Origin of the sequence: Paenibacillus assamensis DSM 18201 (assembly GCF_000422445.1) — a bacterium.
Classification (GTDB): domain Bacteria; phylum Bacillota; class Bacilli; order Paenibacillales; family Paenibacillaceae; genus Paenibacillus_B; species Paenibacillus_B assamensis.
Map to the genome: position 1 here is coordinate 288,358 of NZ_AULU01000003.1, position 57,671 is coordinate 346,028.

Annotated in this window: 53 protein-coding genes, 6 tRNA genes and 1 riboswitch (2 of these 60 only partly in view); of the genes, 14 read left to right on the plus strand and 45 right to left on the minus strand. The window is 43.2% G+C overall.

From position 1 onward, the window contains the following. Positions 1–109 carry the 3' end of a Cof-type HAD-IIB family hydrolase gene (locus tag H580_RS0101060; RefSeq protein WP_028593151.1) on the plus strand. The gene continues 701 nt to the left of window position 1, outside the view, so the window shows 109 of its 810 coding nt (coding positions 702–810); the start codon falls outside the window, past its left edge; the stop codon is at positions 107–109. Positions 110–226: 117 nt separating this feature from the next. Here H580_RS0101060 and H580_RS0101065 read toward each other — a convergent pair whose 3' ends face one another. The 3 genes from H580_RS0101065 to H580_RS0101075 all read right to left on the minus strand — a co-directional run bounded on the left by H580_RS0101065 (position 227) and on the right by H580_RS0101075 (position 2,191). Then, positions 227–640 (minus strand): DUF3021 domain-containing protein, encoded by a 414-nt coding sequence (locus tag H580_RS0101065; protein ID WP_028593152.1) that lies wholly within the window; start codon positions 638–640, stop codon positions 227–229. Next, positions 641–1,099 (minus strand): LytTR family DNA-binding domain-containing protein, encoded by a 459-nt coding sequence (locus H580_RS0101070; protein WP_028593153.1) that lies wholly within the window; start codon positions 1,097–1,099, stop codon positions 641–643. 231 nt (positions 1,100–1,330) lie between these two features. Then, positions 1,331–2,191: an MBL fold metallo-hydrolase gene (locus tag H580_RS0101075; protein WP_245583451.1), complete on the minus strand. Its 861-nt coding sequence runs from the start codon at positions 2,189–2,191 to the stop codon at positions 1,331–1,333. A 189-nt stretch (positions 2,192–2,380) separates the two neighbouring features. Here H580_RS0101075 and H580_RS0101080 point away from each other — a divergent pair, with 189 nt between their 5' ends. Next, positions 2,381–3,097: a glycerophosphodiester phosphodiesterase gene (locus tag H580_RS0101080; RefSeq protein ID WP_028593155.1), complete on the plus strand. Its 717-nt coding sequence runs from the start codon at positions 2,381–2,383 to the stop codon at positions 3,095–3,097. A 288-nt stretch (positions 3,098–3,385) separates the two neighbouring features. On the opposite strand, the gene H580_RS0101085 is transcribed toward H580_RS0101080, so the two are convergent. The 8 genes from H580_RS0101085 to H580_RS0101120 form a co-directional block, all read right to left on the minus strand. Then, entirely contained in the window at positions 3,386–4,477 is a 1,092-nt protein-coding gene (locus H580_RS0101085; protein WP_028593156.1) for a sulfate ABC transporter substrate-binding protein, read from the minus strand. Positions 4,478–4,499: 22 nt separating this feature from the next. Then, positions 4,500–5,564 (minus strand): sulfate/molybdate ABC transporter ATP-binding protein, encoded by a 1,065-nt coding sequence (locus H580_RS0101090; protein WP_028593157.1) that lies wholly within the window; start codon positions 5,562–5,564, stop codon positions 4,500–4,502. Then, positions 5,554–6,408 (minus strand): sulfate ABC transporter permease subunit, encoded by an 855-nt coding sequence (locus H580_RS0101095; protein WP_051217131.1) that lies wholly within the window; start codon positions 6,406–6,408, stop codon positions 5,554–5,556. Before H580_RS0101095 ends, H580_RS0101090 begins: the two co-directional genes overlap by 11 nt. After that, positions 6,408–7,220 carry a sulfate ABC transporter permease subunit CysT gene (gene cysT, locus H580_RS0101100; protein ID WP_028593159.1) on the minus strand — a complete coding sequence of 271 codons (813 nt, stop codon included), beginning with the start codon at positions 7,218–7,220 and terminating at the stop codon, positions 6,408–6,410. Before cysT ends, H580_RS0101095 begins: the two co-directional genes overlap by 1 nt. Positions 7,221–7,499: 279 nt before the next feature. Next, positions 7,500–7,823 carry a LysM peptidoglycan-binding domain-containing protein gene (locus tag H580_RS22895; protein ID WP_051217132.1) on the minus strand — a complete coding sequence of 108 codons (324 nt, stop codon included), beginning with the start codon at positions 7,821–7,823 and terminating at the stop codon, positions 7,500–7,502. 323 nt (positions 7,824–8,146) lie between these two features. Further along, a complete protein-coding gene (locus H580_RS0101110; RefSeq protein WP_028593160.1) occupies positions 8,147–8,752 on the minus strand; it encodes a TetR/AcrR family transcriptional regulator in 606 nt (201 codons plus the stop codon). A gap of 12 nt (positions 8,753–8,764) precedes the next feature. After that, positions 8,765–9,397, minus strand: coding sequence for a YigZ family protein (locus tag H580_RS0101115; RefSeq protein WP_028593161.1), 633 nt, complete (start codon positions 9,395–9,397; stop codon positions 8,765–8,767). 124 nt (positions 9,398–9,521) lie between these two features. Beyond that, entirely contained in the window at positions 9,522–10,877 is a 1,356-nt protein-coding gene (locus H580_RS0101120) for a glucose-6-phosphate isomerase (RefSeq protein ID WP_028593162.1), read from the minus strand. 396 nt (positions 10,878–11,273) lie between these two features. Here H580_RS0101120 and H580_RS0101125 point away from each other — a divergent pair, with 396 nt between their 5' ends. Beyond that, on the plus strand, positions 11,274–12,182 hold the full coding sequence (locus H580_RS0101125) for an NAD(P)-dependent oxidoreductase (RefSeq protein ID WP_028593163.1): 909 nt from the start codon (positions 11,274–11,276) through the stop codon (positions 12,180–12,182). A 138-nt stretch (positions 12,183–12,320) separates the two neighbouring features. Here the strand turns inward: H580_RS0101125 and ppnP are convergent, their stop codons facing one another. The 3 genes from ppnP to H580_RS0101140 all read right to left on the minus strand — a co-directional run bounded on the left by ppnP (position 12,321) and on the right by H580_RS0101140 (position 16,098). Then, positions 12,321–12,659: a pyrimidine/purine nucleoside phosphorylase gene (gene ppnP, locus H580_RS0101130; protein WP_028593164.1), complete on the minus strand. Its 339-nt coding sequence runs from the start codon at positions 12,657–12,659 to the stop codon at positions 12,321–12,323. Between the two features lie 82 nt (positions 12,660–12,741). After that, positions 12,742–14,760 carry a transketolase gene (tkt, locus tag H580_RS0101135; protein WP_028593165.1) on the minus strand — a complete coding sequence of 673 codons (2,019 nt, stop codon included), beginning with the start codon at positions 14,758–14,760 and terminating at the stop codon, positions 12,742–12,744. A 321-nt stretch (positions 14,761–15,081) separates the two neighbouring features. Then, on the minus strand, positions 15,082–16,098 hold the full coding sequence (locus H580_RS0101140) for a tripartite tricarboxylate transporter substrate binding protein (protein WP_028593166.1): 1,017 nt from the start codon (positions 16,096–16,098) through the stop codon (positions 15,082–15,084). 235 nt (positions 16,099–16,333) lie between these two features. Between H580_RS0101140 and H580_RS22900 the strand changes: the two genes are divergently transcribed. After that, a complete protein-coding gene (locus H580_RS22900) occupies positions 16,334–17,521 on the plus strand; it encodes an MFS transporter (RefSeq protein ID WP_084508803.1) in 1,188 nt (395 codons plus the stop codon). 122 nt (positions 17,522–17,643) lie between these two features. Here H580_RS22900 and H580_RS22905 read toward each other — a convergent pair whose 3' ends face one another. From H580_RS22905 to H580_RS0101165, 3 genes are all read right to left on the minus strand, one after another. Next, positions 17,644–17,919, minus strand: coding sequence for a hypothetical protein (locus tag H580_RS22905; protein ID WP_036604269.1), 276 nt, complete (start codon positions 17,917–17,919; stop codon positions 17,644–17,646). A 96-nt stretch (positions 17,920–18,015) separates the two neighbouring features. Further along, positions 18,016–18,921 carry a formyltetrahydrofolate deformylase gene (gene purU / locus H580_RS0101160; protein ID WP_036604270.1) on the minus strand — a complete coding sequence of 302 codons (906 nt, stop codon included), beginning with the start codon at positions 18,919–18,921 and terminating at the stop codon, positions 18,016–18,018. A gap of 26 nt (positions 18,922–18,947) precedes the next feature. Next, a complete protein-coding gene (locus H580_RS0101165) occupies positions 18,948–20,072 on the minus strand; it encodes a deoxyribonuclease IV (protein ID WP_028593169.1) in 1,125 nt (374 codons plus the stop codon). 123 nt (positions 20,073–20,195) lie between these two features. Here H580_RS0101165 and H580_RS0101170 point away from each other — a divergent pair, with 123 nt between their 5' ends. Beyond that, entirely contained in the window at positions 20,196–20,666 is a 471-nt protein-coding gene (locus H580_RS0101170; RefSeq protein ID WP_028593170.1) for a DUF2621 family protein, read from the plus strand. A gap of 144 nt (positions 20,667–20,810) precedes the next feature. After that, positions 20,811–21,710: a TIGR01777 family oxidoreductase gene (locus tag H580_RS0101175; protein WP_342663175.1), complete on the plus strand. Its 900-nt coding sequence runs from the start codon at positions 20,811–20,813 to the stop codon at positions 21,708–21,710. Positions 21,711–21,918: 208 nt separating this feature from the next. On the opposite strand, the gene H580_RS0101180 is transcribed toward H580_RS0101175, so the two are convergent. The 10 genes from H580_RS0101180 to H580_RS0101225 all read right to left on the minus strand — a co-directional run bounded on the left by H580_RS0101180 (position 21,919) and on the right by H580_RS0101225 (position 32,866). After that, positions 21,919–23,739, minus strand: coding sequence for a DUF6382 and FHA domain-containing protein (locus H580_RS0101180; RefSeq protein ID WP_028593172.1), 1,821 nt, complete (start codon positions 23,737–23,739; stop codon positions 21,919–21,921). Positions 23,740–23,791: 52 nt separating this feature from the next. After that, positions 23,792–24,304 carry an A24 family peptidase gene (locus H580_RS0101185; protein ID WP_051217134.1) on the minus strand — a complete coding sequence of 171 codons (513 nt, stop codon included), beginning with the start codon at positions 24,302–24,304 and terminating at the stop codon, positions 23,792–23,794. Positions 24,305–24,321: 17 nt separating this feature from the next. Next, positions 24,322–25,362, minus strand: a complete 1,041-nt coding sequence (locus H580_RS0101190) for a pilus assembly protein (protein ID WP_157282623.1) — start codon at positions 25,360–25,362, stop codon at positions 24,322–24,324. Continuing rightward, on the minus strand, positions 25,319–27,604 hold the full coding sequence (locus H580_RS0101195) for a hypothetical protein (RefSeq protein ID WP_051217135.1): 2,286 nt from the start codon (positions 27,602–27,604) through the stop codon (positions 25,319–25,321). Before H580_RS0101195 ends, H580_RS0101190 begins: the two co-directional genes overlap by 44 nt. Positions 27,605–27,696: 92 nt before the next feature. Next, a complete protein-coding gene (locus tag H580_RS0101200) occupies positions 27,697–28,377 on the minus strand; it encodes a pilus assembly protein (RefSeq protein WP_028593176.1) in 681 nt (226 codons plus the stop codon). A 4-nt stretch (positions 28,378–28,381) separates the two neighbouring features. Further along, positions 28,382–28,573: a Flp1 family type IVb pilin gene (locus H580_RS0101205; RefSeq protein WP_028593177.1), complete on the minus strand. Its 192-nt coding sequence runs from the start codon at positions 28,571–28,573 to the stop codon at positions 28,382–28,384. Positions 28,574–28,618: 45 nt separating this feature from the next. Continuing rightward, entirely contained in the window at positions 28,619–29,497 is an 879-nt protein-coding gene (locus H580_RS0101210; protein ID WP_028593178.1) for a type II secretion system F family protein, read from the minus strand. 33 nt (positions 29,498–29,530) lie between these two features. Next, complete coding sequence (locus H580_RS0101215) at positions 29,531–30,328, minus strand: type II secretion system F family protein (RefSeq protein WP_245583452.1); 798 nt, start codon at positions 30,326–30,328, stop codon at positions 29,531–29,533. After that, positions 30,309–31,601, minus strand: coding sequence for a TadA family conjugal transfer-associated ATPase (locus H580_RS0101220; RefSeq protein WP_051217189.1), 1,293 nt, complete (start codon positions 31,599–31,601; stop codon positions 30,309–30,311). The genes H580_RS0101215 and H580_RS0101220 overlap by 20 nt, the downstream gene beginning before the upstream one ends. A gap of 56 nt (positions 31,602–31,657) precedes the next feature. Next, positions 31,658–32,866, minus strand: coding sequence for a P-loop NTPase family protein (locus tag H580_RS0101225; RefSeq protein WP_028593181.1), 1,209 nt, complete (start codon positions 32,864–32,866; stop codon positions 31,658–31,660). Between the two features lie 287 nt (positions 32,867–33,153). Between H580_RS0101225 and H580_RS25695 the strand changes: the two genes are divergently transcribed. After that, positions 33,154–34,002: a thermonuclease family protein gene (locus H580_RS25695; protein WP_036604272.1), complete on the plus strand. Its 849-nt coding sequence runs from the start codon at positions 33,154–33,156 to the stop codon at positions 34,000–34,002. 161 nt (positions 34,003–34,163) lie between these two features. Here the strand turns inward: H580_RS25695 and H580_RS0101235 are convergent, their stop codons facing one another. After that, positions 34,164–34,706 carry a helix-turn-helix domain-containing protein gene (locus H580_RS0101235; RefSeq protein ID WP_028593183.1) on the minus strand — a complete coding sequence of 181 codons (543 nt, stop codon included), beginning with the start codon at positions 34,704–34,706 and terminating at the stop codon, positions 34,164–34,166. A gap of 228 nt (positions 34,707–34,934) precedes the next feature. Here H580_RS0101235 and H580_RS0101240 point away from each other — a divergent pair, with 228 nt between their 5' ends. Continuing rightward, positions 34,935–35,351, plus strand: coding sequence for a DoxX family protein (locus H580_RS0101240; protein WP_028593184.1), 417 nt, complete (start codon positions 34,935–34,937; stop codon positions 35,349–35,351). A gap of 90 nt (positions 35,352–35,441) precedes the next feature. Here H580_RS0101240 and H580_RS0101245 read toward each other — a convergent pair whose 3' ends face one another. Together H580_RS0101245 and H580_RS0101250 are read right to left on the minus strand one after the other, a co-directional pair. Further along, the gene (locus H580_RS0101245) at positions 35,442–37,355 is read right to left on the minus strand and encodes an FtsX-like permease family protein (protein ID WP_028593185.1); all 1,914 of its coding nucleotides are present in this window, start codon (positions 37,353–37,355) and stop codon (positions 35,442–35,444) included. Further along, positions 37,330–38,106, minus strand: coding sequence for an ABC transporter ATP-binding protein (locus H580_RS0101250; protein ID WP_036604274.1), 777 nt, complete (start codon positions 38,104–38,106; stop codon positions 37,330–37,332). The genes H580_RS0101245 and H580_RS0101250 overlap by 26 nt, the downstream gene beginning before the upstream one ends. A gap of 268 nt (positions 38,107–38,374) precedes the next feature. Here H580_RS0101250 and H580_RS0101255 point away from each other — a divergent pair, with 268 nt between their 5' ends. Continuing rightward, the gene (locus tag H580_RS0101255; RefSeq protein ID WP_028593187.1) at positions 38,375–39,592 is read left to right on the plus strand and encodes a NupC/NupG family nucleoside CNT transporter; all 1,218 of its coding nucleotides are present in this window, start codon (positions 38,375–38,377) and stop codon (positions 39,590–39,592) included. Positions 39,593–39,669: 77 nt separating this feature from the next. Here the strand turns inward: H580_RS0101255 and H580_RS22910 are convergent, their stop codons facing one another. The 4 genes from H580_RS22910 to H580_RS0101275 all read right to left on the minus strand — a co-directional run bounded on the left by H580_RS22910 (position 39,670) and on the right by H580_RS0101275 (position 44,803). Beyond that, positions 39,670–41,817 carry a methyl-accepting chemotaxis protein gene (locus H580_RS22910; protein ID WP_051217136.1) on the minus strand — a complete coding sequence of 716 codons (2,148 nt, stop codon included), beginning with the start codon at positions 41,815–41,817 and terminating at the stop codon, positions 39,670–39,672. A gap of 197 nt (positions 41,818–42,014) precedes the next feature. Next, positions 42,015–42,308 (minus strand): hypothetical protein, encoded by a 294-nt coding sequence (locus H580_RS0101265; protein ID WP_036604276.1) that lies wholly within the window; start codon positions 42,306–42,308, stop codon positions 42,015–42,017. Between the two features lie 401 nt (positions 42,309–42,709). After that, positions 42,710–43,507, minus strand: a complete 798-nt coding sequence (locus H580_RS0101270; RefSeq protein WP_028593189.1) for an alpha/beta hydrolase family protein — start codon at positions 43,505–43,507, stop codon at positions 42,710–42,712. Between the two features lie 15 nt (positions 43,508–43,522). Continuing rightward, positions 43,523–44,803 carry an MFS transporter gene (locus H580_RS0101275; RefSeq protein WP_028593190.1) on the minus strand — a complete coding sequence of 427 codons (1,281 nt, stop codon included), beginning with the start codon at positions 44,801–44,803 and terminating at the stop codon, positions 43,523–43,525. Between the two features lie 274 nt (positions 44,804–45,077). Then, a riboswitch (purine riboswitch) is annotated at positions 45,078–45,178 on the plus strand. Positions 45,179–45,403: 225 nt separating this feature from the next. Between H580_RS0101275 and H580_RS0101280 the strand changes: the two genes are divergently transcribed. After that, positions 45,404–45,979, plus strand: coding sequence for a xanthine phosphoribosyltransferase (locus H580_RS0101280; RefSeq protein WP_028593191.1), 576 nt, complete (start codon positions 45,404–45,406; stop codon positions 45,977–45,979). 45 nt (positions 45,980–46,024) lie between these two features. After that, positions 46,025–47,368, plus strand: coding sequence for a nucleobase:cation symporter-2 family protein (locus tag H580_RS0101285; RefSeq protein WP_028593192.1), 1,344 nt, complete (start codon positions 46,025–46,027; stop codon positions 47,366–47,368). Between the two features lie 63 nt (positions 47,369–47,431). On the opposite strand, the gene H580_RS0101290 is transcribed toward H580_RS0101285, so the two are convergent. The 3 genes from H580_RS0101290 to H580_RS0101300 form a co-directional block, all read right to left on the minus strand. Then, on the minus strand, positions 47,432–47,800 hold the full coding sequence (locus H580_RS0101290) for a hypothetical protein (protein ID WP_028593193.1): 369 nt from the start codon (positions 47,798–47,800) through the stop codon (positions 47,432–47,434). 384 nt (positions 47,801–48,184) lie between these two features. Next, positions 48,185–49,918 (minus strand): fibronectin type III domain-containing protein, encoded by a 1,734-nt coding sequence (locus H580_RS22915; protein ID WP_051217137.1) that lies wholly within the window; start codon positions 49,916–49,918, stop codon positions 48,185–48,187. A gap of 236 nt (positions 49,919–50,154) precedes the next feature. Beyond that, positions 50,155–50,238, minus strand: a tRNA-Leu gene (locus H580_RS0101300). A 170-nt stretch (positions 50,239–50,408) separates the two neighbouring features. On the opposite strand from H580_RS0101300, the gene H580_RS22920 reads away from it, so the two are divergent. Further along, positions 50,409–50,780 (plus strand): transposase, encoded by a 372-nt coding sequence (locus H580_RS22920; protein ID WP_157282627.1) that lies wholly within the window; start codon positions 50,409–50,411, stop codon positions 50,778–50,780. Positions 50,781–51,060: 280 nt separating this feature from the next. Here the strand turns inward: H580_RS22920 and H580_RS0101310 are convergent, their stop codons facing one another. Continuing rightward, positions 51,061–51,615, minus strand: coding sequence for an NAD(P)H-dependent oxidoreductase (locus H580_RS0101310; RefSeq protein WP_028593195.1), 555 nt, complete (start codon positions 51,613–51,615; stop codon positions 51,061–51,063). A 279-nt stretch (positions 51,616–51,894) separates the two neighbouring features. Here H580_RS0101310 and H580_RS0101315 point away from each other — a divergent pair, with 279 nt between their 5' ends. Continuing rightward, the gene (locus H580_RS0101315; protein WP_028593196.1) at positions 51,895–52,245 is read left to right on the plus strand and encodes a winged helix-turn-helix transcriptional regulator; all 351 of its coding nucleotides are present in this window, start codon (positions 51,895–51,897) and stop codon (positions 52,243–52,245) included. A gap of 808 nt (positions 52,246–53,053) precedes the next feature. On the opposite strand, the gene H580_RS0101320 is transcribed toward H580_RS0101315, so the two are convergent. The 6 genes from H580_RS0101320 to H580_RS0101345 all read right to left on the minus strand — a co-directional run bounded on the left by H580_RS0101320 (position 53,054) and on the right by H580_RS0101345 (position 55,529). Then, positions 53,054–53,139 (minus strand) — tRNA-Leu (locus H580_RS0101320). A 45-nt stretch (positions 53,140–53,184) separates the two neighbouring features. After that, positions 53,185–53,260: transfer RNA gene (locus H580_RS0101325), tRNA-Lys, on the minus strand. 12 nt (positions 53,261–53,272) lie between these two features. Further along, positions 53,273–53,347 (minus strand) — tRNA-Glu (locus H580_RS0101330). A gap of 382 nt (positions 53,348–53,729) precedes the next feature. After that, positions 53,730–53,818, minus strand: a tRNA-Ser gene (locus tag H580_RS0101335). A gap of 3 nt (positions 53,819–53,821) precedes the next feature. Then, positions 53,822–53,897: transfer RNA gene (locus H580_RS0101340), tRNA-Asn, on the minus strand. A 24-nt stretch (positions 53,898–53,921) separates the two neighbouring features. Then, complete coding sequence (locus H580_RS0101345; RefSeq protein ID WP_028593197.1) at positions 53,922–55,529, minus strand: bifunctional metallophosphatase/5'-nucleotidase; 1,608 nt, start codon at positions 55,527–55,529, stop codon at positions 53,922–53,924. A 295-nt stretch (positions 55,530–55,824) separates the two neighbouring features. Between H580_RS0101345 and H580_RS0101350 the strand changes: the two genes are divergently transcribed. Continuing rightward, on the plus strand, positions 55,825–56,781 hold the full coding sequence (locus tag H580_RS0101350) for a phosphate/phosphite/phosphonate ABC transporter substrate-binding protein (RefSeq protein ID WP_028593198.1): 957 nt from the start codon (positions 55,825–55,827) through the stop codon (positions 56,779–56,781). Between the two features lie 146 nt (positions 56,782–56,927). Here the strand turns inward: H580_RS0101350 and phnE are convergent, their stop codons facing one another. Further along, positions 56,928–57,671, minus strand: the 3' portion of a protein-coding gene (gene phnE, locus H580_RS0101355) for a phosphonate ABC transporter, permease protein PhnE (protein ID WP_028593199.1). The gene runs 54 nt beyond the window's last position; only the last 744 of its 798 coding nucleotides appear in the window; its start codon lies off the right edge, out of view — the gene reads right to left on this strand; the stop codon is at positions 56,928–56,930.

The following is a 57,671-nucleotide window of genomic DNA, read 5'->3' on the forward strand; positions in this document are numbered from 1 at the left end:
CGCTGTTTCTTCCTTGAAGGAAATTGCAGACTATATTACACTGTCCAACAATGAAGAAGGCGTACGTCATGCCATTGAGAAATTCGTATTGAATAGAAGCGAAGCGTAGACCCCTCAACGCATAACACGATATAAATAGAGCCTTCATGATTCACACCGGCGGCATCCGTTAATTCGTTGCAGCACTATTGTGATTATGAAGGCTTATTTTCCATGAAGATATGCCTTAACGCTGAAGAATGTTATTCATCTGTTTAATTTTCATTCTCCAATAGAAATTAATTCCTAGCCATATGACAAGATAACTTGCAATAAAAATAAACAGCATGCTTAGAAAAGCTTCTCCTGTGAGCTTCGACCATCCATTCATCACATTGACAGCTATGTAGCTGGGAAAAATAATTACGAAATGCGTGATCGTCTGTCTTAGCAACGACCATTTATCAATACGGAAGCAAAGCGAAGCCGGACCGAAAACCACACCTAATATAACATATCCGCGCATACATCTATTGAGCCAATCATAGCTAACTAGTTGCCCCTCCATCGTTTGGATACTTATGAATGTATGAATCATAGCAGCTGCTAATCCAAATACTGCACCAAACACTACACGTTGAAAGATAATTCTAGTCATCATTTACTGTCCTCCCTTTCGATAACCGACCAATCTTTGTTTAACCGTTTGCACGTAAGACCTGGATATGTATTCCTTTTTATCCCCACTGAAAAATACGACTAGGTTGCCGTTAAACATCATTTCAAACCGCTTCATATGCTCCAAGTTTGCAACAACTGATTTTGAAATTCTAATAAAAGAACGGGCCTGTAGCATCTCTTCCCACACATGAAGCCTATCTTTCACTTCATAAGCATCTTCAATCGTCTGTGCAAACACTTTCTGACCTTCTGCATAAAAATATAAAATATGTTTGATATGGATAATATGACTGCTTTGATTTCGCTTTGCCTCCACCCACTCGATACTGCTATGCTGCAAAAGCCGCACTACACGTTGAATTTCATCGGTCACTTCACTGCACCTTATCAGTACTGATGTTTCTTCACATCGTTCATCCAATTTCACTTCAATCTTCATGATAAAACTGCCCCCTTCTCACTATGGCATATTATAATCAGCAGCGAATGTAAAAGATAGAATTGTAACACAAGCGGAATATTTAGCGGTATAAGATGTCGTTTAGGCAAAATGAACGGAAAAAACGATCTCCTAGGCTGGCTGCATCCATATCAATTGCAGCACGATGCGTAGCATCAGAGATCGTACGGTCTAGGGTATATACAGTTTACAAAGTAAGCTTATTTCACTCTAAACTTGCAGCTCCAATCCAAATGAAGCAAGCTTCACATGAGCAGGCAGCTGATAATCTGCACGAACATCTACGCCATGCGACATATGCGTAAAAATCGTTCGTCGTGGACGAATACGTTCAACTAGCTCCAACGCCTCGACCATATCATAAACAGAGCGTGTGTGATACGCAAAAGGCTCCTTATAAAAGTTTGTGCCAATGATCAACATATCTAACTCCGCAAAATGCTTAAGTTCCTTTTCACCTAGATCGATCGCATCCGAAGCATACAGCCAACTGAACTTCTTCTCTTCCTCACCATTATTGACGTTGTTACGATCAAAACGATATGCATAGGAGTAACCATTTTTGCCATGATTCACTCGAATCGGTGTTACAACCCAATCTTCCCACAACCACACCTTTTCGATAGCGGTAAATGTAATATGAGCTGACAGCCACGGATACATCGTTTGTATCGTTTGCAATACTTCAAGCGGCGCGTATACTTGTCCACGTCGCTCCAGCCAACGGCAGCAATCCGCATATGCAGGTAAACCAGCAATATGATCTTGATGCGCGTGCGTTACCAAAATACGATCGATCCACCTTTGACCGATACGCTCCATTTGTTCAGCCCAATCGGGCCCACAATCTATAAGTACATGCACATGCTCAGCGTCCGTAGAAGCTGCTTGTTCCAATAAAACGGAAGAACGAAGCCTGCGATTCAAGTGACTGTCTCTTGCTTCCATGCAGACTTCACAGTCACAGTAAACTCTCGGTACACCAAGCGAATCACTTGTCCCAAGAAACTTTACTTTCCACAGAGTACTATCATCCACAGAATTGGCTGCTGTTGAAAATGAAGAATTCACCAATTTCACTCCTTGTCTTGCTATCTATAATTTACAGTCCGTTAACATAGCTGATCGTAACGAATCATTCACACATATTGCTTTGAACTACGCCGTAAATTGTATATCATAATTAGTATAAACGGTTATAAACAGAAACAGAAGCTCCAGCTCTTTAACGGAGACGAGGCAGCAGGAGGGAAAGTAAAGATGAAATTAGAAATTGTAGCTCACCGCGGATATGCTGGAGTATTTCCTGAAAATACGATGGAAGCGTTTCGTCGTTCCTTGGCGCTTCGTGCAGACAGCATTGAGTTAGATATTCACCATTCACGAGAGGGAATTCCTATCGTCATTCACGATGACACGCTGGATCGCACAACAACCTCAACAGGAGCGATTCGCTCACTTTCTGTGTCAGAGATTCAAGCAGCAGATGCGGGCAGCAAGTTTAAGGTTGAATTCTCAGGCTGCAACGTGCCGCTGTTAGAAGAAGCATTAAAGCTATGTCAAGATTGTCGGGCAGGCTTACAGCTTGAGATCAAAGAGCAGATTAATGAGGATGAAGCTCGTGCCCTTCTGCATCTGCTATCGGTTTATGACATGAGCAAACGTACGATGATTATTTCTTTTTACAAACAAAACTTAGACCTGCTGCGCCGACTGGATGCGGAAATAGAGCTGGGCTTTCTAACGACAGATCCGATTGCACTGGAGGCATTAGTTCCACTCGCTCCAGCCTGCCTTTGTGCCCACTACCCGTTGCTGCTGAAGCACCCTGAGCTTATACAACAAGCACGTAAGTTGAATGTTGATGTAGCCGTTTGGACAATTCGTGATATCGAGACAGCGAGGCAGCTTGTAGAGCTAGGCGTATATCGACTTACATCCGACATTCCATTACATCATCAAGATCTGCAACAATGAGCGAATGGTTGACAAGTATAGTGGCTTAAAAGAACTCAACGGTTAGGTTTGTTGTTCAAGAGAGCTTAACTCCGAAGAGGGATGGGTACCAAAAGAAAATCTAAAATGCTATGTTCTCCTCTATATGAACATGAGAAGAATGATTGTTCCTTTCTTTATTTATAAGCTATAATCCTTTAGAAAACAGACTTGTACAAACATAAACATAAAACAAAGCACCAAGTCTTCTCCTTGGAAAATTGGGAACTTCCCATAAGGAGTAACTTGGCGCTTTTTTACGTTCATCAATTAGGACCTATTAATACCAGCAAGTACCTCATACCAAATTCCTCGTCTGCTGTATAAGGTATTGCGTACTTCGTCCCAACCACCTAAATCATCAATCGTGAACAACCCTGCCGGTTCTACAAATGTACCCGCCAATTTCGCTTCAACTTGCTCATTAACTGGACGGAATCCCGCCTCCACCCACAGCTGCTGAGCCTTTTCACTGCGTAAAAATTCAACAAATGCTCCTGCTACTTCACGGGTACCATGCTTGTCGACATATCGATCCACAACAACAACCGGGTTCTCAATTTGAATCGTATGCTTGGGAACGATAATTTCATAGTCTACACCTTGCTTCACTCGTGCTTTAAGCTCATTCTCATACGTCACAATTGCATCACCAACACCATATTCGAAGGCTGCCATCGAAGCACGCCCACTTTTATCCATGGAGATAACTCGATCATGTACTTGATGAAGCAGTTGCTTGGCATAGTTTGGTCCATCGACTCCTTGTTCAGCAGCCATTTTCAATCCTGCACCGTATATAGCATTAATATCCCACTGTGCTCCACCAGACGTCTTCGGATTCGGGTACAACACATCGACATCAGAACGGGTAAGATCCATCCAATCTTTGATGTGAAGTGGATTACCTGCTCTCGTACCAATTACGACGATGGAACGCGTCACCATGCCCTGATAAGGGTCTCGCTGTTTCCAATTATGTGGGATCAGCTCTGCATCAACAAGTTTGTCGATATCCCCTTCCATAGCCAGCAGGGCAACATCTGCTTCCATCCCGCTTGCGATCGAACGCGCTTGAGTTCCAGAAGCTTCATAAGATTGCTGGAATTCTACCGTCTGCCCCGTCTTCTCCTTCCATTCCGCTTGGAACGCTGGAAGAATGGGTTGAAGTGCATCTCTTGCCACGGAATAAGCACCAATGACAAGCGTCACAGAGTTATTGCCACTGTTAACGGGCTGCACATCAACGGCTTCATAAGCCGAATCAGCCGCAGGGGAACTGCAAGCAGTGACGAATAGCAATAAGAAGAGCATGCATCGTTGCATGAACCGAGTACAAACACGTACTGCTTGAGGCTCCATCTGCTAATGCTCCTTTCCCTCTTTAAATCATGATAGGCATCGGATCTTCTTTCAGCGAGTTCTCTATTACTGAATGGCTATCGCCATCAAATACATACACACGATGTATAAGCACTTGCACCGTTTCACCAATTTGCAGCACAGGACTTTCCAAGCTGCGATATGTTTTCAACAGCAAGTCTCCTACAGCAACCTCGATCATCCATTCACTTCCGCGGAAGTGCATCGCTTTTACAATTCCATTTTCGCTCGCGGATGCAAGCTTCAGTTCACCGGGTTGACCTACTTCGATATATTCAGGTCTGATCAACACTTTCGTATTCGACTGTGCTGGCACTTGCCCGAATCCTTTCAACTGACCTATGCTTTCCAGCAGCGTAGATTCGCCGATAAATTCAGCCACAAACGGTGTTCGTGGAGATTTGTAAATATCCCACGGCGTTCCTTTTTGCTCCACAGAACCTTGTTGAATAATCATAATTTCATCAGCGACTTCAATCGCTTCATCTTGGTCATGCGTAACGAAGATAGACGTAATACCAACACGTTCAATAAGAGACTTTAGCCAACTGCGCAGCTCTTTGCGAATCTTAGCATCAATTGCCGCAAACGGTTCATCCAACAGCAACAGCTGCGGCTCTGGAGCAAGTGCGCGTGCAAATGCAACGCGTTGGCGCTGACCGCCTGACAATTGGTGCGGGTATCGCTTCTCTACACCGCTAAGCCCTGTAAGTTCAAGCAGTTCAGCTACTCTTGCACGAATACGTGCTTTGGGCCATTTTTGAATCGTCAATCCGAAAGCAATATTGTCATAAACCGTCATATGCTTGAATAAAGCATAATGTTGAAATACAAAACCAATGCCGCGTTCCTGAGGAGGAACATCGTTCATCACTTTTCCATGAAATAATATCTCACCGCTATCTGGATATTCTAATCCTGCCAACATACGCAGCACTGATGTCTTGCCGCCTCCGCTCGGACCAAGTAGACCGATCAACTGCCCTGGTTCAATCGAGAAGTTAACGTCACGTACAGCATGATATTGTCCGAACCATTTATTCAAGTCGCGTACTTCAATGTGCATGCGTATGCACTCCCTTCCGTCTCTTCGCCCATTCCATTACAAGTAACAGGGTTATCGAACATACAGCCAGCACTAATGCTACACTATTTGCCGCGGCAATATTGAAATTGTCTACATCTTGATACACGAGTGTTGTCATGGTCTGTGTCTTATTCATGATGTTGCCTGATACGACGAGTACAGCCCCGAATTCACCCAGCGAGCGTGCTACCGTTAAAACGACTCCGTAAGTAACCCCCCATCGAATAGACGGCCACGTTACTTTCCAGAATGTCGTCCAGCTGTATGCCCCCAGCATAGATGCCGCTTCTTCTTGCTGTGTACCTATTTCCTGCAATACCGGTGCAATTTCACGAATCATCAGTGGAAATGTTACGAATAGTGTAGCAAGTACCATGCCTGGAAAGGCATATACAATAGGCATACCTAAATCTGAAAAGAAAGCACCCATAACAGTCTGTGGTCCAAGCAGCAGCATAATCATAAACCCACCAATAACGGGTGATACGGCAAATGGCAAATCTATCATACTATTTAAAAACCGTCTAACTCGGGAACTGAGCCATTGTCCCCGAACGAGCATAATAGCTGTCAACACACCAAACAGTGTATTAAGAAGTGTAACGACCACTACAACAGATAGCGTTATCCACATGGCATGAAGAGCCTCAGGACGAAGCAAAGCCTGAAACAGTGATTGCACGCCATGATCAAAAGCGCCAATAACAATCTGTACGAGCGGGATAATTAATAACAAAATAAACACAGAATACGTAATCAAGATGAGAATCTTAGAAGAAGTAGATGATTTCTTAGAGGTTAAAGTAGTTGGTGCAGTTGACATCATCGTCCCTCCTTCGCTTGCAAGGTATTAATGAACCATAATACAAGGAACGACAACGTTAATAATATGACAGACACAGCCGCAGCACCTTGTGGATTGTCGCTCTCGATCTCTCCGAAAATATAAACCGATGCAATCAATGTCTTGCCGGGAATATTACCTGCAACGAGAACTACTGCGCCGAACTCAGCCATAGCTCTTGAAAAGGCAAGCATACCACCGCTAATAATACCAGGGCGCATTTGAGGCAGCAGCACTTGGTAGAATGTACGCCACTTAGAAGCACCTAATGTATGGGCAGCTTCTTCCTGCGTCTTATCTGCTTCTTCCAGCAATGGCTGCACCGCTCGAATGACGAATGGAAACGTTACAAATACCATGGCAACCACGATAGCCGGCTCCCCGAACACGATTCGAATGCCCACAGCATCTGCCCACTGACCAACAAAGCTGTTGGGCCCAAGTAGAAGCAAGATCATCAACCCACCAACCGCAGTCGGCAGTGCAAATGGTAAATCCACTAAACTGTTTAATAACGTACGACCTGGGAACTGATAGCGATGCAGCACCCAAGCAGCAATCGTACCAATCACCATATTAATAACCATAGCAATCAAAGACAATCGGAGCGTCAGCCACACAGCTTTCCAAGCCAATGGATCTGAAATACTCTCCACAAACATATCCCAACCAGCTGATAATGAATGAGCATATATTCCTGTAATCGGTAAAATAATGAGCAAGAACATATATAACAGCAGCGTTGTCCGAAATCCCCACAACGCTCCTTTATGGTTCAATACTGCATTCATGAAACATCCCCACCCCACATGGTTCTAGATTCATATATCTTTATACATAATAATTCCTACCAACTTACTTGGAAATTGTATTATTAAATATTACCAACTCGGACGGGATTCGTCAATACTTTTAAGCAAACCTAATAAAAGGTATTACACGGGCTTATATATGTACATAAAAATGTACATAATAAACACGCATATGCGCATAACAAAAACAGCCCCCAACATTTCTCTTGTAAGATAAGCAAGAGAACAGAGAGCTGCCTGATACCAAGCTGCATCGTATTAATAAGGTGTAGGCTGACCTTGAAGCTGGTTAACTTCACGTTGAAGCCTCCGAACCTGGGCTTCCAACAGCGAAACTCTCCGCTCCAGTTGGTAATAGTTCACTGGAGGAGCTGGTGGTACAGGTGGCGGCGGTGAAGGTGGATATCCAGGCTGAATCGGAACGGGAATGTCTGGTCCAACTGGTATTTTGATAACCTGCCCTGGATAAATAATTGCATTCGGACCAAGCCCATTCACAAGCGCGAGCCTTGCAACAGATAGCCCAAAGCGATTCGCTATTAGGGATAACGAATCACCAGGTCGTACTACATAATCAATCACTTACAATGACCTCCTGCCCATTTCATGTATTGCTTTGTAGCAGCATCGCAGCAATACACTAAAAAGAAAAGATGCGACGATGCTGCAAGATGCTCCACTCCTGTACAAGCAAGCAACATGATACACAGCAATTTTGATGAAATGTAGATTTAGCAGACGTTATGGTTGACGCAAATATACGTCTCTTATCGTCCCTATACGATATGTGGGCAGATGCCATTACGTGAATCCTATGCGATGCGGGCTGTATCGATGATGATGAGCACTATTAGTGGAAGTTTAGTCCACTCGTACGTTCAACTATTCCATGTTAGAACATGTTATTAAGCGGATTGTGCTGCTTCTTCAAGCGCTCTTCTGCACAAAAAACGTACATGAGCGGCCGCAGCTGGCTTAATCTCATCAAAGGTGACTTGATCTTGAATGTAGAAGGAAATGAAGCCATGTATGGATAAAAATAAACTTCGCGGGATATGGTGCCGTTCTTGCTCCGTTCTCAACTGACTATGAAGTGACTGCCTCACAATCGTAGAGAACATCTCGAGACATCGTCCTTGCTCTGCGCGAGCATAGCATAACAGTTCCTCGTCTCTTGTCATAAACATAATTTCATAATGATGTGGATTATTAAGACCAAATGAAACAAATTCAAGCATAACCTGTTCAAGCTTTGACATACCATCTGTAGGTGATTGGTTAATGACTTTTTCAAACAAACGGCCCAAACGCTTGAAGTCATCTTGAACAAGCGCGGAGAACAGCTCCGCCTTGTCCTTAAAATGATAATAAAGCGAACCATGACTGTAGCCTAGCTGCTGGCCAATACTGCGCATTGAGATTGCTCGATACCCTTTTGTAACGAATAGGTGCCTTGCCACTTCCAATATACGATCACGCGACAACTCCTGCTCTACTGCTTTTCTTGGCATAGCGGATTCTCCTTATTCTCCCTCAATGTAGTACACAGCTTCTCCCCTTTGAATCATAGCTTGACCTTGCGTTAAATCGGTCATCCAAGCAATGAAACGCTCTGCTTCGGATACGACTGGCAGGCAGGTCAAGATGACTTTATCAGTAAACTGTGTCTCGCCCATTCTCGTACCTCGATTGCGCAACTCATTTTCTAATTTGCCTAGCCATGTATAATCAACTTCGACTAATACTTGCTGGTGCAGCACCTTTGTGATAGGACCTGCTCCTTCAATAGCAGCTACTGCACCGTCTGTATAAGCACGGATAAGCCCCCCGGCACCAAGCATAATACCGCCAAAGTAACGCGTAACGACGATAACAACATCTTTTCGATTCTGATTCTTCATAACTTCCAGAATTGGCTTACCTGCTGTTCCGCTAGGTTCACCATCATCAGATGCCTTCTGAATCTCATCTCTTTCGCCTATCATATAGGCTGAACAGTTATGTGTGGCATTCCAATGCTTCTTCTTAATCTCTTCAATAAATGCAATTGCTTCTTCTTCTGTCTTAACCGGCTTGGCATAGCCGATAAAACGAGACTTTTTAATGACGATTTCTTTACTGCCGTATTCACGTACAGTTTTGTAGCTTTCTAGCATGACTTTCACCTTCCACAGATTGCCAAGAAAGCAGCTCTCCTTCTTACTGGAGAACTGCTTTCTGCGGCAGATTGTGTATCTAAGCTGTATTTCTAATGCCGCTGGCCTATCTTCTCCGTCTCAATTAGTTGGATAGACGTGCTTCAAGCTCGGCTTTTTCTTTCTCATAACCAGGTTTGCCAAGAAGCGCAAACATATTTTTCTTGTACGCTTCCACACCCGGTTGGTCAAATGGATTTACGCCAAGCAGATATCCGCTAATACCGCATGCTTTCTCAAAGAAGAGAACGAGTTGACCGAATGTGTACGGTGTCATATCAGGAATCGTTACGATCAAGTTAGGTACTTGTCCATCCGTATGAGCTAGCATCGTTCCTTGGAATGCTTTCTTGTTAACAAAGTCCATCGTCTTGCCCGTCAAGAAGTTCAAACCGTCCAAGTCCTCTGGATCTTCATTAATCGAAATATGATGCGGAACCTCTTCAACTTGGATAACCGTCTCGAACAGGTTGCGTGTACCTTCTTGAATAAATTGTCCCATTGAGTGCAAATCTGTAGAGAAATCTACGGATGCTGGATAAATCCCTTTATGGTCTTTTCCTTCACTCTCACCGTAAAGCTGCTTCCACCATTCCGATACATAGTGCAAGGACGGCTCGTAGTTAACGAGAATTTCTGTCGTCTTGCCTTTACGATACAACGCATTGCGCACTGCTGCATATTGATAGCTCAAGTTCTCTGCTACATTCGGATTGCTGTACTCTGTTGCTGCGTCTTGAGCACCTTTCATCATATCATCAATGTTAATGCCTGCTACTGCAATTGGCAGCAAGCCTACTGGTGTCAATACAGAGTAACGTCCGCCAACATCATCAGGAATTACGAATGTCTCGTAGCCTTCCTCATCAGCCAACTTCTTCAAAGCGCCCTTCTCGCGGTCGGTCGTAGCAAAGATACGGTTCTTCGCTTCTTCCTTGCCGTATTTCTTCTCCAATACTTCTTTGAAAATACGGAATGCGATTGCTGGCTCTGTTGTCGTACCAGACTTGGAAATAACGTTAATCGAGAAGTCTTTGCCTTCGATAAGCTCCAATAGATGCGTTACGTACGTAGAGCTGATGTTGTTTCCTGCAAAATAAATTTCCGGTGTCTTACGCTTGTCCTTCGGAAGCATGTTATAGAACGAATGTCCCAACATTTCAATCGCTGCGCGAGCACCTAGGTAAGAACCGCCGATACCGATGACGATAAGAACCTCAGATTGCTGTTGAATGCGAGCTGCCGCTTCCTTCACACGAGCAAATTCTTCTTTATCATAGTTAAATGGGAGGTCGATCCAACCTAAGAAGTCAGATCCAACTCCCGTCTTATTATGTAGTTGTTCATGCGCCAAGCGAATTGGCTCAGCGAAGTAATCAAGTTCATGCTGTCCTACGAATCCAAGTGCTTTGCTGTAATCAAAGTGTATGTTGTTCGGCATATCATACACCCTCCTTCAATTTGGTTGACTTTGCCACTTTAACCCATGAAAATGAATATACGTTAAGGATACTGGATTTCGAAATGAAACACAAGGGAACAAGCCACCTTGTAAGGGTTTACATGATAAAACATATTTATTATCTTTTTTTAGACTCGTACTTTTCGAACAGGCATGGATAGCAACTTGAATATTTCCGAGCATAAGCGCACACACGTAAAATGTTCCCACCCACCATATGTTGAGTATACGGGAACGAGCTATGTTACTATAGATGTAAGTTCATTTCAATTACCTATTTACTATGCGGTTTTTATTTATCTACATGCTGCACGTTAGCCACTCCCATTAGGGAGGCCAGCATACCAGCATACAAATACAACGAGGTGACCAATGATGAAAAAAGTAGCTGTACTTGGCATGGGCACAATGGGCGCCCCTATGGCACGCAACTTGCTGGAAAAAGGATATGAAGTAATTGTCTATAATCGAACGATAGAAAAAACTGCCCCACTTGCTGCGTTGGGAGCATCAGTAGCCCGAACCCCCAAACATGCTGCTGCAGAAGCAGATGTTGTCATAAGCATGGTCAGTGATGACACCTCTATTATCCATATTTACGATGGACCGGACGGTATCCTTGCAGGACTGCGCCCTGGAACTTATGTCATCGACAGCAGCACCATTTCACCAACACTCGTTATGCGATTAGCTGAAGATTGCAATGCAAAAGAAGCGATATTTTTAGACGCTCCTGTAACAGGAAGTAAACCTGCTGCAGAAGCTGGCACATTGCTGTTTATGGTTGGCGGTGAATCTGCTGCTTTAGAAGCAGTTCGTCCTGTATTCGAAGCGATGGGAAGTAGAATTGTCCATATGGGTGCGACAGGTAACGGTTCTATTACGAAGCTTGCCCATAATGCCATTGTAGGCATTAACAATGCTGCACTAGCAGAGGGATTCTCTATAGTGGCCAAAACGGGTGTTAACCCAAGTGCCTTTTTAGAGGTTGTACAAAATGGAAGTGCAGGCAGTAAGGCCGCAGATCTAAAAGGGAAAAAAATTGTAGACGGTAACTTCGACAATCAGTTTTCCTTGCAGTTAATTCTCAAAGATTTGAAGCTCGCTTCTGTACTTACAGATTCGATTCAAACTCCAACACCAATGCTAGAAGCTGCAAAAAATATGTTCCAAATCGGACATGCATCTGGTTATGGGGAAGAAGATCTCTCCGCTGTGGTCAAAGTGTATGAACAATGGCTTGGCCATACAGTAAACAAGGGGCATGAACCTACCTCCAAATAACATCATAGTTGCAAAAAAAGCCTGGTATGCACCAGGCTTCTTTCATTACTGCTTGTATTTTATCCTATCGTAAAGCAAACCGTTCATCCGATGTCTGTCGTAGGTGTTTAGTCGGTTCTTCTTTCTTGTACCATTCCACTATTCCGCAATGTAGGAACAGCAGTAATCCGTTACCTCATGTACCCGCAGCTTAAAACTTGCATGAGCAGGTACATAGAACTCGCCTTCACCATCGATGCTCAACCACTCTGTCTGATCTGGAAGCAATACATCCAGCTTACCTGCTTGAATCTCCATTAATTCTTTTACATCTGTACCGAACTCATATTCACCTGGCATCATAATGCCTAGCGTCTTCTTCGTTCCATCTGCAAAAAGAATCGTACGACTCGTAACTTTACCTTCAAAGTACACATTCGCTTTTTTCAAAACGGCTACTTCTTGATAACGATCTGCAGCAACAGTTGAATTTGACATCGGAATTGGCCCCTTTTTATATAGGAAATGGATTATCGTTCATGTTTCAATAGCGAACTATCGGAACTACGAGAACAATGAATTATAGCAAGCTTTTAACGCGGCTTACTACGTTTTCAACGGTAAAGCCGTATTCGCTCATTACGCGGTCGCCAGGTGCAGATGCGCCGAATGTAGAAATGCCAAGGATGCTTCCTTTGTCACCTACATAGCGATCCCAGCCAAATGGGTGACCCATTTCAACTGCAAGACGTGCTTTAACTTCTGGAAGCAATACGGAATCTTTGTATTCCTGAGATTGCTTGTCGAATAGATCCCAGCTCGGCATGCTGATAACGCGAACTTGGATACCCTCTTCTGCCAATGCAGCTTGTGCACGAACAGCAAGCTGTACTTCTGAACCCGTTGCAATAATTTGCGCTTGTGGTTTGCCGTCTTTTGCATCAGACACCACGTAAGCACCACGCTTGATACCTTCGCGCGCATTTTCAACGGAACCTTCCAAGATCGGCAAGTTTTGACGAGTAAGTACAAGCGCCACTGGGTTCGCTTTGTTCTCAACTGCATAAGCCCAAGCTGCAGACGTTTCGTTAGCATCAGCTGGACGAATCACTGTCAAGTTCGGAATTACGCGGATAGAAGCCAATTGCTCGATCGGCTCATGCGTAGGACCGTCTTCACCAACAGCGATACTGTCATGCGTCAATACATACGTTACAGGCAAGTTCATCAATGCAGATAGACGAACTGCTGGACGCAAGTAATCTGTAAATACGAAGAACGTACCACCGAATACTTTAACGCCGCCATGCAATTGCATACCGTTCATAGCTGCAGCCATTGCGAATTCACGAACACCGAAGTAGATGTTGCGGCCATCGTATTGGCTTGCATGGAATACTGGAAGGCCTTTCAAGTGCGTCATTGTAGAGCTTTCCAAGTCAGCAGAACCACCAGTTAGGAAAGGCACGTTCGGCGCAAGGCCATTCAACGCATTACCAGAAGCAACACGAGTAGAAACTGCGCTGTCGCCTACTTGGTATTTTGGAAGGTTTGTATCCCAATCCGCTGGAAGTTCTCCAGCAGCAGCAAGCTTGAATTGCTTAGCAAGCTCTGGATGAGCTTTCTCATAGCTGTCAACTAGTGCATCCCACTCGCCGTTCGCAGCGATACCAGGTTGCTTAATTGCAGCGTTGAAGTGAGCATAGATTTCTTCAGGAACGAAGAATGGCTCGTGCTCCCATTGATAGAACTCTTTCGTCAACTGTGCTTCGTCAGCACCAAGCGGAGAACCGTGCGTACCGCCGTGGCCGCCTTTACCTTGCTTGTTCGGGCTACCGAATCCGATTACAGTCTTCACTTCAATAAGTGTCGGCTTGCTTGTCTCAGCTTTAGCTGCTTGTACAGCTGCCTCGATAGCAGCAAAGTCGTTGCCGTCTTCAACAAGAAGCGTTTGCCAACCGTAAGCGTCAAAGCGTTGACGTACGTTCTCACTGAAAGACAAGTTCAACTCGCCATCAAGAGAGATATCGTTGGAATCATATAGAACAACCAATTTGCCAAGCTTCAAGTGACCTGCCATGGAAGCAGCTTCGTGAGAAATACCTTCCATCAAGTCGCCATCGCCGCAAATTGCGTAAGTATGATGATCAATCACATTGAAACCTTCACGGTTATAAGTAGCACCCATTTGTGCTTCTGCCATAGCCATACCAACTGCCATTGCAATACCTTGACCCAATGGACCTGTTGTAGCATCTACACCAGCAGTATGTCCGAATTCTGGGTGACCAGGAGTCTTGCTTCCCCATTGGCGGAAGTTCTTAATATCGTCGATAGATAGGTCATAGCCGCTCAAGTGGAGCAAGCTGTACAACAGCATCGAGCCATGTCCTGCAGACAAGACAAAACGATCACGGTTAATCCAAGTTGGGTTAGCCGGGTTGTGTGTCATTGCCCTTGCAAATAGATGGTACCCCATTGGTGCTGCCCCCATTGGCATACCTGGGTGTCCGGATTTAGCTTTCTCAATAGCGTCGATTGCCAGCGTACGAATCGCTGCAACAGAGCGTGCATCAAGGTTAGATTGCGCTGCTGTCATTATTGATTTCCTCCTTCTATGTCTACAAGAGATTCCAGCACGATAGGGGACTCGTATACACGATGACCCATAACATTTTGCATTATTGTAACATTAGTTGATTCGCTTTTCCACTTCAAAGTGTTAATGAATATGTCGTTTTGACAAATTCACTTTGATAAAATCAATTATACCTTATTACATTTCATTTGGCTACTCGTTTATCGTTTTCTGCGGTGACCTCTAATATACTAGCGTTTTCACAAAGGATACTAAACTAATAAAAGCTGATTTCTATGTGAAAGCAGCCATGATGCAGCGTTGCCAACTACTATACAAAACCTACTTTAACATATCCAATGATTTGAGAATTTCTTGAATCAGCTTCTCTTGCTCTCCTAGGAAAGCCGCAAAATCTGCGGAGTTCTTATAGCCGTCTTCCCATCCATTCGCCTCAAGCTCTTTTTTCCATTCCTCAGTAGCAGAAAGCTGCTTTATTTTTTCTTCCCAATATTTCACATGATTTGCATCCATATCTTTTGGACCAAACAATCCACGCCAAATGACGAACTCCGCATCAATTCCTTGCTCTTTATAAGTGGGAATGTCTTTGAACTCGCCAGGCAAACGCTCAGGAGCAGAGATGCCGAGCACTCTTACTTGACCAGCTTCCATATATTCACTTAATCCAGAAATATCAGAGGCAAGCACATTGGCAGTACCGCCTAACAGTGCAGTCAGCGCCTCTCCACCACCATCATAAGAAATAAACTTAATTGTCTTCGGATCAACACCCGCCTTATAGGCAGGGAGCATCGCGATTAAGTGATCTTGAGATCCTGGCGCCGAGCCTCCTGCCAAAATAACGGAATCAGGGTTAGTCTTCAAATCCGCAATGAGTGACGGCAAATCTTTATATTTTGAATCCACTGGAACCGCAATAGCCCCATAATCTTTGGTCAACTGGGCGAGAGGTGTAAGATCTTTGTGGGAATATGCGCTTGTGCCTTCTTTTTTGTAATGATTGATGAGGATTGGAGCTGAGGGTAGAAACAACTTGTAAGGGTCTTTTTTGTCTTTTGTGATGTAATCAGCGAGGCCGACTGCTTGTCCTCCTCCAGGTCGATTTTCTACGAGGATAGGTTGTTCTACTAATTTCGTGTTAGCCAAAGATTTAGACAATGAACGTGCAGTCAAATCCAATCCGCCTCCAGCACCCGAAGGGGCAACAATTGTAAATGGCTTCTCTGGATAGTTTGCAGCTGATGAGTTTGAACCACTTGACGAGCAGGCTGCAGTAGTTAACATCACAACTGTGATCATTAAGGAAACCCACCAAAAATGCTTATTACGATTCATATTCATTCATCCTCCCCAATTTAAGTAAATCTCAATGATAACGCTTTCAATGATTGGATCGATGATAACATACTTGCAAATCATTCCAAGTATTTTGTTCATTTTGGACATAAGTGTTTTAAAAATTATATATTTCTTTTTGCCCACACCCCATTTCAAGCCTTGAGCAATCTTGGAAGTGCTATAATCGTGCCATATACAAAAAATCACATTCCACAGACAAGGTGTGTTGCAGATGGCCCTTCTCATTCGTATTTATGCCGTAATATTTGGAATAGAAACAATGCTGTATATGACGCGTCCGACTATCTCCCTGCTCAGCACACAGCTTGGAGCCAGCACATTCGATATCGGAATGCTGACCGCTTCCTATGCTTTTTTACCCGTCATATTTGCTATTTACCTAGGCAAAATGACAGATCGTATCGGGGACAAAATCCCTAATATGGCAGGTGTAATAGGAATGATGATTGGACTATTTCTTCCCTATGTGTGGCCTTCATTAACTGCTCTATATATTTCACAAATGATTATTGGCATCTCACGAATTATGGTAACGATTGCTCTTCAAAATATGGTCGGGCGAATTGCTCCCCCCGCACAGCGTGATCAATATTACGGCTGGCTCAGCATGTCTGTAGCTTTAGGTGGTGTGTTCGGTCCCGTACTTGGTGGATATATTGCTCATCATACATCTTATGTACATACCTTCTTCATTTCCGTTCTAATCGGAATCATCCCATTTATACTATCATGGTTTATTTCTGGCCAACGGGAAGAGCGATCACTGCCGGCTATGAATCATGCCAAAGTAAGTCGTTCAAACACAGGTGGATCATTTGGCTTACTTCGAAGCTCTACACTGCGCAAGGCACTCTTGTCGAGCGCTTTAGTCTTATATTCTCGCGATATCTTTGTTGCCTACTTCCCCCTTCTAGGTGCGGAGTGGGGGATGTCCGATATTGGAATCGGATGGATAATCGCAATTCAAAGTATGGCTATGGTGGCTGTTCGCCTGTTCCTGTCTCCATTAACGAAAAGATACAGCAGAGAGCTTGTTCTAATTGGCTCCATCTTAATTGCCGGCTTCGCATTTATGCTCGTTCCGCTCACGACTCCTTTTATTTTAATGGCGATCATTAGTACTATAATGGGTCTAGGCCTTGGCTGCGGTCAGCCGTTATCGATGACTACTATATTTAATGCATCACCACCTGATCGCACAGGTGAAGTTCTTGGATTGCGCTTATCTACCAATCGCTTATCACAAGTGATTGCACCCTTATTTTTTGGCTTTATTGGTACGTCCGCTGGCATTGTTTCCGTATTTTATTTAAGCGGTGTCTTTCTCATTGGAGGAGCAATCCTTACTTACACACCTTCGTCTAAAGGTAAGGAGCAAAGTAATAAAAGAGCGCTATGACTATTAATTGGGCTTATGGAGTTTGGTGCTGGATTGGTAAAACGCAAATAAGTCCAGCACCTTTTAAACGGGGCTAGACTTATTACGTGTATATAATTGCTCCCCTCACCATAAGCACTCTTTTACAAAGGAAGCATGTTCTGACGTTCTGCTTTTGGCCTACAATCTTTGCATAAGCCAACGATAGTACCATTTTCTCTTGCATAGAAAATCAGCTTTTGGGATGGAGTTTTACAAAATGAACATTTTTGCCCCGTCTGTTGCAACGGTTTCGCCTTCGATCTTTTCGTAATTGGAATGACATTTACCTGAGAACGATCTCGTCGCTTTATGACCACTACACCATACAAGACAGCTGCGATGGCACATACAATAACAACAAGCCATACAATTGGCACGCAACCTCCCCCTTTCCTCATGCCAAATAAAGAGCCAGACGATCTTATAACACATTTCGTCCGGCCCATTATTTCAAACTAATTCTTTCCTAACTACTAATTAAAAACAACGGTCTTGTTCTGGTGAACAAGAACACGATCTTCAGCATGCCATTGAACAGCACGAGCTAACACGATACGCTCAATCGTACGTCCAATTCGTTTCAGCTCATTTACATCCGCACTGTGTGTAACACGGCTAACGTCCTGCTCGATGATCGGACCGCCGTCTAACTCTTCCGTAACAAAATGAGCTGTAGCTCCAATCAATTTTACACCACGTGTATACGCTTGATGATACGGCTTACCACCAACGAACGCAGGAAGGAAGGAGTGATGAATATTAATAATTTGGTTTTTATATACCTCAATGAAACGAGGAGAAATTATCTGCATGTAGCGCGCCAAAATAATAACATCTGCTTTATCTTCTACTAACTCGATCTGGCGACGCTCCGCCTCTGCCTTTGTATCAGGTGTAACTGGTATGTGATGATATGGAATACCAAATGACTCTACGAATTCTCGCATATCATTATGATTACTAATAACCATCACGATCTCAGCATCCAAGTCCCCTGCTTGCCACTGCCATAATAGCTCTACAAGGCAGTGGTCTTCTTTGGAAACAAAAATAGCAAGACGCTTCTTATCACAGACTCGCGTCATGCGCCACTGCATTTCGAACGACTCCGCAATCCCTGTAAAATCCTTCTTCAACTGTGCAAGACGCTCTCCCAGTTCAGCCATATCGAATTCGATACGCATAAAGAACATGCCGCCATCTGGGTCCATCGTATATTGATCAGATTGAACAATGTTTGCGTCATGCTCAAACAAAAACTTAGACACCGCTGCGACAATCCCCGCCCGGTCTGGGCAAGAGATCAGCATTCTACCCCGATTCAAACGCTCCTTATCTGCTTCCAGACGAGCTTGTGTCATTGTATGTTGATGTGTCATTTATTTCTCCCCCACTGGATAACTTCTTATTTAGAAATGACTTTACTGCCCGCAAACCAAACGCTCAAACGCTGATTCACTTCTTCTTCTGACAGTTCCGGGAACAATCCAGCTGCCATAATGGTGTCGTATAGACGCTCCATTGGCTCACGTGGGTCAGCTTTGCGTGCCTTCGCATCGGACTTAATAACATCCCAAGTATCCAGAACAAAGCCACGACGATCTAGGCCTTCCTTACTCATCAAGCTGTCAATGCGTTCTACATCCTCGATGATGGATGCACCAAAACGCTCCAATACATTGCCGCGCAGAAGCGCGATCTCAGCTTCATACATCGGGCGCTGTTTCTTTGGATCTTTACCAATCCATGGAGTCTCCAAAATAAATGGACGGCCTTGCAGCGCTTCATGGTGAACGATACGATGAATGCCTTCAAAACCAATCCATCCTGCTCCGATTGGTGCATGGCGGTCTTTGCGAGCCCCTGTTGGATTTTTGCTGTCATTTAAATGCACAACTGCAATACGATCCAAGCCAACAAGGCGATCAAACTCTGCTAATACACCATCTAGATCATTAACGATGTCGTACCCAGCATCATGTACGTGACAAGTATCTAAACAAACGGTCAATCGACTGTTCAATTGCACTTTATCGATAATTGTAGCAAGCTCCTCAAAGCTGCGACCCATTTCTGTACCTTTGCCCGCCATCGTCTCCAAAGCAATGTGTACATCCGTATCCTGAGTATTATTCAGCACTTCATTAAGCCCTTCAGCGATACGAGCCAATCCATATTCTGCATCTTTATCTGTATATGCACCAGGGTGAAGCACGATTTGCTTCACACCAATATGATGCGTGCGTCGAATTTCTTCTTGCAAAAAGTTCACAGCAAGCTCGAACGTGTCTGGCTTGTACGAACCAAGATTAATAATATACGGAGCATGAACGACAATTTCTTCGACGCCGTTCTTCTCCATAAGCTGCTTGCCTTCTTCAATATATAGGGACTCGATAGGTTTGCGTCTAGTGTTCTGAGGTGCACCCGTGTATATCATGAACGAGCTGGAGCCGTATGAAGCAGCTTCCTTTGCCGCTGTGAGCAATCCTTTATCCGAGAATGATACGTGAGAGCCAATTTTCAGCATAATACAACTCCTTTTATCAACTAATTGTACCTATTTTACAGGTTATATCGAAATAAATCTAGGAATGCGGTATAATTCGAAGTACCATATGTAAATTCAGGAAATTCACAAGAGGTGAGCCTAATGCACATCATGTTTTCTTTATTTCCTTTAGCGGCAACCCGACCTAGTGACGGGTTTCTCAACACAATCACCGCATGGACGTTTATTCTAGTTGGCCTAATGGCCATCGGCGGCTACTTTATGTTTCGAAAGTTTCTTAAAGTTCTTCCTATGCGCGATGGCAAGTCGAAGCTCGATTGGCAAAATTATTGGGTAGAACGCAGTCGTCCATTATGGACAGAAGAGTCCAAGGCACTGCTAAATCTATTTGTTGATCCTGTCCCCAATGCATTTCGAGACATAGCCAAGCATACAATTGCTGCTAAGATTGGCCAGCTTGCAGTGGAAAGCGGTGCTTCTCAAGTGACACATGATCATTGTATAGAAGGCTACATCAAGGCTACCCCTAAACGGGATTACAAATACCTAATAAAGAACTTGAAAAACCACAATATTGATTACAGTGCTTACGAGCACTTACTGCAATCATAATTTTATCAAGTAGATATGTGCGTATTGCCATGTCTACTTTTTTGTTGTGATAGACTGTAACAAACACTAAGATTTGGTGCAATACTTACTGAATTGGTTATGAATCTACTATCATAATCGTTAGGGAGTTGGTTTCAATTGAAAATGTTACTTAGCGGCGGTACAGGTCTAATTGGAACAAAGTTAGCTGAAAAATGGCTGCACGAAGGGCATGAAGTCATCATACTAACCCGCTCTGTACCAGCAGTTGACCACTCGTCTCGTACACGCCAATCGATGTATCTCACATGGTCTCAGCTAGCTCAAATGCCAGCCATTGTAGAAGATGTAGACGTTGTTGTGAATTTAGCAGGCGAGACCATTAATCAACGTTGGAATGATCAAGCAAAAGAAAGAATACGCAAGTCTCGTCTAGAGCCTACAAGAAAAATAGCGGAATGGGCTTCTAAACGTAATGGAGTGCTGCCCTTACTAATTTCTGCTTCTGGCTCTTCCGTATATGGTAGCTCTGATAGGGATACATTCGATGAGCAGTCACCTCCAGCAGGACAGGATTTCTTATCCGATGTTGTCCGACAATGGGAAGCAGCAGCCGATCAAGTACCCGCACAACGCACAGTAAAACTTCGCATCGCTCCTGTACTTTCCTCTGAAGGAGGAGCCTTTCAGAAAATATTGCTACCCTATCGACTAGGATTCGGTGGCCGGATAGGCAGCGGCCAACAGCCATTCTCTTGGATCCATATCGATGATATCGTTCGCTTGATCGACTTTATTGTCAATGACAAAACATTAAGTGGCGTAGTGAATGCCAGTGCTCCAGAATCCATAACCAATGATGAATTCGGACGTAAGATTAGCAGCATCTATGAAAAGCCTCATTGGCTTCCTGTGCCTGCTACCGCTTTGAAACTATTACTCGGTGAAATGTCCATTCTAGTCTTGGAAGGACAACATGTATTCCCAGCGAAGGCATTGCAGCACGGATACCAGTTCCGATACCCATCTGTAGAACAAGCGCTGCTTGCCTTGAAAGAAAGGTAGGATGGCCTCACCCACGTTAGACTTCATCCAATTTTGAAGACCATTTGACATAACAAAGAAGCCCTGCATGACCATTGCGCTAACATGCAGGGCTTCAAACAATTATTAAAGAAACATACTCTCGTTTGAGCTGAGATTCATCCATATCCCAAACACCTATTCTATGTACTGATAGGAATCGGCTGTGCTATTATCATAAAGCTTACCCTCAGCGTATGTGCGATGCTCTAGACGCACGCGATTTTTTCATACTCACCCGATATACATAATCAATGATTCGAATATGGTCTCCTTCGTGGAGCGGATACTTTTTATATGGAATCAGCATATCATTTTGCAGCTCAGTGCCATTTTTTGAACCTAAATCTTGAATAACATACTGACCGTCATGCCTATTCAACTCACAGTGCATCTTGGAAATACCCATCAAGGACAATGCATGATGTACCCCTTGAGCTCCCCTTCCAATTATGAATGGCCACTCCGTAATCGGAATCGCTTCTTCCACCGTTCTCTCGTCAGAAGCAAGACGTTCAAGTGAAAAAATAATCGGAGCATTTGCTTCCAAATCCCCCACAGAGGAATCAAGCAGGGTAGTTGCATCAAATTGACCTCCGCTCATCAAGGTCGTATGTTCTGACATATCATCATAATGAGATTCAAGCGATACCCGCTCTGGCGATCGAAACGGTGGCCTAACAAATGATGGTGTAGAGTTAATATTTGTTTTTTGAGGATTGGCTGTGGTCGTTGGGGGAGACAACAAAGTTGAAGGCAGCTCTACCGATGCGAAATCAGGCAGCATACCTGTTGCAGGAGCAACAGACCACTTTTTCTGAGTGCTCTTAGCTTTATCACGTTTGCTGCCATTTCGGAACCAGACCACCATCCCTAAGAACCAACCTTTCCACCATGCAAATCCCATAAAGAGAGCTACTGCTGTAGCTGTGGAACTCAAAAGCATGCCAATGGAATCACGACTCTCCATGTAACCGAATTTCCACCCCAGTACAGATATTATAACTGCAATAGCCACCCCGATAATTGGCGACTGTGATTGTAGTGGTTGAAGCTCACCGCTGTCTTCTTCGGCATCAGGCTCCGGCCATGCAAGTTGATTCCGATATTGTAATTCAGCAGAATCTAAATGGGCAGAAAAATTAGTATTAGTTTCATTCATTGCACGTGTAGTAGTCATTCGATTAGCATTCATTTGATCTGACATCGAGGGACGAGCCTCTGCTGTATGTTGCGAATAGGAGTGAGCTATTCCGCTCATTGAAGACTTAGATTTAACGGGTGGAATAGAGTTGTAACTTTCATTGCTGGTATTGCTGGTATGTGGATTCCTAGATAAATCCCCCATAGCATTTATTTCACTAAATGACGTACGACCAGTTGTAACCCCCGAAGAAACATCAGTACTGCTGTTCCATGTACTCACACCAGCCAATGGTTTAGCGATAGCCGTTTGGACGAATTGACGTACTTGAGTTATGGAGTAACTGCCGTCGTGCAGCATACGAACCATCTGTTGAAAAGTATCCCCTTTCCAACTTGATACACTGCCTGATAGTTGGATAGCAAGACGACACATACTCTCCATCATACTGTTCTCGTGCAATGCCGCTTGTATCGGTATATAAGGCACGTACAGAACTCCTTGCGCAATCCCCCCTTCAATGAATATAAATTGTTCATGAAGCAGCAATTGATTAGGGTGCAGCATATATGAGCGACAATCTTCTACCATTCGCATCAATTGTAGTAACCACTCATACAGCTGCATTTCTGTTAACTTTTCACTACGAAATAGCTGCTGAAGCATTTTTTTACCGCTAATATCGAAATAAAGTTCAACATTAAAATCGATTTCTCGCACATCAAGGGTAAGCATCTGTGGAATAGGATGCCGCTGCATCATCTTTATAGCATGCATGTCCAATTCGTCTGATCGTATCGCTGGGTCACGAACAACTTTCATCATTACTTTACCATCATGAACAAAATCCGCCTTATACCCGTACACAGTGGAACTCCTTTCTCGCTCTCAACTTGCTCCTTAATCCAAGCAGCTACTGTTACACAGCATACAAAGAAAATGAATAAACCGATACAGCTGCCGGAGCGACCGCGATCATAAATGGAAATGTAGCTGGCTGACGAATGACATCCTTAATCGGTTCTAATGACTGTAATCCGATGAACAGCAGCAAGGATCGCAGCAACCTTTTGCCTAATGTGCGATATTGATATAGGAGAATCGCTAGCGCAATTAACCCGCCGTATATGATTGAGAGCATAAAGGTATCCCAGATGAATCCCCCTCCCATCCATGCGCCCAGCGCAGCAAAAAACTTCACGTCGCCTGCCCCAACTGTCCGCATCACATATAATAGGAATAAAGGAATAAAGCCAATCATAATGCCTTTAAACACAAATAGTAATCCGTCAATTCCAGTCATTATGGAGTGGAATAGTAAGGCTCCAACAACAGCAGTTACTGTGAGATAATTCGGTATAATTCGCTTTCGCACATCTGTTACACAAGCAAAAACTACTAATAGAGCCCCTATCATATCAGCACCATTCAAATGCCCAGCACCTCACTTCATTTTTTCTCGACGTCGAACATCATCGTGCTCGAGCGACCATCAGCCGTCCGTACTTCCAGCTTCCAAGTACCTGGCTGTGTATTCCCTGATATATGCCAAGTCCAACTAATATTGCCGTTGGCATCAGCTTCAGCCCAGCCAACATGCTTCGCCTCGCTTTTCCCACTTTTCCAATAGACAACAAGCTCTACCCGTTCATTTGGCTCAACTTTAGCATCTAAACTTGCTTTGCCTCCTGGGCGAAGCGGCTGAGGAGATAACGTTCCTAATTGAGGCGGCGGCTTATCTTTGGATGATCCCGCTTGTCCGTTTTTCGAATTTGGAGGAGGACCATCCCCAATCCATACTCGCTCAGAAGCTCGTGCAGTTAACGTCACTTTTTCCATCGTGAAAGGTACCCTCATTGGCAGATCATATTCGATTTGCAGCGAAATAAAGGGAGACTGCTTTCCTTTGAGGTCAGGAAGCTTCAAATGCGTTACTCGTATTCGGTCAGCTACTAATACATGTTGAATACCGTATCTCGCCAAGAGCGGTTGAAACATAGCTTGACCAGCAGGCGCTTGTAATTGTTCGCCAAGGGAATGAACCTGATTACCTACCCAGTCCTTGCCAGAGCTCACCCAACTGGATACAGGCTCTGGCAGTGATACTCCAAATGTATTTACAAATTCAGTGATGAGAAGCTGAGCATTAGCAATTGGAGGTTTAGACATGACTCTCCCGATTGGCCCCGTCTCCCACACAGGAGGAAGCGCTTCCGCTGCTAATGCTACCGGATACATATGTGTCGCTACCTGCTTTACACTATTCGTTGCTGCGGATTGCAAAGCGGTAGATATAACAGCGGCCTGTATCATATAAATAAAGAACAGAAATAACAGCAATACCATAGGTAGCAGCAGTGCCGCTTCAACAATAATGCTACCATTCTCATCAGCGCGAGATAATAGACGTCGTTTTGGGTAAAGGGACCGTTCCTGTAGTCGATGTTTAATAAGAAAATACAGATGTTTTACTGCTCTCGTACTTTCCATTAACAACCTGTCCTCCTAACATCCCACTGTGCCCCAGAAGCTTCATCAGCCCTGGCAAAAACCATAATTTCATCTTCGTCCTTAATTGAGTCTCTGCATAAGTTCCGCTTGTTGTAGGATCTGTACCTGTGTTGTAGTGAATGAGCCCCAACATACGCAGCATCATATCCTCTCGATCTCCATGTGCCATCATAAAGATCCGTAAATGATCCGCATAAGTAAGCTTTATATTCGGTGTATACTTAGATAGTGGGATTTGGTTTACTGTCACTAGTAATTGCATGTCTAATATAGCTTGTGTAATCCCATACAGGATAGCTGCGGCAGTAATGAGCAGTGGATGAACAAGATGTCTATTCTCCACGAACCCCTCCATCGTTCGAATAGCTAATCGAGCAGCAAATATTTCACCATAGGCAGCTGCAATATTACTAAAATGATGATCTAATCCATATAGGATGTATTCCAACTCTTGATTGTGAACGCCTAGTGATTCGACAATGCTATTCGGTATGTTCACTACTGAAGTCATAATCGATTGCAGCTTGGTAGGATCATAAGAAGTAAAATACAAAAACGCATATTCATTGCGATACATTCGATCTCTACTACTTGCTAAAGTATCACCCATGCCGTTAAACAGCGTGGTCATAAAACTCATAGATTCTGAACTTGCCTTACTAGCATCCTTGCTAGGTTTAGAAATTCCAGCTTGCTTCATTTCCTCAGACGCATTAAATTGTCGGATGGCTTCAACTTTCTTTCTAACATCTGTAAAGCCTTCTTTGTTCGCTTCCATCTGGTTACCCAAGTTAGTGAAACTGGATAATAAAGCGGCTGCCTCCATCATCTTCTGATCCGCCGCTTTTTTGGTACGTGCGATTTCACTGTCCTTCGCTTTAAGTTCTGCCAACTCTGCTGCACGCTTATCAACCAAATTAGACAGGGCTACGTAGTTTTTATCATATTGCTTCCATTGCTGTGCCATATTAAACACGGATTGAGCTAAAGCAAGCTTCGTACCTGCCCCACCTAATGATTGCCCAACTAAAGAAGAGAAGCCTTTAATGCGGTCATCCAAATTACTAACCAGTGTCTTTTGTTGAGTCAGTTCACGTTCATATTCAATAAAGAATTGATCTCTCATTACAAGTTGGTCGGCAGACTGTCTTATTTGATTAAGCACATCTGCCTGTGAGGCAGTACTTCCTGGCTGAGTAGGAACATTTGCACCTCCAACTTGACTATAGCCTGGAGGAGGTGCATTAAGGCGTGCTTGAAGTACAATTGTACTCATCTGACTATTAATCGTTCTTGCTTCCTCCAGATTCGTAATAGAGCGATTAACAAAGTTCTGATGCCTATTTTTCATGTACTCTGACATTTGCTTTAGTTCAAGCGTTATAGAATGGGCACCACTCTCATATTCTTTTATTTCACTTTGGTGCTGTTTATCCTTATCTTTCGCAGCAGCTTGATCAGATGCATACTTAGTAGCATAATCGTTATACTGCATCGCAATATCTGCAGCTGTATTGATGGTTCCGATTGGATTACTAGCTATATGCTGAGGGTTATAGAACACTTGAATCCCATCAATAATCTTTGTATCTAACTGCGCATCCGAAAAAGCAATACGGGCGGTTTTTTGATCTTTAATCACTTCATCCAACAAATGATTTCGTTTGGTGTACATCTTCTCTAGCTTCTGCATTAAATCCATGGCTTGCGAAGCCTCACCCATAGCATTCGCCATCGGCTTCATTCTCCCGAATATTTCATATCCAAGCTGAACTGGAGCTTTATATTTCATATCCTCCATAATTTGATGCTCAAACTCTTCTAATCGCCCCAGAGGACGAGTTACTCCCGTGGAATGACTGTCCGCCTCGAGCTGGACCCATGAAAATGAACTCTGAGATTGCTGTGGTACATGTTGACGAAGAACTTCCTCCACGATTAACGCAGGTTCAGTCTCACCGTACGCAAACAACCCATAGCGTTGCTGCAAAGCAGGATCAAAAGCCGACATAACCGAGCGAGCTGCCGATTGAGCAATTACTTCCGAACGCCATTCCATTGCAGCAATACGTGCATAGTCTATAAATACCGTCATGACCATAAATACGACCATAACGATAAATATTAAAAAAATAGACACCGCTCCCTTCTGTCGCTTCCAGAACCGTCTTCCCCATATGCTAAGTTTGCGCATTCGTTTCGCTACATTAGTACCGTTCATCAACACTGCCCCCTACTCATTCCGTTCAACAAATAGAACCCCGATCAATAATTAAGAACGCCTTCACATTTGAAATTATGTATAGTTCCCTTCTACGGTGCAGCAGCTCTTTGTACCATAGAACCTGCCTCTCTTGGTGTTGCCCCAAGCGTTCCACTCATTTCTGTAAGTTTGACATGCATATATCTAACAAATTGCACTGTACGGATAAACTCGGCAGGTTCAACAACCGCTGTCACTGCCATCCCATCAACCTCAATACTTTTTCCTGACAAACGTTTTAGTATGTTATCTTTAACTGGCTCTTGCAAATAAGTTGTTACTGTACGTTCTAATAAGCTATTTCCATATTCCATGCTTCCTTTGTAACCATTAGGAATATGTCCAGCGCTTAGTCCTAGCTTCTTCTCAGGCAAGCTACCAGAAGATCCTGTACTCGGAAGTACTATGGAGAAGGCGCTATCAGCGCCGCCTCCTTGAAATACTCGGTCTATTAACTTGTCGTCAAGTGCCCGCCAATACAATTTATCGTAGGTGTGCTGTGGGAACGCACCTGTTAGCGGATGTTTGTTACTATTACTCCATATAACTCCCGCACGTTCCGAACTGAGAACGGCACCATGTGCAGTAATAGCTTTGAGGTAAATCATGATGCCTAGAAATAGCATAATTAGCGTGCATACTAGTATGATAGGAAACACAATCGAAGCCTCTATCATAATAGCTGCCCCATCTTCACGAGATAGCCAACGCCATTTTCTAAATACCCTCATCTCATCATTTCCCCATTAAATCAGTTGTCTTGCTTTGAGCTCCTGTAATAATGCTCGAAATAAAACTAGAAATTTGATTTCTAAAAATCAATGCCAAGAAAACAACCACTGCAATAATAACGACTAGCTCCACCATTCCCAAACCGTCTTCTTCTTTCCAAAAACGTTTCCATTGGAATTTCATTGCTTGCAACATATAAATCTCTCCTTTTCATCTTCAAATGATATGACATACACTCAACTAACCCATCATCATAAGTGCAGGTCCGCCGACAACCGCTAACACGACAAGAAACATCAGCATCATCGGAAATATAAGCTTCGTTGATGCTTCTTCTCCCCTTTTGCGTGCAACTGCCTTACGCTTGTCCCACAACTGCCTACCCAAATCCTCCATCGCCAATACGAACGATGCTCCGCCTCGCTTCTGATTCATCAAAATCGTCGTCGTAAACATAGCAGCCTCTTGAACCGCGCAGCGCTTGGAAAATTGCTCTAGTGCCTGTGCAAACGAATAACCGTTCTGCACATCTTTCAACATACGATTCAGTTCCATATACAACGGATGATTCAAGTGCTCCCCTTTACGCTGTACACATATAGCAAGCGCCTTTTGGACTGTTTCTCCTGCTTGAACGAGCAAGCTTAATTTGCTTAGAAGCTCAGGTAGCTCCATCTGTATGTCTTGTTGTTTCTGTACAGACTTGTTCATAAGCTCCTTTGACTTCACCAACGGAAGAATTAGCGCCAGCATCCATGCACCCACGAAATTAATGGCACTACCATCAGTTACTGCTGGCAACAGCAGCGCTGCCATAGTGCCAATGTATACGATTAGCATTGCCTCACCTACGAAGAGACGATATCGAACATAAAAAGCTTGCGGACCGTGCAATTGAAAAATAGCCTGTCTAAGAGAGACGAATATCAGATGCGTATCCAAAATCCGTTGAAACTTGCCTGTCAAATGCAAAGCGAATGGTAGCCACATCACGAGCTTATACGAAGGATCTACTTGACTAATAATTTCATAATGATTCCCTCTTGCTTGCATGTGACCGGCAATAAAAATGACCAGCATCATAGCAAATGCTGCGAACCATAGCCATTGTCCCAACATATACAATCACCGCCTAATTCGGTAACGAACGAGTTATACTCGAATGTTCATCATTTTCTTTAAAAGCCTTATTCCTACAAAGAGCAAAACTAATGAGATCGTTGCAAGAATTCTCCCACCACCTTCATATAAAGGGGCCATAAAATCTGGTGAACTAAAGTTAATAAATCCAATAAAGAAAAAGGGTGCCACCATCATCGCCTTCATTTCCAGCCGCTTCTGGGCTATTAGCACCTCGATTTCTTGTACAATATCCATCTTCTCGCTTATAACGGTAGATGTTCTTCGTACAACTTCAACAAGATCACCGCCTAATCGTTTACAAGTCACGATAACATCAACAAAATTCGAGATATCATCTTGATTAGCACGTTGACTAAAGTCCATCATGGCCTTTTCCATAGGCACCCCGTTTTCCATTCTGGCTCGTATAATGCGAAGTTCCCGCATCATATCAACTTCGACACCAGGATACAGCATCTTTAAATCATGTGATGCTTCTTTAAGAGCATTTTCAATCGATCTTCCCGCAGACAATGACGAAGATATAGAATGAAGTGCCTGCTTAAACTGGAGTGTCAATTGTGCCCGACGGCGCTCAATCAGACCACGACCTCGAATTTGCGGATAATATAAGCCAAGAGCACCAAAAATAATGACCCCTATGAAATGCTGATAAAATAAATAACCTACAAATGACATACAGCTTATACCTATCACTAGTCCAAAAGCATATTCTCCAACGGATTGTTGATATACCGTGTAATCTGGCAAGCCCTGTTCCTTGGATTTGTTCATAGAAAAACGTTTGTTAGGTTCGCTTTGCATCATCCCCCTCCTCATTAGGGCAACGTAGTCCGGCCATTTGCAGCTTCCAGCGTTCTTGCAATGAACCTTTGCATGTTAATTTGCCATGCACAACCCCATCTACTTCGCCTTCCTCATCAAATGTGTACAGCGGAAAGAGCACAATCTCACCTCCTTCCATACCAATAACCTCCGCGATCTCCAGCACTTTGCGAGATCCATCTCGAATGCGGGCTAGATGGACGATAATATCAAGAGCGGACGCAATTTGCTGTCGTATAACTGGCAAAGGAAGGTTCGCCCCACTCAGCACCATCGTTTCCAAGCGGCTCATCATGTCGCGCGCACTGTTCGCATGGCCAGTCGATAAGCTCCCATCATGCCCAGTATTCATAGCCTGCAACATATCAAGGGCTTCAGCACCACGGACCTCTCCGACCACAACTCGATTGGGTCGCATCCGAAGTGATGCTCGAATTAAATCTCGCATCGGAATGGCACCTTTGCCCTCGGTATTGGCATTTCGCGTCTCCAAGCCAACCAGATTCGGCACCGTTATAATTTGCAACTCTGCAGCATCTTCGATGGTAACAACTCGTTCACTAGAGGGAATATATTGCGACAATGCATTTAAAAATGTCGTCTTGCCCGAACCCGTTCCTCCGCTAATGAAAATGTTATACTTCGCCTGAATGAGTGTCTTCAAGAGCTCTGACGCTTCTGCTGTAACAGCACCTCTCCGTACTAAATCATCCATCGTCATAGGCTGTGTAGGAAATTTACGAATCGTGACAGTTGGGCCTTTGAGAGCTATCGGTGGAAGCACAACATGCACCCGCGAACCGTCCGATAGCCTTGCGTCTACAATCGGTGAAGATTCATTTACGACACGATTCACTTGAGATACGATTGCTTGAATAATGTCTTCAAGTTTTTCTCGGTTCTCAAACTCCATCTCTAACTGTTCCATTCTTCCATCCCGCTCAATAAATATTTCCTGATGACCGTTAATCATAATTTCTGTAACTGAGGGGTCATCCACCAACGGTTGCAACGCATCTAGACCCCGGAAGCTATGAAAAACACGCATCACAATCGAATGCATTTCTTGAGAAGTCAGTCGCTTCATTTCTGGAAGTGTAAATAGAACCTGCTCGATTCGAACCTGTAATTGTTCATCTTCGAGTTCCTCATCCCATTCCATCTGCTCTCTAACCCGTTCACGAACGATAGCATATAAATGCTCTGTATCACGATGCTCTTCAGTTTGTTCATATCCCACTTGTATATGATCCATCTCTGCTGCCTCATGGTGCTCATCACGCTTAGACCGAAAAGGAAAGGAGAGACGACTCATATAGCACTCTTCCATTCGCGCCTGGAGAGCCAAGGCAGATGGGTTTGAATCAATTCTTCCAATGCAGCTTGATACACAGCAGAACTGAACCACTGTTCATGGCGATGAAGCTGTTTCCACTGCGGAATGTAAGGCAAATAGCAGTCAACCGAAAGGTCATTTCGTTGCCAACGATTAAGCATCACACCCATATAACGATTAACGACGATCTTTCCCTTCATGAGCAATTGCTCATAACAAGAAGGAGCTTCCGATTGCCAGTCATTAAAGCAGCGTTCCATCTTGTTCATCTGCACCATATCATCCACAACAACCCAGAGCAGTTGATCACTAATCTGTATAGCTGCTTTATTACGAGTTATATTCGCATCTACATCCAACACAATAACATCGTATCGCTTCGAACGCTTGAGCCAATCAATGACCTGCGCAATACGCTCACCTGTCAATGCATCCCATTCAGCCTGTGGAATATTAGCTTCAAATGTATCCGCCCTCAGAATGGGAATTGAAACGGTATAGATGGACGGATCCAAGTCTGATGTACGCATACGCTGCAAACAGTAAAGCAGTTGGGAAAAACCATTAGTAGGAAAAGAAATAGAGCTCTTGTCTGAGGAGAGAGTGAACAAATCCCATTCCGCATGGGCTGATAAGCTCCAATAAAACACTTTCTTGCCAAGTTCCGCTGCATAATGAGCAATCTGAAACGCTAATGTCGTCTTACCAATTCCTCCACCGCTAGAGCAGACCGTCACAACTTTACAAGTACCGCCCGACGCATTACGCTGCCCTTGATTGCTATCCTCGCCGTCGCTACTATACTGGGCACCACCTTCATATACCGCCGAACCTTGACGCATCCCTTGCTCAAAGAGCTTATCAAGCGGTTGATAAGGCGTCGCTGTCGAAACTCCCTCACGTTGTATCGATACAGGATCATCCGTCAAAACGAATATATTTAGCTTGGATAAAATGTGCGTAGTTTCTTCATCAGCTTCCAGTCGATGAAGCCAATCGACATCAACAACAAACAATCTGCACTCTGGCTGAAGCTTCACATACTGCCAGAGCGTCTCCCATTGAGAAAATACGCGCAACTGCAATACTTCACTATATTGACTATGCTTCCAATAATCTATTAGCCGTTCTATCAATTGCTTGTCTGGAAGTGCTACAACCCAATCTTGCTTCAATCGACGCATCGCATCCCCCGCCTCTCCTTATAACTAGTCAAATAATTCCGCTCAACTTTGCCACGTAATTTATCAATAGACACTAAAGAACGCAAAAAAACCGCCACAAAGTATCGCATAAGCAATACCTCGTGACGGTTCTTCCGTTCACCATTTGAAGTTGAGCTAACTATATCATATATGGCTAATATTAACAAGGTTTTTTATGTAAATAATCATTACTCTGCTCATCACCATAATTGTTGCATTCCTTCTCTCCGATCGGCATACTAGTACGAGAAGGAGCGATTCTCATCATGATTAAACAACCAAACAAGGATTTAACTGTAGCATCCAATCCCTACATAACCCAATTAAGCAATCGAAAGTACCTTGCACTTAGATTGGTCATGCATGTATGTACTATACTTATCCTGCAGGGATGCAGCACAAATGCTGGCACAGCATCCGATGATGCATTCCACAAAAGCATTGTTGCCCAGTATCCTAAACTGAGTGACCAACCGTTTACAAAAACAAAAGTGAAACGTATCGTGGATGGCGACACATTCATCACGAGCGAAGGGGATAAAGTAAGACTTATCGGAGTCAACACGCCTGAGACCCATGGTAAAGTACAGTATTACGGTCAAGAGGCCAAGGAGTATACGGATAATCAATTAACAGGTAGCACCGTCTACATGTTCCAAGATGCTGGAAATACAGACAAGTACGGCAGGCTGCTTCGCTACATTTTTATTGAAAATGATAACCAGATGTTTAATGAACGGCTTATTCGTGAAGGTTATGCCAACACAATGACGATACCGCCTAATGTACTCTACTCCAAAACATTTACAGCATTAGAACGCGAGGCAAGAAACAACAATCGAGGTCTATGGCAGTCATCTAAGTCCAAGTCATCATCTGAGCAACGATCTAAGAGCAAAGAAACCCATTCATTGACAAACAATGAAACAAAGGATACAAATAGCTCAACTCAAGGAAATTGTCAGACTCCAACGATAAAAGGAAATATTAATAAAAACAAAAATAAAATTTATCACCTTCCTGATGGACGCTACTACGAGCAAACAAAGGCCGAAATGATGTTCTGCACGGTGAAAGACGCTGAAGCAGCAGGCTTCCGCGCTTCAGCAAATTAGCCTCAGAACAATCGCAGTAACAAAATAGTGGCTAACTCAAACCTATAAACCCAAATATTTCACCTTACAAAAAAAAGACCTTCCTTTTCTAGCAGTGTGCATCGTTACTTGCCACTTCACTCATACGCTAGAACGGAAGGTCTCCTTATATTCCTCAACTATTATTGAATATCTTCAAAACTAATATCTTTATATACAGAAATTAGAACAAGTGCCGATTCATCTCCCGTGTTCGTCACTTTATGTGGAACACTCGCATTCCAACTGAATGAATCTCCAGCCTCCAACACTTCCATATCCTCTGCCTGCTCAGCAACGATTTTACCTTTCAAGACAAAATGACATTCTTCTCCCGCATGCATATTCGTTCCAGTAGTAGCACCTGGCGGCATTTCACAAATCATCATTCGCAATCCGCCCTTTGCAGAGAGATGTTCTACTTTTAAGTTGTCGCTGCCTGCTGTCGTCTGCTGACGCTCATCTTTGCGGACTACATGCATACGCTGTTCATTTTTCAGCAGCAAATAAGGGAGCGGCACATTCAAAAAGGTTGCAATGCTCTCTAAAGTTGCAATGGAGGGAGATGTTTTATTATTTTCCACATTACTAATAAATCCTTTCGACAATCCCGTGCCTTCGCATAGCTGAGAGATCGTAATCTTTCGCTGTTTACGTATAGCCCGGATCGAAGCGCCAATATCCACTTGAGTCTCCCCTTTTGTTCACTTCTAAAGATAATAGTTTCATTATACTAAAAAAATAATTGACTCATCAAATTAGTTTTGATATGATTTGTTCACATTAGTGAATTATTATTTTTATTACAAAACAAAAGAGGTATACAAATGGTTTGTGCCTATTTTTCTGCACAGAAGTTTTGCAATAGCGAAATTATATTCACAATAATATAAAATTGAGAGGACTGCAAAAAAATGAATACAACAGTAAGAATGAATGTAATCGCAACCGTTATGCGCGTCATATTAGGAATTATTTTTACGATGCACGGTCTTGATAAACTTCAAATGGGGCTCGGCAATACAGCTGGTTGGTTCGAGAGTATTGGCTTACCTAGCACACTTGCATACGTCGTCGCGCTTATCGAATTACTCGGTGGTATTGCCATAATTGTCGGGCTATTGACGCGATTCGTATCTATTGGCTACGCTGCAATTATGATCGGTGCTATTGTTACAGTCAAGCTGCCTGGAAGCTTGATTGGGCCGAATGGATATGAGCTAGATTTGGCATTGCTTGCTTTGGCGATTTACTTTATTTTTGCAGAACATATCGGTTACGGTGTAGATCAATGGTTGTTCCGCAAGAAGTCGAATCAAGAGCAAGTGTAATTAAAGCGTAAAAAGGTCGAGTGCAAGAGCAGTCAAGCAATCATGCCATGCTCCTCGACTCGACCTTTATTCCATTCCCTTTTAACTCTTTTATCGAACTGCCTCTCGTAAATGAATCATATAGCGCCAGCGAATGACGAAGAAATAAACAATCTGTGCAAAGGCAAAACCCGCCAACACTTTAACCGTTTGGCTAACAATAGATAGATTAATAATGCTTTGCAGCGCTGTAAACGCAAATGCACTATGAATGACGGCTACGATAATCGGAATAAAGAACAGCAGCAGCAGTTGGGTTGTTGCTATTTTACTAAGCTCCCGATCGGTTAAACCAATTTTCCCAATAGCCTTGTATCTTTCCTTGTCCTGCTCCAAGTCTGTATATAGTCGAAAATATAGGAAACTGCCTGACGCAATAAAGAATACCGCACCAACAAGCAGTGCCGAGAACATCATAATGCTGAACATTTGCCGCTGGACGGCAACAGATGCCGCTAACGAGCTGATTTCAAATGATATTTCTCCATTTCCAGTCCCCATCGTCTTTACAGCTTGGTCATAGTCTTGCATAATCCCTGTACCAACTCCAATTGTCTGCTCCCAATCTACCGTTTTGTATCCGTAAATAACTCCCTTTTTCCCATGTTTGGACAATGCTTTGTACATCTCATCCGACACAATAAGCGCTTCCCCTATTAACCCTTGATTCGTGATAGGACCTTCAACTTTGTCCATAGTAGTTAGCTTAATCGAGCTGTCAGCTATACGCACAGTCTCCGCTTCGAAAGGAAGCTTGAAATGTATTGTGTCCTTCAAGAAAGGAATCAGCAGCGCTTGTTCACCAGTTACCGCCACATTTGGACGCTGCAAGTCAGCCGCAGCTTTGTTGTACATCGATTGTGCAAACACCGTCCATTGGGATCTGCTTTGTTCCGTCTTCACCGTTACATATTCATAGGCGATCTTGCTATACTCGACTCCTTTCAACTTCAGCAGAGATTCAACTTCAGTAAGATGAGCCTGCTCCATCTGATTGCCCTTCTTACTCACATAATTCAAGTCGTAAACATGTGACTGCACCAGCTCATCTTCCATAACTGCGAACGATGCCAACGTTCCAACTGCACAGAAGGCAACGGTGGAAACAATGCAGACCATAAAGAACATACGTGCATTGTCCTTCATTCGATAGGCTAGATCAGAAATCGTCAGCATATTTGTTTTGCGTAGAAACAACCGATCGTTGCGCTTCAGCAGATGGACTAGGAACACACTTAACTGCGTGAATAAGAAATAAGAACCTATAATTGTCATCAATACTATAGGAATCATGAGATAGCCGATGGTTGTCGCCTTTGCGGTATAGGACAACACATATGAAGCAACAAGCAGCAGCGCCGCAAATAACGATAGTAATAGAGATGCCCTCGGCTCTGGTTTAGGTTTCGTTGTCCCTTGGAGCAGCTGCTGAACTTTACTTTTGCTCACCATCAATTGAGTTAAAGATGATATTACAAAGAACAGCACAACAAATGAACCCGCTGTCAGGGCCAACGCCGATATTGAAATATGATAAGGCAGTTCTATGCCTATCGCATTTCCGCCGATCACAAAGCCGACTTTAGCAAGCAGCAAACCTGAACTGATACCTGTCACAATCGCACCGAATCCGATAATCATATTTTCTAAGAAAATAAGTCGATTCAGTTGATGCGGTGACATGCCGTGTATCATCAATACGCCAAATTCATGCTGTCTCGTCTTTAAAAACGCCCCTACGGAATAAAGGATAAAGAAAAACGAAAACACGTATACAATCCATTTCGCTATCCCCATCGCCAAAATAGGCAGCATATGAGAAATGCCGTCTTTCAGCGCAGGATGGGAAGCAATGACAGAATAAATGAAGAAAATCATGACCGAAAAAGAACTGCTTAGAAAATAAGCAGCATACGTCCGTTTGTTGCGAAACACATTATTAAACGCGAACTGTCGAAAATTCACGCTCGTCACCTCCAAGCGACGCTAGCTCATCCATAATGTGTTGGAAAAATACATTCCGGTTGCCGCCCCCCGAAATCTCATTATAGAATCCTCCGTCTTTCATAAAGACAACCCGATCACAGTAACTCGCTGCATAGGCATCATGGGTTACCATCACCATTGTCGTACCATCCGTCTTGTTAATATTCTCTAATGTCTCCATCACATCGCGTGAAGCTTTAGAATCCAAGTTGCCTGTCGGCTCGTCTGCCAACAACAGCCTCGGACGATGAATCATCGCGCGAGCAATCGCTGTGCGCTGCATTTGTCCACCTGATATTTCATAAGTTCGCTTGTCTAAAATGGAGGCAATTCCTAGTCTTTCAGCCAGCGCTTGAACATCCTGCTTCATTTTACGAATATTTACGCCTTCAAGCGTTAGCGGAAGCATTATATTTTCTCGAACCGTTAACGTATGAAGCAAGTTAAAATGCTGGAACACAAAACCGAGCTCCCGACGCCGAAATACGGCCAGCTTATCTTTTTTAAGCTGGTGCGGATTTATTCCGTGTATAAGTACCTCCCCGCTAGTAGGTGAATCAATCGTGGAAATAATATTGAGGAAGGTCGTTTTCCCTGAACCAGAGGGGCCCATAATCGCTACAAATTCTCCCTCTTGTATCGTTACATTGATGTTGCGGAGCACCTGCGTAGATACTCTACCCTCATACGTTTTTTCTACATGTTTAACGGTTAACAGATCAGATGCCATTCCTATTTCAACCCCTACCTATAATGTTGGAATTGCTGCGCGTTTCAACCTCGTTGCAATCAGCATACGAAATTTGGTAACTTATTGCCGTTGATTTTCCTTTCAAATTCCTTACACTTTTGTCACGTTACTCACGATGCATAAGCAAACCAACTTCCCCAAATACTAGTCGAGACCAATCAAAGCTCAACGGAGCATATGAAAGTCCTATTAAGCATCACATTAGGGCTATAAACGATAACGCTTATTGGCAGAAAGGTTGTCCGGCATGAACATATGGGGATTAATTGGAATAGCAGGGCTATTACTTATCGGTTTTTTGTGCTCAGAAAATCGCAGTCGAATTCATTGGCGTCCAGTTCTGATCGCACTTGCGATTCAAATGCTATTCGGATTCATTGTATTGAGATGGACAGCTGGGCGAAACGCTCTGAAAGCTGTATCCAACGGTGTTTCGCAAGTCATTTCATACGCCAATGAAGGGATTGCCTTCGTATTCGGCAGTGCGATACCTCCAGCGGGGCAAGGCTTCATCTTTGCATTCCAAGTATTGACGATCGTCATCTTCTTCTCTTCACTTATTGCGGTGCTTTACTACTTAGGCATCATGCAATGGATCATTCGCATTATCGGTGGGGGCTTAAGCAAAGCGCTTGGGACGAGTAAGCCTGAGTCATTATCCGCCACAGCCAATATTTTCGTAGGGATGGTCGAAGCGCCATTGCTTGTGAAACCCTATTTAAGTACAATGACACGCTCTGAGTTGTTTACTGTTATGACTGGCGGAATGGCTTCTGTATCTGGCTCCGTATTGGCGGGCTACGCTTTGATGGGGGTACCTTTAGAGTATCTGATCGCAGCCAGCTTTATGTCAGCCCCAGCCGGTATTTTAGTATCAAAGCTGCTCATTCCTGAAACAGAGACTTATCATCATCACGAAAGCAAAGAGGAAAGTGTGAATGAAAAAACAGCCAACGTTATCGATGCAGCTGCTGCTGGAGCCGTTGACGGACTTCAAATCGCATTAGCTGTCGGCGCGACCCTAATTGCCTTTATTGGGTTAATTGCGCTATTAAATGGCTTGCTTAGTGGAATCGGAGGTTGGTTCGGTTTCCCGAATCTTACACTGCATAGTATATTGGGATGGATTTTCTCACCTATCGCCTACTTAATTGGTATTCCATGGTCAGAAGCTCCTATAGCAGGAAGCTTAATCGGGCAAAAAGTGGTCGTTAACGAGTTCGTTGCATTTTCTGAGCTCGGGAAAGTGATCGATCAAATCTCTGCTCGCACGTTGATGATTACGAGCTTCGCCTTATGCGGATTCGCCAACTTAAGCTCCATCGCGATCCAAATCAGTGGACTCTCCTCGATGGCACCTGACCGTCGAACACAAATAACGAAGCTGGGGATGAAAGCCGTGCTTGGCGGAACATTGGCCAACTTGATTAGTGCTGCAATTGCCGGACTGTTCTTCGCAGGTTAATTCATCAAATTAAACAGAAAGCAGCCCAGACCTCCTGTGTGGATGATCCGGGCTGCTTACTTATTTTCACAACTATACTAGGAAGAACTAGCCTGTTCCTGCTCTTCCTCTTCTTGATACTGGAATTGTGACAGAGATTGCTGCAGCTCATTGGATACCGATTCAAGCTGGTTCGACAAGCCGATAAGCTGCTTAGATACATTAAGCTGCTCCTGACTAAGCGATGCCACTTCTTCAGACGTAGCAGAAGACTCTTCGGATACAGCACTTACGTTACTCATTGCATCGACGATTATACTTTGTACCCGATGAAGTTCTTCGACAGATTGGCCAACTTCATCTAAATGTACATTCATATCCGTCATGCGTTGACCCACTTGCTTGAAGATTTCATCCGTTTCCTGAACCGCTTCCTTCTGCAACTGGAACGTCGGAAATGCTTCATGCAGCGTCTCAACGGTATCCTTCATTTCTTGTTCAATCCGCTGTGTAATATCTGCAACCATGTTAATAGATTGTCTGGATTGATCCGCCAAGTTATGAATTTCATCTGCTACAACTCTAAATCCTCGGCCCGCTGCACCTGCGCGAGCTGCTTCAATCGTTGCATTCAAGGACAATATATTCGTTTGCTTCGTCATATCTTGAAGCACCTTCAGCACATTCCGAATCGATGCCGTACTGTTACTTAACTCATTGACTCGATTCGTCAACAAACGGATTGTATCTTCTACCGCGTCAGTACGTTCCTTAAGTGAGGACATATAAGACGCGCCAAGTCGACTCGATTGCTGCACAAGGCTTGCAGATTGCTCCATCTTTTCATTCGCATGAACGACGAGCTGTGTTTGAGATGCCATCTGCTGGGTCAAATCATGCCCACGCTCTGCTTCAGAGGCTAGACTAAGCGCCCCTTTCGCAATTTCCTCCGTAGCCAATGCAATCTCCTCAGCGGCAACTCCCGTGCTCTTGGATGCATTCGTCAACTGCTGAGCCGTGTCTAATACATGACGAGCGCTGCTGTCCGTATGCTTCATGAGCTGTGTAATCTGTTCCATCATCTGATTGAATCCACCAGATAGCTCACCGATCTCGTCTTTGGAATTCACAGTTGCACGAACGGTAAGCTTGCCGTCTGCTGCTCGACTCATCAAGTTGCGCAGTGCAACAAGTGGTGATGCAATCATACGTGTAGCAACGTAACCAATGACCATCGCAAATATAGCAGCTACGATTATACTGACAAAGGTGACGATAAGAATAACTCCAGCATCTTCAACCAACACTTCCACTGGAATCGTTCCAACAGCTGTCCATTTATTTTCCTTCGACTCATGATATACCTTCAATAAATCTGTATTGTCACTTGAATGAACATGCTCTGTTCCCGACCACATTCCTTGTTCTTTATCTGCTGGTACAAGCCATTCTGGAGCAGGCTTTGTTACCATTGCCGCATCAGGATGATAAATAAATTGACCATTGCGATTCACTAGCGATACGCTGGTGCCTTCCCCCATATTGATCGTATTAAACATTTCAGCAAGCGATCGCATATGTATTTCAACGACAACAACAAACTTCTGCTTCTTAGAAAATAAATCCGTCATTAAACGAGAAACAACAATTGTCGGCTCATGAGATTTATTTACACCGGTTAGCAGCGTGTCTGACCATACGGCTCGCCCCTGATTTTTTACGACCTGCTGCATCCAAGATGAGTTTTTGACCTCATCTGACAGCTGCACTGTCGTTTCCGTAGAGAAAGCTTTCTCATTCGTACCAACTGGAATCAGGTAAATATCCTCAAGTGCATTTTGCCCCGCTGTATAGCCTTGCAATACTTCGCGAATGTTGTTCATGGCTTGAACTTGATCATAGGAATGTTCTGGAGCCGACAAATATTTCTTAATCCAATCCGTCAAGTTAGGATCAACCATAATCTGCATGCTCATTTTGGAATACGAATTGAGAACGACGTCCATTTTTTCTACTGCTTGCGTAATCGTCTGGTAGCTTGTTTCAGACACTTTTTGCTCGATAGCCTGTCTAGAAACATAATACGATACAATGCCGACTGCACTTACGAATACCATAATACTGATGACAAACATGAGAAATAGCCTAGTTCCTACAGATCTTGAGGGACGGTATTTCGCATAAGAGGCAAGCGGCCTAAGCTTAATGCCCTGCATCTTCCGTCGCAGCATGGAAACGATTTTCATAGTGTTACATCTCCCTTAACTATGTATAGGTGCCTATCCAACTATGTCGTTATCGATATCTGCAATGATTCTCTTGTACTATATATCGGTTTTTCTGAGCATGAAATGTATGTATTTAAGCATTATATTCGCAAACGAGATCGCCAACCTTGTCCATCCTTCCAACTGGACAAGGTATTCACCGTATGTCTTTTGTACTAGGAGTGCGCGGCTAATTCACGATCAAACGCCTCTACCATATTTACTTCTGCAACTTCTACCTCGCGGTAAAATTGAAAGTCAGGATGTTCTTCGACTAACTTGATACGTGCCTCCTCACCAACCTGCTGTGCAGTCATAGGCTCATCAGAACCAATGACGATTTGGTCAACACGTTCGATCTCTTTATGATCAAAATCAGTAACACGAGTCGTCACATCAGCAATGTGTAAGTATCGACCAGGATGGTAACCTACGTGTTTGAATTCTTTTTTTATAGCAGTGTATTCCATAATCTCTGCCACTCCTTTTCCATTTCTGTATTTCATCTATTTCTTTATACAACATCCTCTGCTTAATATCTATGATTTATACGATTATTGTAGATGCATACCTATCAAGTTAGTCGTATAAGCGACATTTTCATACCTAGAAACACATTTTCCATTAAAAAAATCAACAAAAAAGCGCATTTGCTCCTCAACAAATGCGCTTTCGCCGCCGTGTGTTCCTTCATTCGATATCGGGGGATATGAACGTATTAACACACATTTGAGTAGGTCACCTGTCCTGCCGGAAATAAGACGGTGCTGAATGGAAATGTAATCGCATTCAGTAACCCTATCTATATTTTGCCCTAACATTTACCTGCTCTAAAAGTGGACAAATTAAAGTTTCAATGGACGAATTATAGCTAATTTACATCTGACTGTAAGAAATGGATGAGCTCATCCAAAAGTTGTGCAGCATGCTCGGAATGGCTAAATACATGATCAGCCCCATCCAACCACACAAGACGTGATCCAATTAATTGGTTGTGCAGCCTATGAGATACATAGGGTGGTACTACACTATCATTCGTGCCATGAACAATCAATGCAGGTGTATGAATTTGTGCAGAAGCATCATGTATACGAAGTGCAGCACCATCATCAAAGAAGCCTTGACAAATCTGCTGTCCATATAATTCCACCCATCCATGCTGCAGCAGGTGATGCAATTTTTCTCCTTGCAAATCTCTTGCCAATATATCTTGGAAACCAACCGCCGGACATAGCAGCATCAACCGATCCAACTCATCACCAAGCTGTTCGGCTGCCAACAACGAAACGACTCCACCGAGACTAAACCCGAGCAAACTAACCCGCTTCGGATTAATTCCTTCCATTACCTGAACGGCATCCCATACTGCCAGCATGTCCTCCACTTCCGTAGAAACGGTCATGTCTACGAACTCACCATCGCTTTCTCCACTACCAGCAAAATCGAATCGGATGGTTGCATAGCCGCACTTGGCCAATGCATCACTCAAGCGCTTAAACATGAAGTTAGCTTCCGCTTTATGTCCAGTGAATCCATGACCGAATATAATCGCAGGTAGCGAATGATCTGTGATCGGCATGGTAACGATACCTCTTAATGTCACATGCTCACGGCGCCATTCTAACGTATACTTGCGAATCGAATATCCAACAGGATTACTTTCATTCATCGTTTATCACTCTCCTTATCTCGTGTTAACTTCAAGTCGTTCAGCCCATAGAAAAATGCCAATGGAGATAATAAGCAGCCATCCACCTGTAACAAACAAGCCTTGCAAACCATAATGATGATACAAATACGCACCAATAATACTTCCGGTTACCGCAGCACCAATACTCATAATCATTTGCAGCACTGCTTGACCACTTGCACGAAACTTATCCGGTATCGTATCCATCATATATTCCGCTACATATATAAAGAAGAAAGCAATCGCTATCCCTTGTACTGCTTGCAGCAGCATAACTACAACTAAAGAATCGGTCCAAGCTAAAATAAAGGAGCGAACAGAGAAAATAACGGCTGAAATCGCAAGCATCGGCAGCGGACGCAACTGATGCCTACTACGCCCCAGATAAAGAAAAATAACTACTTCAACAGCCGCTGGCAGCATCCAGCCTAGACCAATATGAAAAGAAGTACCATTTAGTTCACGGACAAGAAACCCAAAATATTGATCATTGAATGAAAATGTCATCTGATAAACGATCATGGCAGCAATAAAGAACATAAATCTTGGTGTCATCACATAAGGAGCAAGGTCACGGATTCGTACTTCTTGTTTTGCAGCACCTTTTCTAGTCTCCTGCTCCTTCTCCAACGATTTCACTTGTTCGCTATGTACATATTGTGGAGATCGAGGATCTCGAATCAAGCAAAGCGTCAGCCACGTACATCCTATTAAGCCAATAACAATCCATCCCATCGTTGACTCACCGGGAAGCAAGTCCAATATCCAACCAATGATTCCAGCTGCAACAGCGAATCCCGCTGCCCCGAAGCCCCGTATTGTTGCAAACGTCTGATTCAAACGCCTCGCCGAGAGCATCACCATACTATCAGTCAAAGAAGATACTGGCGCCCATAAAAATTGAAACAACAGGACAAGCCCCATCATCAGCCACAACGATGAAACGTGAAAAATAAAATAAATGACCACCATCAGCAATAGCATAATCGTCATTAAAATGGATTTAATTCGCGAGCGCTTATCGCTGATTAGACCAAACAAGAAACTCCCCATCATGCCTACGATAGGAAGCAGGGCATTTTGCAAACCATACATGGCATCCGTATAACCCGAATCCCGATAATACAAAGGAAAAAATGATTGAATCGCGGCGGCTGGCGTATAAACCATAAACATGTAAACACACAAATAGCGAAACTGTAAGGTACGGAAACGCTCAGCCCGATTCACATGCGATTGCACTGCTTTTGAACGCTGTGTGGACATTTCAACCATAGTTAAGCTCCTCTCCTAAACTCCTATCTCCATGTCATTTTTCTGTCGTTATTTTCTATCTCTATCATTGCCTGATCAATATACGCTCTTATTTAGCACAGCCTAGCATTACTACTGTATCATATTTCTTCCATTTAGAAAGTTTTGAGACTGGACAATTATTCCTGTATATATACTCTTTCCTCATTTCCTCGTTTGCAGTATACTTTTTAATAATTAAATTAACAGGATGGATGATACGTTCCTGTTTACACTCGCATTCCACGAAAACCCGAACAATAACAATATAAACTCACGTATATGTGCAGGAATTGGCCTGCATGTCTCTACCTGGTCACCGTAAATGATCGGACTACGGGGTTACACTTTCATGGTATATGCACTGCATATGCCTAAGTACAACGATGAACTTCATACAGAGTAATGATGCCGATAACTGCACTCATAAGTAGTACGGTTATATTACAATCATTCCATTACTCCATTGTTCATCTGTATACTCACTTGAAAGTTCCCGCAGCCCGATAGACCGGCATATACGTGCCAACGCTATCGGGCTTTTTGCTATTGATACGTCCACAACGAGGAGGATAACGCAGCATGAATCTGTTAAAAGAAAAAATTATATCCGAAGGCATCGTACTGAGCGATACGGTGCTCAAAGTCGATTCCTTTTTAAATCATCAAATGGACCCGCATTTGATGAAAGCGATGGGCGAAGAGTTTGCTCGCCGCTTTGCTGAAGACAAGATTACGAAAGTATTGACCATTGAATCTTCAGGAATTGCACCTGCTCTAATGACGGCTTTGACCTTACATGTTCCACTTGTATTTGCTCGCAAACAAAAGTCGCTTACGTTGCGCGATGATTTAATCGTGGAGAGGGTGCATTCCTTTACTAAACAAGTGACGAATGATGTTACGGTATCGCGTAAGTACTTGTCCCCTGATGACATCGTCTTAATTATTGATGATTTTCTTGCGGTGGGTGAAGCTGCTCAAGGTTTAGCGCGCATTACAGAGCAAGTAGGCGCTAAAGTGGCAGGAATCGGAATTGTTATTGAGAAGTCGTTCCAGACTGGACGACAAACTTTAATAGAATCTGGCTATCGGGTAGAATCACTAGCACGCATCGCATCTTTACACGACGGCAGTGTCCAATTCATGGAAGAATAGAACTCGTTTTTTAATTTGCAGAGCGATAAAGGAGAATGGTTCCACATGTCTACAGAAGATCGAGTATTTGCCCGTCACCGCCATCCCGCTAAAACCATTTCTCTTGGTATCCAGCATGTGTTAGCCATGTATGCAGGTGCAGTCATCGTCCCCCTCATTGTTGGTGGAGCTTTAGGATTTACATTGGAACAATTGACGTATCTCGTCGCCATTGACTTGCTTATGTGCGGTGTTGCTACTTTACTGCAAGTATGGAAGTTTGGCTGGTTCGGCATCGGACTTCCCGTTGTTCTCGGCTGCGCCTTCCAAGCCGTTATGCCCATGATTGCAATCGGTAAAGAATTCGGGGTTAGTTATATTTACGGCGCAATTATTGTATCTGGACTATTTATCATGTTATTTAGCGGCGTTTTCGGCAAGCTGATCCGTTTCTTTCCTCCTATCGTTACAGGATCGGTTGTTACGATTATCGGCGTCACGCTTATACCAGTCGCATTCAACGATCTAGCTGGTGGGATTGGTTCTCCTGATTTCGGAAGCGGGGAAAATTTAATACTCGGGTTCGGCGTGCTTTTGTTCATCATTCTGATGAATAAGCTATCGACTGGATTTCTCCGTGCAGTGTCCATTTTGATCGGGCTTGTAGCAGGTACGATAGCTGCTATCTTTATGGGCAAAGTCAGCTTTGCAGAAGTACAGGATGCAAGTTGGTTCCATATGGTGAAGCCATTCTACTTCGGTATGCCAGAGTTCAATACTACCGCTATTATTACAATGATCATTGTCGCCATTGTCAGTGTCGCTGAATCCACAGGTGTTTTTCTTGCACTTGGTAAAATAACAGACCGTGAACTGACTAGCAAAGACTTGGCACGAGGCTATCGTGCAGAAGGTTTAGCCATTATGCTTGGCGGTATATTCAATGCCTTTCCTTACACGACCTACTCGCAAAATGTCGGCCTGCTGCAAATGAGCCGCGTAAAAACGCGTGACGTAATCGTCGTTGCTGGAATATTCCTTATCCTGCTCGGCTTTGTACCAAAGATCGCTGCGATTACGACCTTAATTCCGAAGTCCGTCCTAGGCGGCGCTATGGTTGCCATGTTCGGCATGGTCGTCTCCTCTGGATTACGCATGCTTGGTTCTCAAGTTGACTTGAATCGTCACGAGAACTTGCTTATTATCGCCTGTTCCGTCGGCATGGGGCTTGGTGTTACAACGGTTCCAACCATGTTCGCTCAACTGCCTGAGATGGTGCAAATTCTGACTGGCAACGGAATTGTGGCAGGTACATTTACAGCCATCGTGCTTAATCTTGTCTTTAACGGATTTAAAGGAAGTACACAAGACACTGCTGAGCCATCTAACAGCAGCACACAAGCTGCCTAAAACAAAGAAACGCCGACTGCCGCATAACTTCTTATGCAAACAGTCGGCGTTTTTTGTTTGATGTTATTTACTCGACTTTGGAGGGGCCACGATAAGAAACGGCTTCCACGCGAGCCCTTTCCCCGTTATTTTCCTACGCAGCTCAGACACTTCCTTCAGCGACGCCTCGCGCTGCTTCTCCAGACCACGAATCGTTGCTGTACTCTGTTCGGTTAGCTCCTTACTAGTACATTTAATCGTAAGAGCGATAGCTTCCTTAGCATCCGCAGAATCATCGGTTACAGCCTTTACCTCGTCTTCATGAAGCTCAGCATACTGCTTCTCCGCTTCTTCTAACGTGCTGTCCCCTCTATTATGTTTCCAAAAAAGACTATGCAGCGTATCTTTATCAAACCCACGCTTTAGTCTCCACATCGGACTATGTAAATTCATCTACCGTATTGTTGAGCTTCCACGCAGAACTGTGTAGTACATCTGGATCAATGTCACGATTGTACTTCCACATTGAGCTATGCAAACGATCACCATCAATCGCTGCGTAATGCCTTTATAACCTGATTATTGTACTGAAAAAACTCTTACTTCGTTCATATTGTGCATGCTTGTCATGACTCTGTTTTTGCACGGGTGTCACGTATTCGAAAGTACTCTCTCCTATGTATCGTCATCCGTTAGATGAAGCTACCTTCACAAAAAGCTAGCTCCTACCGAAGAAGATTATACATTTTCATAAATTTTTAAAAACCCAATAATAATCAAAAAAGTATATAAAGTAGTCATAAGACCGCCTTATATACTTTATTTCACAAGATTATATTAATGTTTTTCTGGTAACGGAGTTGGTTGTGGGTTCTCTGGCTTCTCAATTCCACCCGTACCTGCACCGGACTCATATCCGTTAACTTCAAAGTTATAAATACTGTCAAACTTAATATATTCTTTACGTTTTTTAAATGGTCCACGATTGTTATTATGCTTATCAAATGCAAATGTTGTCTTTCCTTTTCCTTCTGCTCGCGCATCATACCAAGTCAAGAATGCATTTACCTCAGCAATCGATAGATCATATTCTTTTTCCGTACCATTGTCTAGTGTCAACGTCACAATTGCACGATTTCCCATTTCACTATTTCCTGGATTTGGATTCGGTTCTGGCTCTACAACAACCGCTCTTGGTGTTGCGGATGCTTCATTCGAGTTTGCACTTTCACCTGCTGCACCAATCGCAGAAACAACATAATAATACGTCGTTCCATTTACAAGACCTTTGTCTGTATAGCTTGTTTTCGTTCCATCTACCGTTGCTATCTTCGTATATGGACCACCTGCTGTTGTGGCACGTTTCACATTGTAGCTTGTTGCATCTATTACAGCATTCCAGTTCAAAGTTACCTGTGCATCTCCCGCTATGGCAACAAGATTTGATGGTACTTCAGTTGGCGGCAGTTCACTCTTATCAAAAACGTTCCATTCTGTAACCCTCGGCCTCGTACCAGCTTTACTTGGCTTCAATACAACAGTAGAAACATTTTTTAAAGACGTAGGCAAAGTTTGCATACTGTCCATATTTATAACCTTATATGTATCAATCCAATTATTCTGTGCATCATAAAAATCTATATTGACTTCACCGAAGCTATGAACAATAACAGATGTTATTTCCTTAGGTGTGTCAAATGTATACCATGCCACATCAGCTATATGTCCCATTGTTGAAATATTGTTATCTGTTAAATCTCTAGTTGTCGAGGTAGCATTTCCAACCACTTTACCCATCTGAATAATTTTGGTATCTAACAGACCATTAGTATACTTAGTAGAAGCTACCTCTAATGATACCTCAGGAGAATACACACTTTCTCCGAACTCATTTACTGAAGTTACAACGTAATGATACGTTTTATTATTTATTACAGCCTTATCCGTATATGTTGTACTCGTCACATTTGAAGCGATTACCTGATAGGGTCCACCTACAGAAGTCGAACGATACACATTGTAGGACTGTGCCCGGACATCCGCCCAGTCCAATATCACAATCTCATTACCACTTTGTTTTCGTTCAATTGTAGTAGCCAATGGCGCAACTGAAGGTATAGCAAACACATTAAATTCATAAACCACCTCAGTTGTTATATTCGTGAATTTAGGTTTTAATACTACTGTTGATACATTATGTACTTTATTGGGTAACGACTGTAGCCCGTCCATTTTTGAAGCCGAGTAACTTGATAATAGATTGCCAGTTGCATCCCAAAACTCTACATCGTATTCATAACGAACCCCTTTAATAGCGACAGCACTTATCTCTTGAGGAGATGAAAAAGAATACCATGCAATACTTTGCCGATCTATAGCACCATGTGTTTCTGGTTTATTATCTGTCATAAGTGTAGTTGTTGACGTCGCAGTTCCAACCGTCTTACCTATACTGATAGTTGCCCCGTCTAACAATCCACCTGTATATTTACTCTGTGCATGCGCCGGAGTAGCTTGTATTACCGTTAACAATAGCATGAACAACAACATGGTTCCAAATAACTTTCTCACTTTTCTTCCTCCCGTGACATTTATTGTTTTAATGTTCATTCATTCATGTTTTACACAAATCAATTTCACAACGTTTTTAATCGTACAATACTATTAATGCAATGTCTAAACATTTTTTTAAAAATATGGGAATTAATTGACTTTACTTAAATTTTTTTTCACCCTATTTATACGGATATATGTATATACCACAAAAACCTTTTGCAGATACAAAAGGTTTTTAAGCTTATTTATAGTGCAGTCACGAGGACTCGAACCTCCACGCCCTTGTGGGCACTAGAGCCTGAATCTAGCGCGTCTGCCAATCCCGCCATGGCTGCGAATACAAAATTCAAATAATTATACCACGCCTGTTAATTAACCAATAATATACAAAAAAATATATAGGAAAAAGGCCGCATTTGAACAATGGGACGGCTTTCGTGATAGTGCAGATCTCGCCACTTTAAGTGGACTTTGACCCGCCAACTATTCAACGTTTTTGAAGAAGATGTTCCCTTTCAATTGTTTAAACAATTACTCGACCACCGTTACTGTAGGGAAAAGCCGCTTGTCTTGGGCTCCTTTCCATGGGGAGCGTGCAGGTATCAAACTGCATGCTGCTTATCGGGCAAGCAATGGCCAACTATGGAATGTCGTCAAAACGACTGCCTCTAACCACGATGGTCCTGTTGGCGAACAGCTTGCGGATATAGCGTTTATTCTTGTCCAAGATCGAGCCTATGGAAAGATTGAGCGCATCGATCACTATCTTTTAGAAGTTCAGCCTTTTGTTATTCGTTTGAAAGACAATATTCATTTACATAACTCACGTACGTTCCTTACGGAGACAAGACATAGAGAATTCCCCGATCACACCTGATATCAAATGTCAGTTGAGTACGAAGCAGTGTCGTTCTCCTTGGCGCCATCGCGTCGTCATGTTTCAATATGGAAATGGACGCCAAATTCGCGTAGTGACCGATTTGCTTCATGTATCAGCTGAACATATTGCAGCAATGTATAAAGCGCGTTGGCAGGTTCCAGGAAAGTAGCCTCACAAGCTTTGCTTTTTCCTCGACGGGAGACTACCGTATAAAGTTCGCAGTGACCAAAGTATACCAGCTTCACACTATATCTCTAGCTTCCATAAACACCTTCTGTTATGCTGTCACCTTTTCGCCAGACTGAACAATTTCCACAATGTATTTCACATAATCAATAGCACTTTGCTCAATTTGCTCATCTGTCAGATGATACTCCGCTCCATACACCGTAAAGATAGGGAGGAAGTTCATCCCTGTGTATCTGCATGTTGCTTGAAACGGTATCGTAATCTCATTAATCGTGAACGGAATATCTCCATCTTTTCCAAAATCCGATTCTTTGCCCCCTAATGAAATGGCAAGTCCCAACTTTCTATTACGGAGCTTATCCCCTGTCGAACCATACGCCCAACTGTACGTAAATACTTCATCTAACCACTGTTTTAATAGTGGTGGAGAGCTATACCAATACAATGGGAACTGGAGGACGATATTATCATGTGCTTCAATAAGCTTCTGCTCCCGTTCCACATCGATTTTTCCATCTGGGTACGTGCTGTACAGCTCATGAACCGTCACCAATTCGGAATGCTTGCGCAGTTCTGCTGCCCATCTTTTATTAATGCGAGAAGTCTCTATGTTAGGATGAGTTACAATAACGAGTGTTTTCATGTATATCTTCTCCTCTTCACTTGGTTTAAGCATGAAATGGATTAACATATTCCATTCACGCTTCCGTAGTGATATTATGTGCTACACATAGCAAGTTGTTAAGTACGCACTTCAAAGTGCCATACTTACTTAGAAGTATGGTAGGTACTTTTAAGTACCTATCGAAAAGATAGCATGTTTCATACAAAGCTAAGTAACAAAGTTAACGAAGAAGACCCTTATTACATAACAGCACTCCCCAAGCTTGAGGAAATGTTATAATTCATTGGAGGTCAGCTCATGAAAACCTATAATTTCGCAGTTGAAGCTACGCTTGACGTTATCGGAGGCAAGTGGAAAATTGTCATCCTTTGTATTCTTGTGAGCGGAACCAAACGCACAAGTGAACTAAAAAAATTAATTCCCGAGATCACCCAAAAAATGCTCACCCAGCAGCTACGCGAGCTAGAAGCAGACAACATTATTGCTCGCACCATTTATAATCAGGTCCCACCGAAAGTAGAGTATTCCTTAACGGATTATGGACGATCATTATCCAATGTTCTTGATTTAATGTGCTATTGGGGAGATGTGCATATTAATCATCTACGAAGCAATGGCGAGGAAATTTCGGTATTGTATGAGGAATGATGATTCCAAACTTTTAATGAACACGGCACAAAAAAAGTTCCTACTTACACATAGTAAGATAGGAACTTTTCATTTATTACCTATTCACATAACTATCGGTTAGCCGATCCACATTTTTCCCAAGTAGAAATCCTATTATACTTGCACTATAGACGAATATAAAACCAACCATAGTGAACAAAATATCCGCTGGCATGTCAATAAAATATCGTAAACCATATAAAGGACCAGCAAATAATAACGTAACAGGGATAAATACGATACTTAGTTTTGCATAATAACTACATGCAAATAATAAAGCTGCTATTCCCCAATATAATGAGGTCAACTTTACAAACCGCATTCCTTTTCGAGACATGAAGAAAGCATGAAGCAACCAATAAAAGATAAACAAAGAAGAACATAGAGCCTGCGAGAAGCTAGGTAAGTACCCTTTTAGATAAGAATCAAATTTATAACGCTACAAATTACTGAAATAATTACGATCAACACAATCTGCTTAAAGTTACTTTTCATGATATCCACCTTTACATCACAGCAAAAGTAAGTTTTTAAATTTAGTTATGAAATAAATGTATGTTCTAGAAGTAGTGGAAGATTAGTATTCAAAACACTTAAGGGCTTAGGAGCGGAAATACAAAAGGAAGGAAAAAGGTGCTGGTGAATGTTATCTATATCGTCTAAGCATCATAGTGCCCATTTTTTCGAATAATTAGAAATGCCCTATACTCTAGTTTAATCGATAGGAATTGCCTTAATAAAACAAAAAAAGCCTTTCAAAGTAGAAGACTTATTACTAAAGTAATTATGGTGCGGTAGAGAGGACTCGAACCTCCACGAGCGTACGCCCACTACCCCCTCAAGATAGCGTGTCTGCCATTCCACCACTACCGCACATTTATAATAAAGTGTCCACATCTCACCAGTCTGAAATAAAACTGGTGAGCCATGTAGGACTCGAACCTACGACACCCTGATTAAAAGTCAGGTGCTCTACCAACTGAGCTAATGGCTCTTGCAAGAAAAATGGTGACCCGTAGGGGATTCGAACCCCTGTTACCTCCGTGAAAGGGAGGTGTCTTAACCCCTTGACCAACGGGCCTTGTTCACTTCAAGTTACTGCGTCGCTCATCAGCGACAAGTAATACTATATCAGAAACAAACAAGATTGACAACCCTTTTTTTTAAATCCTTTTTTAACCAATAACAACTAGGCAAAACATCAACTCTTTTTGTAGTATGCACATGATATAAAATGCTATACAAACGCTCAGTATTAACTATGTAGGGCACTCCGCCACGACAACTACCCTTCAGCCTTTAGAAAGGAAAAAAGGACTGGAGATGATCTCCAATCCTTTTGAATGTTGACCTATGCCGCCATAGGTCGAAATTTCATAATAATAAAACAAAAAACAAAAAAACAAGGCCTTAAAACGCAAAAAATCCCTCTCGGGATCTGCGAACGAATGTATAAAGTTAAATGGCGGAGAAAGGGGGATTCGAACCCCCGCGGCTGTTACACCCTAACGCTTTAGCAAAGCGCCCCCTTCGGCCTCTTGGGTATCTCTCCATATGGCTCCCCGAACAGGACTCGAACCTGTGACAACTCGATTAACAGTCGAGTGCTCTACCAACTGAGCTATCAGGGAAAGACATGAGTAAATATATCATGCCTAGTCTATTGTGTCAACCCTCTTATTCACAACACGCCAGTTGTGGTTTACTCCACCTTCAATAGTACCGCGCTCCATAATGTAAGAAACGATAAGCTCAGCCATTTCTGTCGGAATATCTTTTACAATTGGCTTGCCTGCGAACATGGGATATGAACCTCCACCACCAGCACGATAGTTGTTCATTGCTACATCATAATGAGCTTTCATCTGGACGGGAGAACCCTCCACCTCTAGAAACGTAACCCGCTGCCCTTCAGGCCTGGATATATCCAACTCATACTCGATGCCTTCCCACATATCATAATTGTAATGTTGAGGCTTCGGATATAAAAAGGAATCGTTTACCGTTATCTCCCCTTCATCAGTTAATTTGAAATAGCGTGCAGACTGCTCAAGAGCATCTTTCATATCTTGACCCGTAATGCGTATCACCCGCAGCGTATTTGGATAAATGTAATTGGAGACAACTTCACGCATTGTAATATTTGTAGAGAAACCAGGTGAACGATTATCAAATAAAGAGGTGCACGAAATACGCGTCCCACCATAGTGCATTTGAACCGTATGAATAAACTCAATTAAAGGATGTTCCTCGATACGCGCTTGCATCGCATCCAAAATTCGCATATCGCCATTCAACTTACCAATCGGCTTATCGAGCCAGCGCTGTGTTTTCACTTCGTACGGTCGCATCAGTTCAATGATATCAAGATCTGCGCAAACACCTTCAGCGCTAAGCAGTTCGACCCGCTTATTTACGACTCGCCACCCCACAGAACTATGCTCCAGCTCCAGATCAATTTGAGCCAAATAGCTTCCCTGCATACCAGGTTGAACAACAGATACACCATGCACTTCTGCCGCTAAATTGCGATGTTGGTGACCTGTTATCAATACATCGATGCCTTTAATCTGCTCACATAATTGAAAGCCTTGATTTTCCCCTGTGTCTTCCTCTGTCCATTCACCTGTTACAATATCCCGCTCAAATCCTCCATGATAAGCAGCAACTACAACGTCCACCTGCTCTTGTTCACGCAAATGCCTAACCCACTGCTGCGCTGTTGCTACCGCATCTTTGAACTCCAATCCTTCTATATGAGAAGGAAGTTCCCAATGCGGCACATATTGTGTAGTTAATCCAACAATACCAACGCGTACGTTGTTTGCAAACGTCTTTACGATATAAGGAGGCCCGAAAGACGGCCGATTATCCTGCGTATTTACGATATTAGCAGATAGCCACGGGAATTTGGATTGTTTCACAACATCTCTCAACACATCTAAGCCATAGTTAAACTCATGATTACCAAGCACACCTGCATCATACTGCAATGTGTTCATACATTTTACTAGCGGATGTATAGCATCACGTTCCATCCTCGTATGTATGTAAGATAACGGCGTCCCCTGTATTAAATCTCCATTATCGATAAGTACCGTATTTGAATTTGAACTGCGAACGCCATGAATAAGAGTTGCCAACTTGGCAAGTCCAGATTGTTGTAAAGAATGATCTCCATAACTCCAAGGCATTACTGCTCCGTGTAAATCACTCGTTGCAAGTATCGTTACTTTGCATGAGTTCTGTTCGTTCTTCATCATAAATTCGCTCCTAGTCGAAGGAAATTTTTCAGTCAACCCATCCATTTCATTCGAATATTTTCAGCTTAAAGCACATCTAATAGAACGATAGCAACGATTGTTATATCCGTCTAGAGAACTAGTTCATTTTTAACACACCTTGCACTTTTTTTTACAATTCGCTCGCAAAGTTAATCTATTCCTGCATTACATTTAACAAATCTGATCCATTCGTTATATTTACACTATGCTTCACTTCTATTGCCTACTACATTTGTTAACCGAAGCTATGCCAAAATGACTAGGAGGTTGTCTTATGTTTAAGAAAACAGCCATTACAGTTATGACCCTTATTCTTGGATTAAGCTTGCTTACTGCTTGCAGCAACAGTTCCACATCCCCCAACTCCTCCAATCCATCTAAGGACACGGAGCAGACGAAAGCGTATGTACCAACTGAACTAAAAGTACAATTTGTACCTTCTCAAAATGCGGAAACTTTAGAAGCAAAGGCAAAACCGTTAGAAAAACTGTTACGCGACCAACTTGGCATTCCCGTTAAAGTAAGCGTATCCACGAACTATAATACGATTATCGAGGCATTGGCTTCGAAACAAGTGGACATCGGATTTTTACCGCCTAATGCCTACGTCCTTGCTCATGACACTAAGAAAACCGCTGATATTCTGCTGCAAGCGCAGCGTTTTGGTGTGGAAGATGCAACAGGTGCCAATACGGCCGAGCTAGTGGACTACTACAAAGCAATGATTGTCGTAAAGAAAGACTCTCCTATTCAAAAATTAGAAGACTTAAAAGGCAAGAAAATCGCTTGGCAGGACGTCACATCTTCAGCAGGATATGTATGGCCAGCTTATGAAATGAAAAAGGCAGGAGTCGATCCTGACGCTGATGTTACAGGCATAACGGTCAAAGGCCATGACAAAGCTTTGCTCGCTGTGTTGAATGGCGATGTGGATGCCGCAGCGGTCTTCCAAGATGCCCGTAATATTATTATTAAAGACATCCCTGATATTATGCAAACCACTCGTGTCGTTGCCTTCACCTCCCCTATTCCAAATGATACGATCTCTGTTCGAAATGATATGAGCGAAGAGTGGCGCACCAAAATACAAGATGCCTTTATTGCGATCGGTAAAGATCCCGCAGGGCAGCAAATCATTTCAGACGTATATTCACACAAAGGCTATATTAAATCTGACGACTCGAAATTCAATATTGTTCGTGATGTAGCAAAAGAAGTTGGATTAAAGTAATGAAGATGTCACGCCCATTTACAGCGGGTGCCGGATTTATAGTATAAATAAGACAAAAAGAAGCCTCCATTTCCGCTAATTCAGCAGCGATTTGGGGCTTCTTTACGTACTATTTTACAGAAATCTATTGCTAAGCATTGAGATGGCTATACGATCTTTCGCCGCACATAATTTGAAATCATATCAACGACACTTACCGTTATGATGATACCTAGCAAAATAATGCCCACCCGTGACCAATTGCGGCTATCCAAGGCGAAAATTAAAGGTGTACCAATGCCTCCCGCACCAATAATACCAAGTATCGTAGCTGAACGCACATTGATTTCAAATCGATACAATGTATACGACATAAATTCAGGCAGCACTTGTGGAATCACCGCGTACCACATTACTTGCAGACGATTGGCACCACATGCAAGCAGGGCTTCAGCTGGGCCACGGTCTATTTTCTCAATCGCTTCTGCATACAGCTTGCCCAGCATACCGATCGAGTGCAGACCGAGCGCAAGAATACCAGCATAAGCGCCTGGACCAACCGCCTTAATAAACATAATCGCCATTACAATCTCAGGAAACGTGCGGATAAAGCTCAGTATGAACTTGCCTATGCCGCTAGACCATTTCCAACGATTCATATTGGTCGAGGCCCAAAAGGCAAACGGTATGCACAGAAATGCTGAAATGAAAGTACCGAGCAATGCAATTGCTAGCGTATCGATCATGCCACGCAACAAGTCTTCACCATCTGCCAAGTAGACATAATCCCAATCTGGACTAATCATCCCCTGTAAAATAGCCACTGTAACCGTGCCTGCATTTTCCCGGATTCCCGAAAATTCTATGCCCGTGAATGACCATACGTACAAACTCACAATAACAACCGCAAC

Excerpts from the sequence above, each read along its gene's own strand:
- H580_RS0101065 (WP_028593152.1), bottom strand. The coding sequence starts at position 640 with ATGATGACTAGAATTATCTTTCAACGTGTAGTGTTTGGTGCAGTATTT.
- H580_RS0101070 (WP_028593153.1), bottom strand. The coding sequence starts at position 1,099 with ATGAAGATTGAAGTGAAATTGGATGAACGATGTGAAGAAACATCAGTA.
- H580_RS0101080 (WP_028593155.1), top strand. The coding sequence starts at position 2,381 with ATGAAATTAGAAATTGTAGCTCACCGCGGATATGCTGGAGTATTTCCT.
- H580_RS0101085 (WP_028593156.1), bottom strand. The coding sequence starts at position 4,477 with ATGGAGCCTCAAGCAGTACGTGTTTGTACTCGGTTCATGCAACGATGC.
- H580_RS0101090 (WP_028593157.1), bottom strand. The coding sequence starts at position 5,564 with ATGCACATTGAAGTACGCGACTTGAATAAATGGTTCGGACAATATCAT.
- H580_RS0101095 (WP_051217131.1), bottom strand. The coding sequence starts at position 6,408 with ATGTCAACTGCACCAACTACTTTAACCTCTAAGAAATCATCTACTTCT.
- cysT (WP_028593159.1), bottom strand. The coding sequence starts at position 7,220 with ATGAATGCAGTATTGAACCATAAAGGAGCGTTGTGGGGATTTCGGACA.
- H580_RS0101110 (WP_028593160.1), bottom strand. The coding sequence starts at position 8,752 with ATGCCAAGAAAAGCAGTAGAGCAGGAGTTGTCGCGTGATCGTATATTG.
- H580_RS0101115 (WP_028593161.1), bottom strand. The coding sequence starts at position 9,397 with ATGCTAGAAAGCTACAAAACTGTACGTGAATACGGCAGTAAAGAAATC.
- H580_RS0101120 (WP_028593162.1), bottom strand. The coding sequence starts at position 10,877 with ATGCCGAACAACATACACTTTGATTACAGCAAAGCACTTGGATTCGTA.
- H580_RS0101125 (WP_028593163.1), top strand. The coding sequence starts at position 11,274 with ATGAAAAAAGTAGCTGTACTTGGCATGGGCACAATGGGCGCCCCTATG.
- ppnP (WP_028593164.1), bottom strand. The coding sequence starts at position 12,659 with ATGTCAAATTCAACTGTTGCTGCAGATCGTTATCAAGAAGTAGCCGTT.
- tkt (WP_028593165.1), bottom strand. The coding sequence starts at position 14,760 with ATGACAGCAGCGCAATCTAACCTTGATGCACGCTCTGTTGCAGCGATT.
- H580_RS0101140 (WP_028593166.1), bottom strand. The coding sequence starts at position 16,098 with ATGAATCGTAATAAGCATTTTTGGTGGGTTTCCTTAATGATCACAGTT.
- H580_RS22900 (WP_084508803.1), top strand. The coding sequence starts at position 16,334 with ATGGCCCTTCTCATTCGTATTTATGCCGTAATATTTGGAATAGAAACA.
- purU (WP_036604270.1), bottom strand. The coding sequence starts at position 18,921 with ATGACACATCAACATACAATGACACAAGCTCGTCTGGAAGCAGATAAG.
- H580_RS0101165 (WP_028593169.1), bottom strand. The coding sequence starts at position 20,072 with ATGCTGAAAATTGGCTCTCACGTATCATTCTCGGATAAAGGATTGCTC.
- H580_RS0101170 (WP_028593170.1), top strand. The coding sequence starts at position 20,196 with ATGCACATCATGTTTTCTTTATTTCCTTTAGCGGCAACCCGACCTAGT.
- H580_RS0101175 (WP_342663175.1), top strand. The coding sequence starts at position 20,811 with ATGTTACTTAGCGGCGGTACAGGTCTAATTGGAACAAAGTTAGCTGAA.
- H580_RS0101190 (WP_157282623.1), bottom strand. The coding sequence starts at position 25,362 with ATGGAAAGTACGAGAGCAGTAAAACATCTGTATTTTCTTATTAAACAT.
- H580_RS0101195 (WP_051217135.1), bottom strand. The coding sequence starts at position 27,604 with ATGAACGGTACTAATGTAGCGAAACGAATGCGCAAACTTAGCATATGG.
- H580_RS0101200 (WP_028593176.1), bottom strand. The coding sequence starts at position 28,377 with ATGAGGGTATTTAGAAAATGGCGTTGGCTATCTCGTGAAGATGGGGCA.
- H580_RS0101205 (WP_028593177.1), bottom strand. The coding sequence starts at position 28,573 with ATGTTGCAAGCAATGAAATTCCAATGGAAACGTTTTTGGAAAGAAGAA.
- H580_RS0101210 (WP_028593178.1), bottom strand. The coding sequence starts at position 29,497 with ATGTTGGGACAATGGCTATGGTTCGCAGCATTTGCTATGATGCTGGTC.
- H580_RS0101215 (WP_245583452.1), bottom strand. The coding sequence starts at position 30,328 with ATGATGCAAAGCGAACCTAACAAACGTTTTTCTATGAACAAATCCAAG.
- H580_RS0101220 (WP_051217189.1), bottom strand. The coding sequence starts at position 31,601 with ATGGATCATATACAAGTGGGATATGAACAAACTGAAGAGCATCGTGAT.
- H580_RS0101225 (WP_028593181.1), bottom strand. The coding sequence starts at position 32,866 with ATGCGTCGATTGAAGCAAGATTGGGTTGTAGCACTTCCAGACAAGCAA.
- H580_RS25695 (WP_036604272.1), top strand. The coding sequence starts at position 33,154 with ATGATTAAACAACCAAACAAGGATTTAACTGTAGCATCCAATCCCTAC.
- H580_RS0101240 (WP_028593184.1), top strand. The coding sequence starts at position 34,935 with ATGAATACAACAGTAAGAATGAATGTAATCGCAACCGTTATGCGCGTC.
- H580_RS0101250 (WP_036604274.1), bottom strand. The coding sequence starts at position 38,106 with ATGGCATCTGATCTGTTAACCGTTAAACATGTAGAAAAAACGTATGAG.
- H580_RS0101255 (WP_028593187.1), top strand. The coding sequence starts at position 38,375 with ATGAACATATGGGGATTAATTGGAATAGCAGGGCTATTACTTATCGGT.
- H580_RS22910 (WP_051217136.1), bottom strand. The coding sequence starts at position 41,817 with ATGAAAATCGTTTCCATGCTGCGACGGAAGATGCAGGGCATTAAGCTT.
- H580_RS0101265 (WP_036604276.1), bottom strand. The coding sequence starts at position 42,308 with ATGGAATACACTGCTATAAAAAAAGAATTCAAACACGTAGGTTACCAT.
- H580_RS0101270 (WP_028593189.1), bottom strand. The coding sequence starts at position 43,507 with ATGAATGAAAGTAATCCTGTTGGATATTCGATTCGCAAGTATACGTTA.
- H580_RS0101275 (WP_028593190.1), bottom strand. The coding sequence starts at position 44,803 with ATGGTTGAAATGTCCACACAGCGTTCAAAAGCAGTGCAATCGCATGTG.
- H580_RS0101280 (WP_028593191.1), top strand. The coding sequence starts at position 45,404 with ATGAATCTGTTAAAAGAAAAAATTATATCCGAAGGCATCGTACTGAGC.
- H580_RS0101285 (WP_028593192.1), top strand. The coding sequence starts at position 46,025 with ATGTCTACAGAAGATCGAGTATTTGCCCGTCACCGCCATCCCGCTAAA.
- H580_RS0101290 (WP_028593193.1), bottom strand. The coding sequence starts at position 47,800 with ATGAATTTACATAGTCCGATGTGGAGACTAAAGCGTGGGTTTGATAAA.
- H580_RS22920 (WP_157282627.1), top strand. The coding sequence starts at position 50,409 with ATGTTCCCTTTCAATTGTTTAAACAATTACTCGACCACCGTTACTGTA.
- H580_RS0101310 (WP_028593195.1), bottom strand. The coding sequence starts at position 51,615 with ATGAAAACACTCGTTATTGTAACTCATCCTAACATAGAGACTTCTCGC.
- H580_RS0101315 (WP_028593196.1), top strand. The coding sequence starts at position 51,895 with ATGAAAACCTATAATTTCGCAGTTGAAGCTACGCTTGACGTTATCGGA.
- H580_RS0101345 (WP_028593197.1), bottom strand. The coding sequence starts at position 55,529 with ATGATGAAGAACGAACAGAACTCATGCAAAGTAACGATACTTGCAACG.
- H580_RS0101350 (WP_028593198.1), top strand. The coding sequence starts at position 55,825 with ATGTTTAAGAAAACAGCCATTACAGTTATGACCCTTATTCTTGGATTA.